We start from the raw sequence: 57,671 nt of genomic DNA on the forward strand, positions 1-57,671 counted from the left end.
ACTGCCTTGGGGGTTCGCCGCCGCGCGCCCCCCCCCCCCCCGCCCCCCGGGCGCCCCCCCCCCCCCCGGCGCCCCGGGGGGGGGGGGGCCCCCCCCCCCCGCCGCCGGTCGTCCGGCTGCCCGCCGATCCCGTGTCCCGCACGCGCCCCCCGATCGACGCGAGGGCTCACCCGCCGCGTCGATCGGACCGCGTCGATCGGACATCGCCGCTGAGGCGCGACGATGTGGCGCGGGTGGGAAACGGGGCTAGTAGGACACCTGGGTCTGCGCGTTCAGCTCCTTGATCCTGACCTTGGAGGCCGGATCGGTGAGGGGGTCGTCGATGCGGAGCACGTCCAGGCCCCTGGTGATGTCACTCGAGTAGATGTGGCCGTTGTAGTAGTACGCCGACCAGGATCCGCCGAGCCCCGGGATCGGGCCCCGCTCGAAGAAGCCGATCTCCCGGGGCTTGTCCGCGTCGGTGAAGTCCCAGACGGACACCCCGCCCTGGTACCACGCCTGGACCATGATGTCCTTGCCCGGAACCGGCAGCAGCGACCCGTTGTGCGCGACGCAGTTCTCGTCGGCGGCCTGCTCCCTCGGGATCTTGAAGTAGCCGCGGAGCGTGAGCCTGCGGTCCTTGCCGAGGTCGTACACCGCGTTGGCGCCCTTGGTCTTCGGAGTGTTGGAGTCACAGGTCGCGCTGACGCCGCCGCCCAGCTCGTCCCCGAAGACGATCTTGGTGGCGTCGTTGTTGAACGTCGCCGAGTGCCAGATGGAGAAGTTCTCCTTGTCGCTCACGCGCTTGAGCACCTTGGGATTGACCCGGTCGGCGATGTCCAGCAGGAACCCGTCACCGAAGCAGGCCGCGGCGGCGAGGTCCTTCTCGGGGTAGGCCGTGAGGTCGTGGCAGCCGCCGATCCCGTCCTCGGGGAGCTGACCGGAGAGCACCGGCTTCGAGACCACCTTGGCGGTCTCCGGAGCCTTGACGGGCACCTCGACCACGGAGAGCTTGTTGTGCGGCGCGGGGCAGGTCGTCGACTCGGGCTCCGGGCCGGGGGAGGAGATGTAGAGGTAGACCTTGTCCGAGCTCTTGCCGGGCACGAGGGTGTGCGTGTGGGAACCGCAGTCGGTACGGACCGCGGAGACGAACCTCGGGTGGCTCTTGTCCGAGATGTCGAAGATCCGGATGCCCTCGAAACCGTCGGACTCCGGCTCTCCGCGCTGGGCGTCGCACTCGGTGCCGGCCCGGACGGAGTCGATCGAGAGGAACAGCAGGTCCCCGCTCACCGAGATGTCGTTCTGCTCACCGGGGCAGAGCACCCGGCTGACCACCGAGGGGCTCGACGGCTCGGAGATGTCGAAGACGGTGAAGCCCTCGAAGTTGCCGACGAACGCGTAGTCCCCCTGGAAGGCCAGGTCGGTCCCCCATGCCTGGGGCCCGTCGAGCGGGGCGCCGGGAGGCACGTTGGCCACATGCGTGATGTTGTCGCTGTGGATGCCGTCACCGGAGACGCCGGGAGCGGAGGTCGTCTGCCCCGTGGAGCTCGGGCTCTCCTCCGGCGTGGCCGGAGGGGCCGAGGTGGCGGCGGACGGCGGCGAGGCCGCGGGAGTCGGGTCCGCCCCGCACCCGGCCACGAGAAGTAACCCGGCCAGGCCGAATGCCACGATCGGTCGCACGGTGCCCCCAATATGTCGGTCCACTTGCCCCATTATTGAAGCTATGCGGAGGATGCGTGTGCCGAGTCAGGTTATCGCCATGATCATGGTGGCATCGGTTCTCGGTGGATGCGCGGAGACCGGATCGGAGCGGCCTGCCCCGCTCGTCGCCGAATCCGGCGCGCCCGTGATCATTCCTGGCGGCCCTGGGGAGAGCGGTCGCACGGCGAGACCGGGCGAGAGGCTGGGAGAATCCGAGGCGCGCGTCACCGCGGCCGACGTGAGGTTCGCCGAGGGCATGATCCCGCACCACCGGCAGGCGCTGGAGATGGCGGAGCTGGTGCCCTCCAGGTCGTCGTCCCCCTCCCTGCGAAGGCTCGCCGAGCGGATCACCGCCGCGCAGCGACCCGAGATCGCGGCCATGACCTCATGGCTGAAGACGGTGGGAAGGACTCCGGGCGAGCACGGCGACCACGACGCGCACACTCTCCCGCTGGAGGAGATGAACCGGCTCAGGGCGGCCAGAGGGCCGGCCTTCGACACGCTCTTCCTCACCCTCATGATCACTCATCACGAGGCGGCGGTCACGATGGCCGGGCTCCAGCTGCGCGAGGGCGCCGACCGGGCCATGCTGGCCACCGCCAAGGACGTCGTGGCGGGTCAGGGCATCGAGATCGCCCGGATGCGGGACCTGCTCAAATCCGGAACCTGATGTGCCCCCGGCCTGGGGGAGGGCGTCGCGGACGATTCCGACAGCCGGGCAGCCCCCCGCGGGGCGCGGGTCAGGAACTCCAGAGCATGTTGCTGAGCTCGGCGTCGAGGTCCATGAAGTCGGTCTCGCGACCGGCGGGGACCAGCTCGTAGGTCCGGTGCAGGAACTCCGTGAGCGGGGCCAGCGGCACCTCGAACAGGGCCTGGCCGAACGGCGAGGTGAGGCTTATGTGCAACGTGCGCTCGCCGTCGGCGCGCGCCGGCCACACCTGGACGTCCCCGTCGCCGACCCGCCGCACGATGCCGACCGTCAGCAGCTCGCGAGCGAAGATCCACTCGACGGGCTCGTCGTTGCCCACGTGGAAGGCCATCCTGATCGCGTACGGATCACCGGCCGTATAGCTGAGTCCGGCGAGCAGGGGGACGGTGGTACGGTCGGGGACCACAAGCCGAAGGCCTAGCTCGGCAGAGACGGTGGAGCTGTTCATCGTCAGCCAAACCTTTTTCGTCGTCGGTCCCCTCTGCGGGGCTTTCACTGCTCTCACTGCTACGAACGGCTTCGTCCCTCGCGAGCTACCACGCGGAACAAAGAAACCTGTAGGAAAGATTCCGCCTCCACGCCCTTCTGTAACACACATCACAGCGCGACATTTGGGCATCTACCTGGCTAAACATCACCAACAGGGCCGTATTTGCAAGGGTTTTGCGTCTCGTTTTGGTCACCGTCGACTCCCCGGCGGGGCGTCTCGGGTGATTCGGGTCGAGCGCGGGTCGTTCGGTGCTTCTACGGATCAGGACGATGCTATGACACCGTAGCCCCCCGCCGGATGCATCCTCAGACCTTTGCCTCCCGACCGTGTCGTCTTTCAAGATCATTCTAGTGGCGAACACCGCTTCGCGAGTGCTCCCGGATTGCTGTATGGTTTTCCACGTCGGCACCGTGAGGGGCCGCACAGGGCGGGCGATTAGCTCAGCGGGAGAGCGCTTCGTTCACACCGAAGAGGTCACTGGTTCGATCCCAGTATCGCCCACACTAGCAAGAAGCAGGTCAGGGCCCCTCGGCTGACACCAGCCGAGGGGCTTTCCTCTGTCCAGGAAGGGCCCGCGCGGCGGGCCGTGATCGAGATGGCCTGGGCGGGGCCTCCGGCCCTCCAGACCCTCATGCGATCAGGTGGGCGCCCCGAGCTCCTCCGTGCGTGCCTCAAGTGGCGGGAACGGCCGAAAGCGGGCGTGCGGGCTTGTTCTCCCCTCCGCTGGATCAAGGCGCGGCAGGGATAACCTGAGGGCCTCGACGACAAGGACGGGCGGATTGGCATACCTGTACGAGACGACACGGGTGGATCACAGCGACCTCGCCGGCGGCTCCGTTCTCCACTCCGCCCCCGGCATGCCCGCCTTCCCGGTACGGCTCGCCGCCGAGATCTTCCAGCGAGCCCTGGCTCTGCGCGGTGGCGCGGATCCGGCCGTGGTGTGGGACCCCTGCTGTGGGAGCGGCTACCTGCTCACCGTGCTGGCCCTCCTCCAGCGCCCGCGCGTCAAGGCGCTGCTCGCCTCCGACCTCTCCGAGGACGCACTCGGTACGGCACGGGCCAACCTGGGCCTGCTGACCGAGACCGGGCTGCGAAGCAGGGCGGCGGAACTGGCGGACCGGGCGGAACGCTTCGGCAAACCCGGCTACGCGCAGGCCGCCGAGGCGGCGGAGCGGCTCGCCCGCCGACTGGCCGCGGGCGGCGGCCCGGTGCCTCACCGGCTCCGGCGGGCCGACGTCTTCGATCCCGCCCAGCTGGCCGCGGCGATCGACGGCCACGAGCCGGACATCGTGATCACCGATCCGCCCTACGACGAGCAGACCAACTGGCAGGGAGGCCATCAGGACAAGAACCTGCCGGCGATGACGGCGACGCTGGGGGAGGTCCTGCCGCCGCACACGGTGGTCGCCGTGGCCGTCCGTGGCCGTCGCGTGCCCGTGGGGGCGGGTGTCCGCCCCCGTCAGCTGATGCGGATCGGTACCAGAGCGGTCGCCTTCTTCGCCGCCGCCGACCTCACCGCCGCCGGCCGGTCCTCGCAGCGGTGATCCGCTGCCGGGACGCCTCGTAGAGGATCGCGGTGGCCGCGTTCGCGGCGTTCAGCGAGCTCGCCGCCCCGGCCATGGGGATGCTCACCATCGTGTCGCACGCCTCGCGCCATGTGCCGCTGAGCCCGCTGGTCTCGTTGCCGACCAGCAGGAGCGTCGGCTGGGTGAAGTCGAAGTCGAAGACGTCGCGGTCGCCGTGCTCGTCGGTGCCCACCACGACGATCGGCTTACCGCGGTCACGCTGCGCGGCCACCCAGCCGAGCACGTCGCTCGGCGCGGGCACCCGGACGGCGGGCAGGGAGAACAACGAGCCCGTGCTCGCCCTGACCGATTTCGGGTCGTACACGTCGGCGGCGTGACCCGCCACGATCAGCCCGTGCGCGCCCAGGGCGTCGGCCGAGCGGATGATGCTGCCGATGTTGCCGGGGCTCGTCGGGCGGTCGAACACGACGCCCAGGAAGTCGTCCCCGACCGCGATGCGGCCGAGGTCGTCGGCGGGCATTCCCACGACGGCGACGGCCTCGGGCGGTGCCTCGTTCTTCTCGCCCAGATCCGCCAGCATCTCGGGATCCATCGCGATCCGCTCGACCCGCACCGTGCGCAGCAGTTCCTCCAGCCACTTCGACGGGTCGCGCTGCCCGTTGTGGATGAGCGCGTGGACGGGCCAGCCGTGTTTCACCGCGAGCGAGATCGGACGGACCCCCTGGACCAGGAATTCGCGGGCCCGGGTCCGCTTGTTGCGGTTGGTGAGCAGGGACTCCCACTGCTGGAACCGAGCATTTCGCGTGGTGATTCGCCGAATCGCCGGCACGTGTGTCCTCATCGGTCGTAGCGGGTCGCCGTAGGCGGACTCGCTGGTCGGCAGCCGTCTGACGGGTGGGCACCTCTGTGGCCTTGGGCCCCGCCGAAAGGCAGTGCTCCGCGACAGGATCAGAGTTTACGGAGTGGCCCGCGAGATCGTACTGCGACAGCTCGCCCACCGGCTCGTCGGCATCCTCCACGGCCGCCTCGAAACCGGCAGGCTCCGCGATGAGGCGACCGCCCGGTCGCCTCATCCTTGAATCGCCACGACTCGGCACGGTTACGACCTGGATGTCTTTCAGCCCGACTGACCACTCCAGTGGGCCACCCTATGCCTTCGCCGCGCTCTCACCGCCCCCAGCGCGGGCGGTCCTCTTCGGCGTCCGGGACAGGTGGCCGGCCGGGCAGCACAGAAGGGTCCGGGGCAAGGTGAACCGGCCTTCTCGACCCGTTGACGCGGCCGTAGCACGTATGTAACCTTTGGCCAGCGCAGTGCAAAAATATTGCAAAGTCCCGTTAAATTCTCTCTATTCTCCGCAACTTGCGGCAGTGATGTGCTGCTTCGGCGCATCTCTCCCACCCCTTCGGAGAGGTCCCAGGTGACGTCGTCCTCGGCATCGCGCGGCCGTTCGCCGCCCTGGCAGCCGGTTGCGACACTCATCGCCCTCGTGCCGACCTGAACGGCCGTCGACGGCCGTCGAAGGCAGTCGAAGGTAGGGCGCCGTGGCCCGCGCCCGGCGGAGCGCCCCGGGCCGCGACCGGTCAGGGCCCGCGATCCCGGACACCCCCCGTCCGGGCCCCATCGAAAGATCCGACGTTCACCGTCGCTCGTCCCGCCGGCCACCTCCGCAGGAAGGACCCCGGCGTAACGGCGACCAGCACCCCCCAGCGACGAACGAGGCACGGCTCACGGCTCGGCCGGCACAGATCATCCGGCCGGCCCGCCGGATTCCGAGGACCCGGAACAAGAGGACCGGGGATCGGCGCCTTGTGGGCGAGGCACCCCCGGGTGCCGAGCGCGTCGCGTGGCGGAGGCCGCGGCCTCCCTCCCGACCCTGTCGTCCCAGACGAGAGATAGAGGAACGCGATGAGAAAGCACTACCTGGCGTTACGGCTGATGGCGGCGACGGCCGCGACCAGCCTGCTCGCTCTGGCCGGGGCGGTCACCGCACCGGCCTCGGCGGCGGCCGGCCCCAACCTGGCGGTGGGGAAGGCGGCCTCCTCCAGCAGTGTCAACGCCCCCTACGGCGCGGGCAACGTCACCGACGGCAACGCCACCACCTACTGGGAGAGCAGCAACAACACCTTCCCGCAGTGGGTTCAGGTGGACCTCGGAGCCGTGACCAGCGTCAACCAGGTCGTCCTGAAGCTGCCGCCCGCGGCGGCCTGGAACACCAGGACGCAGACCCTGTCGGTGCTGGCGGGCACGAGCGCCACGCCCACCACGACCGTCGCCGGTTCCGCCGGCCGCACCTTCGACCCGGCGACCGGCAACACGGTGACGATCGACTTCGCCACGACCAGCGCCCGCTACCTCCGGCTGAACATCACCGCGAACACGGGCTGGCCCGCCGGTCAGCTCTCCGAGTTCGAGGTGTACGGACCCGGCTCCGGCGGTGACACGACACCGCCGAGCACGCCGTCGAACCTGGCCTACACCGAGCCGGGCTCGGGCCAGATCAGGCTGACCTGGAACGCCTCGTCCGACAACGTCGGCGTGACCGGATACGACGTCTACGCCAACAACGCCCTGCGCGCCAGCGTCGCGGGCAACGTGCTGACCTACACCGACACCCAGCCGGCCACCGCGACGGTCTCCTACCACGTCAAGGCCAAGGACGCCGCGGGCAACCAGTCGGGAAACAGCAACACCGTCACCCGTACGGGCAGCACCCCGCCGGGGTCGAACCTTGCCGTCGGCAAGGCGATCACCGCCTCCTCCTCGGTCTTCACCTTCGTGGCCGCCAACGCCAACGACAACGACACGGCGACCTACTGGGAGGGCAACGGCGGCAGCTACCCCAACACGCTGACCGTGAGCCTTGGCGCGAACGCCACCCTCAGCTCGGTCGTGGTGAAGCTGAACCCCGACAGCGTCTGGGCGACGCGCACGCAGAACATCCAGGTTCTCGGGCGAGGACAGGGCTCGACCACCTTCACCACCCTGGCCGCGGCGGCGAACCACACCTTCGACCCCGCCTCGGGCAACACGGTGACGATCCCGGTCAGCGGCGCCTACGCCGACGTCCAGCTCAGGTTCACCTCGAACACCGGCGCCCCCGCCGGGCAGGTCGCCGAGTTCCAGGTCATCGGCACCCCGGCGCCGAACCCGGACCTGACGATCACCGGTGTGACCGCGTCCCCCGCGTCCCCCGTCGAGACCGACTCCGTCACGCTCTCGGCCACGGTGCGCAACGGCGGCTCCGCTGCCTCCGGCGCGACGAACGTCAACTTCTACCTGGGCACCACCAAGGTCGGTACCGCCTCGGTCGCCGGGCTGGCCGCCGGAGCGTCCGTCACGGTGTCGGCCGCCGCCGGTCCCCGCGACGCGGGCAGCTACCCGCTGAGCGCCAAGGTCGACGAGGACGACACCGTCATCGAGCAGAACGAGTCGAACAACACCTTCACGAGCTCCGCCCCGCTCGTGGTCAGGCCGGTCGACACCTCCGACCTGGTCGCCACGACCGGCTGGACCCCCGGCAACCCGGCCGTGGGCAACGTCGTCACCTTCTCCGTGGCGATCAAGAACCAGGGCACACTCGCCTCCGCGAGCGGCGCCCACGGCATCACCCTCACCGTGCTCAACGAGGCGGGCACCGTCGTCCGTACCCTGACCGGCTCCCACAGCGGCGTGATCGCGCCGGGTGCCACCACGAGCCCGGTGAACCTGGGCACCTGGACGGCGGCGAACGGCAAGTACACCGTCAGGACCGTCCTCGCCGACGACGCCAACGAGCTGCCGGTCAAGCGGGCGAACAACACCACCGTCCAGCCGCTCTTCGTCGGTCGTGGCGCCAACATGCCGTACGAGATGTACGAGGCCGAGGACGCCGTCGTCGGCGGCGGGGCGGCGGTGGTCGGCCCCAACCGCACCATCGGCGACGTGGCGGGTGAGGCGTCGGGCCGCAGGGCCGTGACGCTGAACAGCACGGGCAGCTACGTCGAGTTCACCACCAAGGCGAGCACCAACACCCTGGTCACCCGTTTCTCCATCCCCGACGCCCCGGGCGGCGGCGGCATCGACTCGACGCTGAACATCTACGTCAACGGCACCTTCCTCAAGCCGATCAACCTGACGTCCAAGTACGCCTGGCTGTACGGCCCCGAGGCGGGCCCCGGCAACTCGCCAGGCTCCGGCGGGCCGCGGCACATCTACGACGAGGCCAACGTCATGCTGGGGACCACCGTCCCGGCAGGCAGCAAGATCAGGCTGCAGAAGGACCCCGCCAACACCACGACGTACGCGATCGACTTCATCAACACCGAGCAGGTCTCGCCGATCGCGAACCCCGACCCCGCCAGGTACACGACCCCCACCGGCTTCACCCACCAGGACGTGCAGAACGCCCTCGACCGGGTGCGGATGGACACCACCGGCACCCTGGTCGGCGTCTATCTCCCGGCGGGCACCTACCAGACGGCGAGCAAGTTCCAGGTCTACGGCAAGGCCGTCAAGGTCGTCGGCGCCGGTCCCTGGTACACCCAGTTCCGGGCGCCTGGCAACCAGGACAACACCGACATCGGCTTCCGCGCCGAGGCCAGCGCGAACGGCTCGTCCTTCGCGAACTTCGCCTACTTCGGCAACTACACCTCCCGCATCGACGGGCCGGGCAAGGTGTTCGACTTCGCCAACGTCGCCGACGTGGTGATCGACAACATCTGGAACGAGCACATGGTCTGCCTCTACTGGGGCGCCAACACCGACCGGGTGACGATCAAGAACTCCCGCATCCGCAACATGTTCGCCGACGGCATCAACATGACCAACGGCAGCACCGACAACCTCGTCAGCAACAACGAGGCCCGCGCCACCGGAGACGACAGCTTCGCGCTGTTCTCCGCGATCGACGCCGGCGGCGCCGACATGCGCGGCAACGTCTACGAGAACCTGACGTCGATCCTGACCTGGCGGGCCGCGGGCGTCGCGGTCTACGGCGGGTACGACAACGTCTTCAGGAACATCTACATCGCCGACACGCTCGTCTACTCCGGCATCACGATCAGCTCGCTGGACTTCGGCTACCCGATGAACGGCTTCGGCGCCAGCCCGCCCACCAGGTTCGAGAACATCTCGATCGTCCGCGCCGGCGGTCACTTCTGGGGGCAGCAGGTCTTCCCGGCGATCTGGGTCTTCTCCGCCTCCAAGGTCTTCCAGGGCATCCGCGTGAGCAACGTGGACATCGTGGACCCGACCTACGGCGGCATCATGTTCCAGACCAACTACGTCGGCGGCCAGCCGCAGAACCCGGTCACCGACACGATCTTCACGAACATCTCGATCACCGGTGCCAGGAAGAGCGGCGACGCCTTCGACGCCAAGTCCGGCTGGGCCGTCTGGGCGAACGAGATGCCCGAGCCGGGCCAGGGACCGGCGGTCGGCTCGGCCACGTTCAACAACCTCCGGATGAGCGACAACTTCCAGAACATCAAGAACACGACGTCGACCTTCACGATCAACGTCAACCCGTGATCCCGCGGGAGACCCGAAAGAAGGCCGAAACAAAGCAGCCGAAATAAGACAGCAGGGAAGCAAGCCGGTGTCGCCGGGAGGACCGACCCTCCCGGCGGCACCTTCCCCCGCTCCCTATCTCGATCGAAATCTCTATCGAACCGCTCCATCCCCGCTGGATCGCTCCGTCACCGCCGAACCGGCACACGGCCCGCCCCACACCGACGCCCCCGGTCCGTATGGCCCGATATGGCCTGGTGCGGTGCCGGGCGCCTCCCGCGGTTGCGGCCTGTTCGTCGCCGACCGGCGGGAAGATCCTCGTACACTGTCCCGATGGCTTCCCCCGAGAACGGCCCCGAGGCGAGCGACGCGTCGCGGGTCCTGCAGCGCGTCTTCGGCTACGACTCGTTCCGGGAGGGCCAGCAGGAGATCATCGAGCATGTCGTCTCCGGAGGCGACGCCCTCGTGCTCATGCCGACCGGTGGCGGCAAGTCGCTGTGCTACCAGATCCCCGCCCTCGTGCGGAAGGGCACGGGAGTGGTGATCTCACCGCTCATCGCGCTCATGCAGGACCAGGTCGACGCCCTGACCGCCCTCGGCGTACGGGCCGGGTTCCTCAACTCCACCCAGGACTTCGAGGAGCGCCGCGCCGTCGAGTCGGCCTTCCTCTCCGGAGAGCTGGACCTGCTCTACCTGGCGCCGGAGCGCCTGCGGGTCGACGCGACGCTGCGGCTGCTCGACAGCGGAGTGATCTCGCTGTTCGCGATCGACGAGGCCCACTGTGTGGCCCAGTGGGGGCACGACTTCCGGCCCGACTACCTCGCCCTGTCCGCGCTGCACGAGCGCTGGCCCGACGTGCCGCGCATCGCGCTGACCGCGACGGCCACCAAGGCCACCCACGCCGAGATCGCCTCCCGCCTGAACCTGGAAGAGGCCCGCCACTTCGTGGCGAGCTTCGACCGCCCCAACATCCAGTACCGCATCGCCCCCAAGAACGAGCCCAAGCGGCAGCTGCTGGAGCTGTTGCGCACCGAGCACGCGGGCGACGCGGGCATCGTCTACTGCCTGTCGCGCAACTCGGTCGAGAAGATCGCCGAGTTCCTGGTGCAGAACGGCATCGAGGCGCTGCCCTACCACGCGGGGCTCGACGCCCGCGTCCGCGCCGCCAACCAGGCGCGTTTCCTGCGCGAGGACGGCCTCGTCATGGTCGCCACGATCGCGTTCGGCATGGGCATCGACAAGCCCGACGTGCGCTTCGTCGCCCACCTCGACCTGCCCAAGTCCGTCGAGGGCTACTACCAGGAGACCGGCAGGGCCGGGCGCGACGGCCTGCCCTCCACCGCGTGGCTCGCCTACGGCCTCCAGGACGTCGTGCAGCAGCGCAAGATGATCGACACCTCCGAGGGCGACGACGCCCACCGGCGCCGCCTGGCCACCCACCTGGAGGCGATGCTCGCCCTGTGCGAGGCGGTCGAGTGCCGCCGCGTGCGGCTGCTCGCCTACTTCGGCCAGGAGGGCACCGCCTGCGGCAACTGCGACACCTGCCTGTCGCCCCCGGAGTCGTGGGACGGCACGGTCGCCGCGCAGAAGGTCCTGTCGACCGTGTTCCGGCTCATGCGCGAACGCCGCCAGAAGTTCGGCGCCGGTCAGATCATCGACATTCTCCTCGGCAAAAAGACGGCGAAGGTCATCCAGCACGACCACGACGGGCTGACGGTGTTCGGCATCGGCACGGAGCTGAGCGAGGCCGAGTGGCGCGGCGTGGTCCGCCAGCTGCTGGCGCAGGGACTGCTCGCCGTCGAGGGCGACTACGGCACGCTGGTGCTGACCGAGGCGAGCGCGGAGGTCCTGGGCCGCAGACGCCAGGTGCCACTGCGGCGCGAGCCGGAGAGGGCGCCGCGCGCCGCCAAGGCCTCCCGGTCCTCGGCGACCTCCACCTCGCGCCGGGCCGATCCCGTCGAGATGCCGCCGGAGGCGGTCCCGGTGTTCGAGCTGCTCCGCGCCTGGCGCGGAGCCACCGCGAAGGAGCAGGGCGTGCCCGCGTACGTGATCTTCCACGACGCGACCCTGCGCGAGATCGCGACCAGGGCGCCCTCGTCCCTGGCCGAGCTGGGCACGGTGAGCGGGGTCGGGGAGAACAAGCTGGCCAAGTACGGGCAGCAGGTTCTCGACACCCTCGCGGGATCCGTAGGGGAGTCCGAGGGCGGCGAGGAAACCCTTCTGGAGTTCCCCTGAGATAGAATCGGGCGAATTCGGGCCTGATGGCCCGCGCAGTGAGACGCATAGAGGAGCCTGGAGGCTGTCGTCCGCCTCCGGGCTCCTCGCATTGGCGGACCCCCGTGGCCGCGGACTCCCGAAAGAGGACGATCGTTGGCTGACAGAAGGAACGACCCGGTGGTGGTCGTCGGGCTCGGCCGCTTCGGCAGCTCCCTCGCGGTCGAGCTGTTTCGCAGGGGCACCGAGGTGCTGGCGATCGACAACCGCCCCAAGGTGGTGCAGAGCCTGGCGGGAAAGCTCACCCACGTCGTCGTCGCGGACTCCACCGACATCGAGGCGCTGCGGCAGATGGGGGTGCCCGACTTCTACCGGGCCGTGGTCGCGATCGGCACCGACCTGGAGTCCAGCATCCTCACCACGTCCCTGCTCGTCGAGCTGGAGATCGAGGACGTCTGGGCCAAGGCGATCAGCCGCGAGCACGGCCGCATCCTGGAGCGGGTCGGCGCCCATCACGTGATCCTTCCCGAGCACGACATGGGGGAGCGGCTGGCCCACCTGCTCAACGGGCGGATGCTCGACTACATGGAGGTGGACGGCGACTACGCGGTGGTCAAGACCCGTCCGCCCCGCGAGTACGTCGGCGTGCCCCTGGGCGAGTCCAACCTGCGGCGCAAGTACGGCGTGACCGTGGTGTGCGTGAAGGGCCAGTACGACGAGTTCACCTACGCCGACGCGGGGACCGTACTCGGGTACGGGGACGTCATCGTCATCGCGGGCAAGATCGAGCAGGTGGAGCGGTTCACCGAACTCCCGTGAGCCCCCCGGCCTCGCGCCGTGCGCCCCCGACTCGCCGTGCCCGGGTCGCCGTGTGTTCGCCGCGAGCGATCTAGACTGGGCGAAACTTCCTAGAACGGAGTTCGGTAACGATGCGATTCGGACTGTTCCTCAGCGGCTCCCAGAAGCCGGACGCGCTCGGCGACGTACGGGAAAGCATCGCCCGCGGGGCCGACGACGGCTTCTCCTCCGTCTGGATGTCCCAGACGTTCGACCTCGACGCCCTGACGGCGCTCGCCGTGGCCGGAAGCCAGGTGCCGGGGATCGAGCTCGGCACCGCCGTCGTCCCGACCTACCCGCGCCACCCGGCGGTCCTCGCCCAGCAGGCGCTCACCGTCAACGCCGCCCTCGACGGGCGGCTCGCCCTCGGTATCGGTCTCTCGCACCAGATCGTGATCGAGGGCATCTACGGCATGAGCTTCGAGCGGCCCGCCCGCCACATGCGCGAATACCTGTCGATCCTGATGCCGCTCGTGCGCGGGGAGAACGTCTCCTTCGAGGGGGAGACCCTCACGGCACGGCTGGGCCTGAACACGCCGGGGCCGAGGGACATGCCCGTGCTCATCGCCGCCCTGGCCCCGAGGATGCTCAGGCTGGCCGGGGAGGTGGCGGACGGCACCGTGCTGTGGATGACCGGCGCCAAGACGGTGGCCGAGCACGTCGCCCCCGCCGTCACCGAGGCCGCGCGGGCCGCGGGGCGCCCTGAGCCGAGGATCGTGTGCGCGCTGCCCGTCTGTGTCACCGACGACGCCGAGGCGGCGAGGGCACTGGCCGCCGAGCGATTCGAGATCTACGGCCAGCTGCCGTCGTACCGGGCGATGCTCGACAGGGAGGGCGCCGCAGGGCCCGCGGATGTGGCGATCGTCGGAGACGAGGACGAGGTGTCGGCGCGGATCGAGGCGCTCGCCAAGGCCGGGGTCACCGACTTCGTCGCCGCCGAGTACTCCCCGGGCACCCGGACGCGGGAGTTCCTCAAGAGCCTCCTGTGAAGGCTCCTACGCCCCTGCCGCCCGGCGCCCCGCGCGAGCGGCCGTCGGCGACGCCGATCCTCTGAGGGCTCTTTCTCCCCCGCCACCCACGTAGGGGGCGGTCCCGCTCAGACGCCGAAGGCGCTCAGGGCCGCCCACGCCGTCCCCGCCCCGACGGCGGTCCCCGCAGCGACCTGGGCGGGTGTGTGGTGGGTGAGCCTGACGCGCGCCCAGCACACCGTCGCCACGACGAGCGCGCCCGCGACCAGCGTGGGCGCGGCGGGCAGCACATGGGCCAGCACCACCACGGTGCCCGCCGACACGGCCGCGTGGAAGGAGATCTTCCACCGGAAGGTGATCGGGACCGTCACCGCGAGCGCGGCCAGCATCGCGGTCACCGTGGCCACCAGAAGCCGGGGGGCACCCAGCAGGATCAGCAGCGTCAGCGCGACGACCACCGAGGCGACCGCGACCAGCAGCGGAACCGTACGGCTCGACCGGTCGACCAGGTGGTGGGAGTCGAGGCGTCCGGAACGGACCCCGTTCAGGATCACCAGGGCCGGGATCCCGCCGCACAGGGCCGAGGCCACCAGGCCCCAGACCGCACCGGGCCAGCCGTCCGCCATCAGCCCGACGAGCGGAGGCAGCCCGATGACCAGCACCTGCGGCGCGAACAGCCCGGTCACCCACCGGGCCACCGCCCCGGCCGTGTTCTCACCGTTCTCACCGCTGCCACCGCTGCCACCGCTGCCACCGATCTCACCGTCGCCCGCCATCCCCTGACCGGTCATCCGAATCCTTCCAGCGCGGACCGCCCCCGTTCGGGCGTGAGGGTCGTGGCCCCAGTGGCCCCGGCTGCCCCAGTGACTCAAGCGGCCCCAGTGGCTCAAGCGGGCCCCAGCGGACCCGTGGGGCCACTCTGTCAGCTGAGGGGCCCGCGGACGAACATCCGCGAGCCCCGCGCGGGACGAACCGGAGAGGCGTCCCCGCCCCTCGCGAGGACGGCGGGCCGTGCTCCCGGAGCGGCTCCCGGACGAGAGCCGACGATCAGACGGTCAGTCGTTGGCGTGCAGGACGCTGTTGAGCTCCACGCTCGTCCCCGTACGGGGCACGGCCTCGACCGCGCCCGAGGTGGAGTTGCGGCGGAACAGCACACCGGAGGCGCCGGAGAGCTCGGACGCCTTGACCACCCGTCCCTCGGGCCCTTCCGCCGGCAGGACCACCTTGGTCCCGGCGGTGACGTAGAGGCCCGCCTCCACGACGCAGTCGTCGCCCAGGGAGATGCCGACGCCGCTGTTGGCACCCAGCAGGCAGCGCCGCCCGATGGAGATGACCTGCTTGCCGCCGCCGGACAGGGTGCCCATGATCGAGGCACCGCCGCCGACGTCCGACCCGTCGCCCACGACGACACCCGCCGAGATGCGGCCCTCGACCATGGAGGTGCCGAGCGTGCCGGCGTTGAAGTTGACGAAGCCCTCGTGCATCACGGTCGTGCCGCTCGCCAGGTACGCGCCGAGACGGACCCGGTCGGCCTCGGCGATCCGGACGCCGGTGGGCAGCACGTAGTCGACCATCCGGGGAAACTTGTCCACCCCGTAGACGGTCACCTGACCCCGGGCGCGCAGGCGGAGCCGCACCTGCTCGAAGCCCTCGACGGCGCACGGCCCGTGGTTGGTCCACACCACGTTGCTGAGCAGGCCGAACAGCCCGTCCAGGTTCTGGCCGTGCGGCTGGACGAGGCGCGACGACAGCAGGTGCAGGCGCAGGTAGGCGTCGTGGGCGTCGGCGGGGGCCTCCGACAGCTTCGCGATGCCGGTGCGCACCGCGACCACCTCCACGCCGCGGTCCTCGTCGGGGCCGAGGAGCGCGGCGACCTCGGAACCGAGTTCCTCGGCCGCCTCCCGCTCGGTCAGCCGCGTGGTGCCCGGCGAGGGGGGCTCGCCCAGCCGCGGGGACGGGAACCACGTGTCGAGCACGGTTCCGCCGGAGGTGATGGTCGCGATGCCGGCCGCGTAGGCGCCGGAGGTCTGGGCTGCTGCGTTCACGCCGACCAAGCCTAGCCAAAGCAGCCGCAATGGCAGTACGCCGAGGGAGCGTCGGGCGTGTGCCCCGTCCCGTCCGGCGGTTAGCCTGACGGCCATGTTGCAGGGGATCGACGTGTCGAACTGGCAGGGCGCCGTCAACTGGGGCGCGCACGCGAGGGGCGGGGTCTCCTTCGCGTTCGCCAAGGCCAGCGAGGGGAGCACCTTCACCGACAAGTGGTTCGCCACCAACTGGAACGGCATGCGCGAGAGCTGGATCGTCTGCGGCGCCTACCACTTCGCCCGTCCCGCGGGAGACCCGGAGGCGCAGGCGGTGCACTTCCTGCGGATCGTGCGGCGGGCGGGGCTGCGCAGGGGGGACCTGCTCGCCCTCGACCTGGAGACCAACGATCACCTACCGGCGCAGCGGGTGGCGCGGTTCGCCCGCGTCTGGTGCCAGGCGGTCGTCGCGCTCGCCGGGGTCAAGCCGGTGATCTACACGTTCCTGTCGTTCGCGCGGAGCGGCAACTGCGCCGGGCTGGAGCCCTATCCGCTGTGGATCGCCGCGCCCGACCACCCCCGGGGCAGGCCGGAGGTGCCGAGGCCGTGGGACAGGTGGACGATCCACCAGCACTCGAACAGGCCCCTCGACCGCAACGTCTTCCGCGGCACCCGGGCCGAGCTGACCTCCCTGGGCTACCGCCGGAGCCGCGACGCCTGAGAAATCGCGTTGCCGACACCGGTAGCATCGATTCCCAGACCATTCGTCGACCTCTCCCAGGGAGCAACAGTGTCCGCCGTGCCAGAACTTCGTGTCACCATCGCCGGAGCAGCGCGTGTGGTGGCGGGAGGCACGACGTACGGAGAGGCGCTGGAGGCGGACGGCCGCTCGGTGGTCGCCGCCCGCGCCAACGGCGAGCTGAAGGACCTCGCGGCCCCGGTGGCCGAGGGCGACGTGATCGAGCCGGTTCCCGCGGGCAGCCCCGACGGGCGCGCCATCGTCCGCCACTCCACCGCGCACGTCATGGCCCAGGCCGTCCAGGAGATCTTCCCCGAGGCCAGGCTGGGCATCGGCCCGCCGGTCGAGAACGGCTTCTACTACGACTTCGACGTCAAGGACCCGTTCACCCCCGAGGATCTCAAGCGCGTCGAGAAGCGCATGCGCGAGATCGTCAAGCAGGGGCAGCTCTTCTCCCGCAGGCCCGTCTCCGACGAGCAGGCCGCCGAGGAGCTCGCCTCGGAGCCGTACAAGCTGGAGCTGATCGGCCTCAAGGGCGGCGCGGCCGAGGAGGAGAGCGTCGAGGTGGGCGGTGCCGAGCTCACCATCTACGACAACCTCGACGCCAAGACCGGTGAGCTGCGCTGGAAGGACCTGTGCCGCGGCCCCCACGTGCCGACCACCCGGTCCATCCCGGCGTTCAAGCTGATGCGCTCCGGCGGCGCCTACTGGCGGGGCAGCGAGAAGAACCCGCAGCTCCAGCGGATCTACGGCACCGCGTGGGAGTCGCGCGAGAAGCAGGACGAATACCTCCACCTGCTGGAGGAGGCCGAGAAGCGCGACCACCGCAAGCTGGGCGCCGAGCTCGACCTGTTCTCCTTCCCCGACGAGCTGGGCTCGGGCCTGCCGGTCTTCCATCCCAAGGGCGGCGTGATCCGCCGCGTGATGGAGGATTACTCGCGCAGGCGGCACGAGGAGGCGGGATACTCCTTCGTCAACACCCCGCACATCACCAAGGAGAACCTCTACAAGATCTCCGGTCACCTCGACTGGTACGCCGACGGCATGTTCCCCCCCATGGAGCTGGAAGGCGCGAGGTACTACCTCAAGCCGATGAACTGCCCGATGCACAACCTGATCTTCCGGGCGCGCGGACGCTCCTACCGGGAGCTGCCGCTGCGGCTGTTCGAATTCGGGACGGTCTACCGCTACGAGAAGTCCGGCGTGGTGCACGGCCTCACCCGCGTGCGGGGTCTCACCCAGGACGACGCGCACATCTACTGCACCCGCGAGCAGATGCGCGACGAGCTGAAGTCGCTGCTGCGCTTCGTGCTCGACCTGCTGCGCGACTACGGCCTCGACGACTTCTACCTGGAGCTGTCGACCAAGGACCCGGTCAAGTTCGTCGGCAACGACGAGGACTGGGAGGAGGCGACCGAGACCCTGCGCGAGGTCGCCGAGTCCGAGAAGCTGGAGCTGGTGCTCGACCCGGGCGGCGCGGCGTTCTACGGGCCGAAGATCTCCGTGCAGGCCCGTGACGCGATCGGCCGCTCCTGGCAGATGTCGACGATCCAGCTCGACTTCAACCTGCCTCAGCGCTTCGAGCTGGAGTACCAGTCGACCGACGGTTCCCGGCAGCAGCCCGTCATGATCCACCGGGCGCTGTTCGGCTCGATCGAGCGCTTCTTCGGCGTCCTGGTCGAGCACTACGCCGGCGCGTTCCCCCCCTGGCTCGCGCCGGTCCAGGTGGTCGGCATCCCGATCGCCGAGGCCCACGCGCCCTACCTCCAGGACCTGGCCAAGAAGGCCCGCGAGCGGGGCATCAGGATCGAGGTCGACGCCTCCGACGACCGCATGCAGAAGAAGATCCGCAACGCCCAGAAGTCCAAGGTGCCCTTCATGCTCCTGGCGGGCGACGACGACATCGCCAACGGCGCGGTCTCCTTCCGCTTCCGCAACGGCGAGCAGAAGAACGGGGTGCCGGTCGACGAGGCGATCGCCGAGATCGTCGACGCGATCGAGCGCCGCGTCCAGGTCTGAGCACTCTGGGCGGCGGAAGGTCTCCCGTGGAGGGCTCGGAAACCTTTCCACGGGGGGCCTGAGGCGCCCACGGGCCTTTAGCCCCGGCGGGCCTTCTCGGAGGCTCGGGAAGGCCGGGGGGAGGCGCGAGACGACGGTAATCGGCGTGGCAATATGCTGGCGGCCATGAGCAACGAGCCGGAGGCGCAGCACGGAGCGGGGACACCGGACGCGTTCCAGAGACTCTGGACCCCCCACCGGATGGCGTACATCAAGGGGGAGGGTAAACCGGCGGGTTCCGGCCCCGAGGACGGCTGCCCGTTCTGTGAGATCCCCCGTATGAGCGACGAGGACGGTTTGGTCGTCGCGCGGGGAGAGAAGGTCTTCGCACTGCTCAACCTCTACCCCTACAACTCCGGCCACCTGATGGTCTGCCCCTACCGGCACGTGCCCGACTACACCGACCTGGACGAGGCCGAGACCTTCGAACTCGCCGACTTCACCCGGCGGGCGCTGGTGGCCCTGCGCAAGGCGAGCGGCGCGCAGGGCTTCAACGTGGGCATGAACCTGGGAGGCGTGGCGGGCGCCGGGATCGCCGCCCACCTGCACCAGCACGTGGTGCCCCGGTGGGGCGGCGACACCAACTTCATGCCCGTCGTCGGCCAGACCAGGGTGCTTCCTCAGCTGCTGCGCGACACCAGGGAGTTGCTCGCCGGCTGCTGGCCCGGCTCCTCGTAGCGCGGCACGTCCTCGTCCAGCGCCTTGATGCCCGCCGACAGCGTCAGCGGCACGGCGAGCGCCAGCGCCATGGACAGCACCGCGGCCCCCGAGTCGTTGACCAGCATGCCGACCACCCCGCTGACCAGGGTGCCGATCAGCCCTGCCCGCAGCGCGGGGGAGTGCGCGAACGCGGCGGGCAGCACCCCCGCGCTCGCCTGCTCCGGGCGGAGCAGCGCGTAGACGAGGAAGGCCACCGCGGCGATCACGACGGGCATCAGGTTGGGGTTGAGCAGTGTGCCCAGCATCGCGCCGAACTTGCGGCCGATCACCTCCAGGGCCTCCCCGGTGAACACCTGGCCGACGAAACGGCCCAGATGCGTCTGCGAGCCCGCGGGACGCAGATAGTCGAGGTAGGCGATGGACATCACGATGACGCCGCCCGCCACGCAGAACGCGCCCAGCTTGACGATCGAGACCCGCCTGCCCGCGATCAGCAGCGCGGTCACCGCGATGCCCGGCACGAACGCGATCACCCCGCCGAAGTCGCTGCCCACGCCCGGCCAGCCGCCCAGGATCATCGCGAAACCGCCCAGCGCCGCCACGACGGCGGCCGCGACCACGCTCGCGCGGCTCCCGCCCATCGGGTGAGCCGACACGACGGCGACCGTGGCGCCCTCGTGCGCGGGTCGATCCACCACGGGGGCATCGGCGTGATCGCCGAGAGCCGGCCGGTCCACCGGCGCGTCCGCGCGGTCGGCGCGGTCGGCGCGCGTCAGCCGGTGCGCGATCGTGGCGGCGAACAGCAGCACCGAGGTGGCGAAGAGCGCGAACGGGATGTTGCCCAGCCCGTAGTAGCGGGCTCCGACCACGGCGCTGTAGCCCATCACGCTGTTGAGCTGCAGGGTCGTCCCGGTCAGCAGGTCGCCCGCCAGCACCGCCGCGGTCACCCCCGCCACCACCGCCAGCGGCCCGAGCGGCGCCCGGCGCCAGGGCCCCGCCAGCGCGGTCGCGGCCAGCAGCAACGCGCATCCGGCGATTCCGCCGACCAGCGCGAGCACCGGCGAGCCCGCGTGATGCCAGGGGGTGAGGTTCACCAGGTACGTCGACACGGGCACCGAGGCCAGCGCGACCGCGGCGACGCGGATACCGCTCAGCCCTCGCCTGCGGCGCATCAGCAGGAAGGCGACCAGGTAGAACGCGACCTGCAGCACCGCGACGGTGGTGAAGAAGATCCCACCCACGTTCCTGATCGTCTCCCCGGCCACGTCGGCCCGATCCAGCGCGACCCGCGCCGTCTCGGTGCCGCCGGTGCGCCTCTCGGCGGCCTGCCAGGGAACCCCGATCACACCCGGCGGCGCCGCGACGCCTGTCAGGGAGAGCATCGTCGCGGTGATGTCCGGCAGGATCGTGGTGTCGTCGCGGTGCGTGGAGGCCGCGCCCAGGAAACGGCCGGAGACGTCTGCGTCACGCATCATCGCCACCCGCAGGTGCGGGTTGCCGCCGTGGTCGGACAGGCCCGCCAGCAGCACCCGGGTGTCCTCGGGCAGCATGCTCAGCACCGCCCCCGCCTTGGCGTCGGCGAGGCGCAGCGCCGCGGCCCGCTCCCGCGCGGTGAGCCCGTCCTCCTCCCGGGGCAGCCGGTCGCCGGTCAGGTACGGCCTGATGAGGTCGTCGACGTCGACGGCGATCACCCGGCACCCGGTGAGCGCGTCGGCGCGGATCTGGGCGGGGGAGGGGGCGTACACGTCGACCCTGCCCGAGCGGTCGGCGAGCGCGAGCGCGGCCCCGGGGCCGATCGCCAGCGTGCACTCACCGGCGGCGTGAACGGCCTCGCCGAGGGCGCCCGCGTTGCGCTGGCCGGCGACCCGGTGCAGGTACTCGTAGCCGGGGATGACCGCGCCCGCCTCGTCGGGCTCGGGCAGCGGGGGGAGTCCGCAGCCGTAGCCGACCGCGGACCTCACCCCCGCCGACACCGTCAGCCACCCGTCGTAGGGGCAGGTGACCCTGCCGACCGTGCGGACCGAGAGGGAGCCGACCGCGCTCCGCCCGGCGAGCTGCCACAGGTTCGGGGTGCCGGTGGGGCTGAGGTCACTCCACCGCAGGCCGGGAATGCCGATCAGCACCACCCGTCCGTCCACTCGAGTGGCGGACTGCGCGGCCCCCGGCCACAGCAGGCCCAGCACCACCGCGAGCGCGACAAGCGTCCGCTTCACGAACGACCTCCCCTTCAGGCTCCTGCCAGGTGCTGGAACCGTAGGGCAAGATCGTGTCACCGGTCCAGCGTGTCAGGAGACCGGCGGGGATCGGGTTCTCAGGTCCCGTTCTTGGCCGTGGTGGGATCGCTCTCGTTCTGCAGGCGGTCCAGGGCGGTGACCAGGTAGGTGCCGCCACCCGTCGCGGTGAAGGTCTGGCGGTCGCCGGCCGCCGCGGGCACGACCGCGACCAGGTTGCGGGCGTCGGCGATGGCGCAGTCTCCGGGCTTGCCCGAGGCGATCCGGTAGACCGCGTACGAACGGGCGTCAGGAGAGCTCTTCCAGCCGAGGGAGGTGCCCTGGAGCCGCACGTCGGCGGGCTTGGCCGGAGCCTGGCCGCCGCGGTCCTTCATCAGCGGCAGCAGCGCGGGGCGGCTGTAGTGGTCCTTGGCGACGCGGTCGATCGCTCCCAGCGGGTTGGTGGCGAGCTGCTTGGCGCTGAAGTAGACGTCACCGGTGACCTGCTCGTACTTGCGGTTGCGCGTGAGGTGGGAGGACATCTCGCCGGGCTTGGTCCAGGCGGCCGTGTCGGTGGCGCCGACACGGTACAGGCCCTGGCCGATGTAGAGGTGCACGCCGGTGCCCTTGACCTCGTTGGCCCACCACGGCATCAGGACGTCGTAGTCGGCGATCTTGAGCCCGCGTGGCCAGTACAGCTGCGGGATGACGTAGTCGACCGTGCCCTTCTTGATCCAGTGACGGGCGTCGGCGTAGATGGCGTCGTACGCGGACATACCGCCGGTGGCCGAACCGCTGGGGTCTTCGGCCTTGTTGCGCCAGATCCCGAACGGGCTGACACCGAACTTCACGCTGTTCCTGACCTCGTGCACGGTCTTGTCGACCTGCGCGATCAGCTTGTTGACGTTCGCGCGGCGCCAGTCGGCGAGGGTGGCGCCCTTGCCGTACTTGGCGAAGGCGGCGTTGTCGGCGAACTTCGCGCCCGCCACGGGATAGGGGTAGAAGTAGTCGTCGAAGTGGACCCCGTCGACGTCGTAGCGGGTCACCACGTCCTTGACGACCTTGGTGACATAGTCGCGGACCGCGGGCAGGCCGGGGTTGTAGTAGGCCAGACCCCCGTATTTCACGATCCACTCGGGGTGGAGCCGGGCGGGGTGCCTCGCGGGCAGCTTGGACAGGTCGCCGTCGGCGGACGCGCGGTAGGGGTTGAACCACGCGTGGAACTCCAGGCCGCGCCGATGGGCCTCGGCGACGAGGAAGGGCAGCGGGTCCCAGCCGGGGTCCTTGCCCACCGTGCCGGTCAGATACTGCGACCACGGCTCCAGATCCGACTTGTACAGCGCGTCGGAGGCGGGACGGATCTGGACGAACACCGCGTTGAACCGCCGCTTGACCGCGTCGTCGAGGATCTTGACGTACTCGGCCTGCTGGCGGGCCGGGGACAGGCCGGTGCGCGAGGGCCAGTCGATGTTCTTGACCGTGGCGATCCACACTCCGCGCAGCTGCCGCTTGGGATACTTCGCGTCGACGTCGCAGCGCGCCGAGGCGGCGGTCGTCGCGTCGGCCGTCTCGGACGAGGCCGCCGAGCTCTTGTCGCCCTTCGGCCGGGCGGGTGCGGCCTCGGGACCGAAGGTGTAGGCGGCCCCCGTGGTCAGGACGGCGAGGGCGGCAGCGGCCAGAAGAGGGCGTCCGTTTCGCATGGTTCCCCAGTGTGGCACCAGCACCGGTGTGCTCTGACCGGAAAAACGAAATCCTTTCGTGATGACTCCGTTACATGAGCGTATGTTGTGACGGGCGTGCCGGACGGTGCGCCCTTCCTGTGAGGTGGGGCACCGTCCGGCACACCCGTCACCGCTCTGTCAGCCGGTGATTTTGTCCATCAGATGTGGGGGAAGCGGCTCGTAACGCAGGAAGACCCGCTGGAACGTCCCCGTCCCGTGCGAGATGGATCTCAGATCGATCGAGTATCGCGTGATCTCCAGCTCGGGCACCTCGGCCCTGACCAGGGTGCGCCCGACGCCCACCGGCTCCGTGCCGAGCACGCGGCCCCTGCGCGAGGACAGGTCGGACATCACCGCGCCGACGTGGTCGTCGGCGATCAGGATGGACACCTCGTCCACCGGTTCGAGCAGCAGCATGGGCACCTTGGCCGCGGCCTCCTTCAGCGCGAGCGCCCCGGCGATCTGGAACGCCATGTCGGAGGAGTCGACCGAGTGGGCCTTGCCGTCGTACAACGTGACCCGCACGTCCACCATGGGATAGCCGGCGAGCACGCCGCGCTGCATCTGGGTGCGGACCCCCTTCTCCACCGAGGGGATGAACTGGCGCGGCACCACACCGCCGACGACCTTGTCCACGAACTCGAAGCCGCCGCCGGACGGCAGGGGCTCGACCTCCAGGTGGCAGACGGCGAACTGGCCGTGGCCGCCGGTCTGCTTGACGTTGCGGCCCAGGGCCTGGCAGCTGCCGCCGAAGGTCTCCCTGAGCGGCACCCGCAGTTCGGTCTTCTCCACCTCCACGCCGTGCCGCCGGCTCAGCCGGTCGAGGAGCACGTCGGTGTGGGCCTCGCCCATGCACCACAGCACGAGCTGGCGGGTCTCGGGGTTGTTCTCCAGCCTGAGGGTGGGGTCCTCGGCGACCAGCCGCTGCAGGGCCTGGCTCAGCTTGTCGTCGTCGGCCTTGGACCTGGGCTGGATCGCCACCGGCAGCAGTGGCTCCGGCATGGACCAGGCCGTCATCAGCAGCGGGTTGTCCCGGTCGGACAGGGTGTCGCCGGTCTCGGCGCGCGACAGCTTGGCCACCGCCGCGATGTCCCCGGCCACGCACTTGGGGACCGTCCGCTGGTGCTTGCCCAGCGGCGAGGAGAGCGTGCCGATGCGCTCGTCCACGTCGTGGTCCTCGTGTCCGCGGTCGGACAGGCCGTGCCCCGAGACGTGCACCGTCATGTCCGGGCGCAGCGTGCCGGAGAAGACCCGCACCAGGCTGATCCTGCCCACGTACGGGTCGCTGGTGGTCTTGACGATCTCGGCGACGAGGGGGCCTTCGGGGTCGCAGGTGATGCCGGAGACGGGCTCGCCGCCGATCGACATGATCTCGGGCATGGGGTGCTCGGGCGGCGAGGGGAACCCCTGGGTGACGAGCTCCAGGATCTCCAGGGCGCCCACGCCCGCCCCCGCGGCCAGCACGGGGTAGAAGCCGCCGCGCGCGACGGCCTTCTCCAGGTCCTCGATGAGGGCCTTGGTGTCGATCTCCTCGCCGGAGAGGTAGCGGTCCATCAGGGACTCGTCCTCGCTCTCCTGGATGACGCCCTCGATCAGGGCGCCCCGGTAGAGCTCGATCTGGTCGGCGTAGGCGGGGCCGGGGGAGTTCTCCGTCCGGGTGCCGGTCGCGTAGTTGTAGAACCGCTGGCTCAGCAGGCCGATCAGGCCGTTCACCCTGCCGTTGGTCACCACCGGCAGGTAGAGCGGCGAGACACCCTCGCCGAAGGCCTCCTGGCAGGCGCCGAGGGTGTCCTCGAAGTTCGCCCGCTGGTGGTCGATCTTGGTGATCACGACCGCGCGGGGCATCCCGACCGCCGCGCATTCGTCCCAGATCATCCTGGTCAGGCCGTCCACGCCGTCGACGGCCGAGACGACGAACAGCGCCGCGTCGGCCGCGCGCAGTCCGGCGCGCAGGTCGCCGACGAAGTCGGCGTAGCCGGGCGTGTCCAACAGGTTGATCTTGATGTCGTTGTGGACCACGGGGGCCACGGTCAGGTTCACCGAGCGTTGCTGGCGCACCTCGACCTCGTCGAAGTCGCTCACGGTCGTGCCGTCCTCGACCCTGCCGGGCCGCTGGACGGTCCGGGTCGCGGCCAGCAGCGCCTCCACGAGCGTTGTCTTCCCGGAGCCGGAATGGCCGACCAGCACGACGTTTCGTATCATGTCCGGCCGGTCGGCCGTGGGTGCTCTCCCCGCGGCTCCCGCTGTTCCGCCGGTCGCTCTTTCCGCCACATCGCCTCCCGCGTCGTTGCCGAAGGGGCCGCGGCCTGGTGGGGCCACACCCCCGGGGTCCGCTACCGAGTGCTCACGGTTCTCGCGTCGGGTAAATCGCGTGGACTCGGTCTGTTCACCAAATACCCATGTGGCGAATATCACAAGAGGGGTGAGGGGATCCTCTTGCCAGAGTGAGACCGGATCGCTAAGTGTCGGGGTCGTCCCGGCCGCCCCCGTGAACGCCGTTTCTCCGGAACGCGCCGCCCCCACCGCCGCCGCACGCGCGGGGGCCGGGTGGCCTACGATCGGAGCGCGATGTTGAAACTTCTGCGCCCCGCCGTCACCAGGCTCTTGACCCCGCTGGGCAGGGCACTCACCCGCCACGGGATCAGCCCCAACGCCGTCACCGCCGTCGGCACGCTCGGCACCGTCGCCGCGGCCCTGTTCTTCTACCCGAGGGGCGAGCTGTTCGCCGGTACGATGGTGATCACCTTTTTCGTGCTGGCCGACCTCCTCGACGGGGTGATGGCCAGGATGACGGGCTCAGGAAGCACCTGGGGCGCCTTCCTCGACTCCACCCTGGACCGGGTCGGCGACGCCGGCATCTTCTCCGGGCTGGTGTTCTGGTTCGTCGTGAGCGAGCAGCGGGTGCTGGCGGGGGTCGCGCTCTTCTGCCTCGTCGCGGGGGCGGTGGTCTCGTACGTCAAGGCCAGGGCCGAGGCGTTGGGCATGACGTGTGACGTCGGCCTCGCCGAGCGGCCCGAGCGCCTGGTCGTGGGCCTGGTCTCCGCCGGTCTGGGGGGTCTGGGCGTGCCCTACATCCTCGCCGCGGGGCTCTGGCTGCTCGCCGTCGCCAGCGCGGTGACGGTCGGCCAGCGCCTGCTGCACGTGCGCCGGCAGGCCGTCTCCACCCCGCCGCGGACCCTCCGCTGACCCTCCGCCGATCGGAAAGAGCGATGACCGACAAGCCCTCCCCCCAGGATCGTCTCGTCGCGGCGGCGTTCGGCGCCGGCTGGACGATCGTGCCCCGCCTGCCGGAGAGGCTCACCGCCTGGGCCTTCCGCGTCGCCGCCGACCGGCTGTGGAAGCGTCGCGGCAAGTCGGTGCTCAGACTTGAGGCCAACCTCGCCAGGGTCAAGGGCACCTCGCCGGGTGACCCGGCGATCCGGGCACTCAGCCGTGACGGCATGCGCTCCTACTTCCGCTACTTCCACGAGGTGTTCCGGCTGCCCTCGATCCCCGTCGACGAGCTCGTCTCCCGCATGCGGGTGGCCGGGGCCGAGCCCGTCTACGACAACCTCGCCAGGGGGCGTGGCGTGGTCCTGGCTCTGCCGCACATGGGCAACTGGGACCAGGCGGGCGCCTGGTTCGCCGGTACGGGCCACCCGTTCACCACGGTCGCCGAGCGGCTCAAGCCCGAGTCGCTGTTCCACCGGTACACGGCCTTCCGCGAAGGGCTCGGCATGGAGGTGCTGCCGCTCACCGGCGGTGACGGCCACACCTTCGGCACCCTGGCGCAGCGCCTGCGCGCCGGCCTGCCGGTCGCCCTTCCCGCCGAGCGCGACCTGACCGCGAAGGGGGTCGAGGTGCAGTTCTTCGGCGCGGCCACGCGGATGCCCGCCGGTCCCGCCCTGCTGGCCGTGCACACCGGGGCCGCCCTCATCCCGGCGATTCCCTACTTCGAGGAGAACGGCTGGGGGCTGCAGTTCCACGAGGAGATCGCGATCCCGGCCGAGGGCAGCAGGCAGGAGAAGGTGGCCGTCGTGGCGCAGAGCCTCGCCACCGTCTTCGAGAAGGGCATCGCCGAGCACCCCGAGGACTGGCACATGCTCCAGCGCCTCTGGCTCGAGGACCTGGAGCCCAGGAAGGCCCAGGCATGAGGATCGGCATCGTCTGTCCCTACACGTGGGACGTGCCGGGCGGCGTCCAGGTGCACATCCGCGACCTGGCGGAGGCGCTCATGGCCGACGGCCACCACGTCTCGGTGATCTCCCCGGCCGCGGAGAACGCGGAGTTGCCCCCGTACGTGATCTCGGCGGGCCGCGCCGTCCCGGTGCCCTTCAACGGGTCGGTGGCCAGGATGTCGTTCGGATTCCTGTCGGCGAACCGGGTGCGCCGCTGGGTGCGCGAGGGCCGCTTCGACGTGCTGCACGTGCACGAACCGGCGATCCCCTCGCTGGGCCTGCTCGCCTGCTGGGTGGCGAGGGGGCCGATCGTGGCCACCTTCCACGCCTCGTACGGCAACTCCCGCTCCTTCTCGGTGGGGGTGCCGGTCATCATGAGCGCGCTGGAGAAGATCGGCGGCAGGATCGCCGTCTCCGACGCCGCGAGGAAGACCCTGGTCGAGTTCATGGGCGGCGACGCCGTGCTCATCCCCAACGGGGTGACGGTGAGCCGCTACACCGAGGGTGAGCGGCTCCCCGGCTGGGACGAGGGCGAGGTGATCGGCTTCCTGGGCCGGATGGACGAGCCGCGCAAGGGCCTGCCGGTGCTGCTGGAGGCGTTCGCCCTGCTCGCCGCCGAGCGGCCGTCGCTGCGCCTGCTGCTGGCGGGGCCCGGTGACGCCGACGAGGTGCTGGAGCGGGTTCCGGCCGCCTTCCACGACCGGATCGGCCTGCTCGGCATGGTGAGCGAGGAGGACAAGGTGCGCGCCTACCACACCGTCGACGTCTTCTGCGCGCCCAACCTGGGCGGTGAGAGCTTCGGCATCGTGCTGACCGAGGCGATGTCGGCGGGCGCGGCGATCCTGGCGAGTGACATCCCCGCCTTCCGAAAGGTGCTCGACGACGGCGGGGCGGGAGCGTTGTTCGAGACGGGCGACGCCGCGTCGCTCGCCCGCGAGGCCGCCGCGCTGCTCGACGATCCCGAACGCCGGGCCAGGCTGTCGCAGGCCGCCCGGCAGGCCGTGCGCAAGTACGACTGGTCGACGGTCGCCCGCGACGTCCTGCGGGTCTACGAGACCGTGGCGAGCACGGCCGGGGTCGAGGAGGACGCGGTGGCAGGCCCGGTGGAAGACGCTGCGGAGGGCCCCGTGACAGGCACTGTGACAGGACCTGCGGAAGGCGCGGTGGAAGGCCCGGTGGCGGGCGCCGGGCCGACCGGGGTCGGAGCCGGGGGAGAGCCGGCGGGTACGCCGGCCGAGAGGAATGACGCGCTGTGACGACGACCACGCTGGTCCTGGTGGCGGGCGCGATCGTGGTGCTTCTCGCCGTCTACGTCTCCTGGCGGGCGGGGCGGCTCGACCGGTTGCACATCCGGCTGGAGCTGGCCCGCGAGTCCCTGGACGCCGCCCTGGTGCGGCGGACCGCCGTCAGCCTGGAGCTGGCGGCCTCCCGGCTGCTGGACCCGGCGACGAGCCTGGTGCTGGCCGCGGCCGCCCACGAGGCCCGTACGGCGGGTCCCGAGGAGCGCGAGCACGCCGAGAGCGACCTGTCGCGCGCGCTGCGCGCCGTCGTCGACCAGGAGCGCTTCCGTGACCGGCTGGCCGACACCCCGGCCGGATCGGAGCTGATCGAGGAGCTGGACGCCGCGGTGGCGAAGGTCCTGTACTCCCGCCGGTTCTACAACAACGCGGTGGGCGTCACCCGGACGGCGCAGCGCCGCTGGCTGGCCCGCACGCTGCGGCTGGCGGGGCACACCGAGTATCCGGCCTTCTTCGAGATCGACGACGTGCCCCCGAAGGCCCTGGCCGCTGAATAGGGATAAATAAGGCGCACATAAACTGGAGTATCTGACAAGTCGGACACCGGTAAGCTCTTGGCGATTCTTGACTGAGTGATCGAGTGGCCGACTTGAGGAGATGAGCCGTGCGGGTGTCCCGGATGATCGCCGTCACGCTGGCGGGAGTCGCGGTCCTTGCACCGGTCGCGGCCTGTTCCTCCGACGGGCCGGCCTCGCCGGGGAGCCCGGCGGGCGCGGCGGGCGAGCCGAGCGCGGACCCGACCCCCACGCCCGAGCCGACACACCCCTTCACCGGCCTGCCCGGCGCGGCGCGCCGGGCGGTGCTCGCGGTGAAGATCGAGAACACCTCGGCGGGCAAGCCGCAGCTCGGCCTGAAAAGCGCCGACATCGTCTACGTCGAGCAGGTCGAGGCGGGCCTCACCCGCCTGATGGCGATCTTCTCCTCGAAGATCCCGGCCAAGGTCGGTCCGGTCCGCAGCGCCCGCATCTCCGACCTGCACATCGTCCCGCAGTTCGGCAGACCGGCCTTCGCCTACTCGGGCGCGCAGACCAAGATGCTCCCCTTCATCGCCGAGGCCCCGCTCTTCGACGTCTCCGACAGCAGGGAGCCGGGCGCGTACTTCCGCCAGCCGGGACGCTACGCCCCCTACAACCTGTTCGCCAACACCAAGGACCTGCTGGCCGGGGCGCCCAAGGCGAGCAAGGCCAAGGACATCGGGTTCACCTTCGGCGAGGCCCCCGAGGGCGGCGTGTCGCGCAAGATGTACAGCGTGAAGTACCCGGCGGCGCGCTTCACCTTCGGCTGGTCGGAGACGGCGGGCAAGTGGCTGGTCTGGCAGGACGGCAAGAAGGACATGGCGGCCGAGGGCGGCCAGCTCGGCGCGCCCACGATCGTCGTGCAGTACACCAAGACGGAGCGTTCGCAGTTCCACGACAAGAACCAGAGCTACACCCCGCTGGTGCACAGCACGGGCAAGGGCAGGGCGATCGTGCTCCGTGACGGGCAGGCGTTCAAGGCCCGCTGGTCGCGGCCGGACGAGAAGGACGGCACCGTCTTCACCACCGAGACGGGCGAGCCGATGAACTTCGCCCCGGGGCAGGTCTGGGTCGTGCTCGCCTCCGCCAAACCCGTCATCCCCTGACACGCACGTCCTGTACATACTGTCCAAGAAGATCATCCAAGGACGACAAGGCGTCGGGTAAGGGGGCAGTCCGCCAGCGCCTACGATGGAAGGCGTACTGGCCGTCCTCGGACGGCCCGTGTCCGCAGCCAGCCGTCGTGAGGTAGAAGACCGTGTCCAGCAGCACGCCCGAAGTCAGCGAGACGACCGTCACCGGAACCGCCCGGGTCAAGCGCGGCATGGCAGAGATGCTCAAGGGTGGCGTCATCATGGACGTCGTCAACGCCGAGCAGGCCAAGATCGCCGAAGACGCCGGTGCCGTCGCCGTCATGGCCCTTGAGCGGGTGCCCGCCGACATCCGCGCCCAGGGCGGCGTCTCCCGGATGAGCGACCCCGACATGATCGACGGCATCATCTCCGCCGTCTCGATCCCGGTCATGGCCAAGGCCCGCATCGGCCACTTCGTCGAGGCGCAGGTGCTCCAGTCCCTCGGCGTCGACTACATCGACGAGTCCGAGGTGCTCACCCCCGCCGACTACACCAACCACATCGACAAGTGGCAGTTCACCGTGCCCTTCGTCTGCGGCGCGACCAACCTGGGTGAGGCGCTGCGCCGCCTCACCGAGGGCGCGGCGATGATCCGCTCCAAGGGAGAGGCCGGCACCGGCGACGTCTCCAACGCCACCACCCACATGCGCAAGATCAGGGGTGAGATCAAGCGTCTGGGCTCGCTGCCCGAGGACGAGCTCTATGTCGCGGCCAAGGAGCTCCAGGCGCCGTACGAGCTGGTCGCCGAGGTCGCCAGGACCGGCAAGCTGCCGGTCGTGCTGTTCACCGCCGGCGGCATCGCCACCCCGGCCGACGCGGCGATGATGATGCAGCTCGGCGCTGAGGGCGTGTTCGTCGGCTCGGGCATCTTCAAGTCCGGCAATCCCGCCGAGCGTGCCTCCGCGATCGTCAAGGCCACCACCTTCCACGACGATCCCGACGTCATCGCGAAGGTCTCCCGGGGGCTGGGAGAGGCGATGGTCGGCATCAACGTCGACGACATCCCTGCCCCGCACCGGCTGGCCGAGCGCGGCTGGTAGGGCGGGCGAGGGCTTTCAGGGCTTTCTTCAGGGGGCGGGGAGCCTCCGGGAAGCCCGGTGAGACTCCGGGAAAAGGGCGATCTCCGTCACGGGGGTCGCCCTTCCTCCGCAGGGGGTCGATCTCGTGGTCACGTGCCCCGCGATCCCGCCCCGAGGAGCACGGCGCCGCCACCGGGGAACGGGGCCGGGCCGTCACGGTCCGGATCTCCGAGCCGTGTCGGAGCGTGAACCGGTTTGGGGCCGTCCAAGGGGTGGCCATACGCTGAAGGGGCACTCCACCCGTACGGGAAGGACCATCGGTGACCATCGTCCCCACGATCGGCGTGTTCGCGCTGCAAGGAGACGTGCGCGAGCACACTCGCTCCCTGGAGGCGGTGGGCGCGAGAGCGGTCGCCGTACGGCGCCCCCGCGAGCTGGAGGCGGTCGACGGCCTCGTCATCCCCGGTGGCGAGTCCACCACGATGTGGAAACTCGCCGAGACCTTCGAGCTGCTCGAACCACTCCGGATGCGGATCAAGGCGGGAATGCCCGCCTACGGCTCCTGCGCCGGGATGATCATGCTGGCCGACCGGATCGAGGGCGGGATCGAAGGCCAGCAGACGATCGGAGGCATCGACATGGTCGTCCGCCGCAACGCCTTCGGACGCCAGGTCGACTCCTTCGAGGCCGACATCGACTTCGCCGGTCGCGGCAGCACGCGGGCCGTCTTCATCCGCGCACCCTGGGTGGAATCGGTGGGTTCGGAGGTCGAAGTGCTGGCACTGGCCGAACCTGGGGATAGGATCGTCGCGGTCCGTCAAGGACCGTTGCTCGCCACGTCCTTCCACCCGGAACTTACCGGGGATGTCGGTGTGCATTCATATTTCGCTGAGATGGTGAGGGAGCTCTAGGCGATGTCCGGCCACTCCAAATGGGCGACGACGAAGCACAAGAAGGCCGCGCTCGATTCCAAGCGCGGCAAGCTGTTCGCCAAGCTCATCAAGAACATCGAGGTCGCGGCTCGGACGGGCGGACCCGATCCGGACGGCAACCCGACGCTGTACGACGCCATCACCAAGGCGCGCAAGAGTTCGGTCCCGATCGACAACATCGAGCGTGCCCGTAAGCGCGGCGGTGGTCTCGAGGCCGGCGGCGCCGACTGGCAGACCATTATGTACGAGGGTTACGCCCCCGGCGGCGTCGCGGTGCTGATCGAGTGCCTCACCGACAACCGCAACCGCGCGGCCTCCGAGGTCCGCGTCGCGCTGACCCGCAACGGCGGCTCGCTGGCCGACCCGGGTTCGGTGTCCTACATGTTCAACCGCAAGGGTGTCGTGCTCGTCCCCAAGGGCGAGCTGGGTGAGGACGACGTGCTGGTCGCGGTCCTCGACGCGGGTGCCGAGGAGGTCAACGACCTGGGCGACCAGTTCGAGGTCGTCTCGGAGGCCACCGACCTCGTCCCGGTCCGCAAGGCCCTGCAGGAGGCCGGGATCGACTACGACTCGGCCGAGTCCAGCTTCATGCCGACGCTGAACGTCCCGCTGGACGAGGAGGGCGCCCGCAAGGTCTTCAGGCTGATCGACGCCCTTGAGGACAGCGACGACGTGCAGAACGTCTGGGCCAACTTCGACGTCTCCGACGAGGTCATGGAGAAGCTCGACGCGTAGTCCGATTTTTCGGACCTCGCGCTGCTCGTGAGGTTTGTCCGCGTGGTCCAGGGCAGATCACGCGGACAATGGGCAATCCTGACCTCATCTTCGCCGTGGCGGGCGTTGCCGCGCTGCTCGCGGCCACACTGCCGCGACTTCTCAACCGCCGCCCCTTCTCGCTGCCCCTCGCCTGCCTGCTGGTCGGTCTGGTCCTCTACGCCCTGCCCCTGGAGCTGCCCGATCCCGATCCGGTGGCCCACCGGACACTGGTCGAGCACGTCACCGAGATCTGCGTGCTGGTCTCGCTCATGGGCGCGGGGCTGGCCATCAACCGGCCCTTCGGGCGGCGCGGCTGGTCCTCGACCTGGCGCCTGCTCGGGTGGACACTCCCGCTCACCGTCCTCGCCGTGGCCGCCGCCGCGTACGGCCTGCTCGGCTGGCCCCTCGCGGCGGCGTTGCTGCTGGGCGCGGTCCTCGCGCCGACCGACCCGGTGCTCGCCTCCGACGTTCAGGTCGGCGAGCCCGTCGACTCGGAGAAGGCCGACGACGAGGTCCGCTTCGCCCTCACCTCCGAGGCGGGCCTCAACGACGGCCTGGCCTTCCCCCTGGTGTACGCCGCCATCACGCTGGCCGTCAGCGGGGGGACCGGCTGGATCGGCGAGTGGGCGCTGGTGGACCTGCTCTACCGGTGCGTCGCGGGCGTGGTGTGCGGCCTGCTGATCGGCAAAGGGCTGGGGCGGCTGTTCTTCCGTGCCGAGAAGCCCGACCTGCGGCTGGCCGAGCACCGCGACGGCTTCGTGGCGCTGGCCGCGACGTTCCTGGCCTACGGCCTCACCGAGCTGGTGCACGGGTACGGCTTCATCGCGGTGTTCGTGACCGCCTGCACCATCAGGGCGGCCGAGCGCAGCCACGGCTACAACGGGGTGCTGCACGGCTTCATAGAGCAGATCGAGCGGCTGTTCACCGCCTGGCTGCTCCTGCTGCTCGGAGGCTTCGTCGCGGTGGGGGGACTGTCCGCGCTCACCTGGCGGGGCGCCGCGGTCGGCCTGTCGCTGCTGCTCGTCATCCGGCCGCTGGTCGGGTGGCTCTCCCTGCTGAGAGGCAGGGCGGGGCCGCGCGAGCGCGTCGTGGCGGCGTTCTTCGGCGTCCGCGGCATCGGCTCGTTGTTCTACCTCGCCTACGCCCTCGGCCAGGCCGACTTCGGCGTACCCGCCGAGGAGATCTGGGCCGTGGTCGCCTTCACCGCGATGGCCTCCCTGGTGATCCACGGAATCTCGGCCTCGCCGGCGATGAACCGCCTGGACCTGCTGCGCGACCGGGCAGGGAACGACCGTGACGCGGAACCCGCCACCCAGCACCCGTGAGACGGATCCCCTGGAGGCGGTGAGCCGGCGCCTGCCGCTCCGCCTCTCGACGGACCGGGGGAGAGCCGTGCGCGGGATGCTCTCACGCGGTAGAGTCTGCCACCGAACAGATGTTCGGCGAGCGGAGGCGTGTCGGTGCGATTGCCCGAGTTGCGGGTGATGGGGGTTGATCCGGGGCTCACCCGATGCGGGCTCGGCGCCGTCGAGGGGCGGCCCGGCGCACCGCTGAGCCTGATCAAAGTGGGGGTCGTCCGCACCCCCGCCGACGACGAGATCGGCGCCCGGCTGGTGGCGATCGAGGCGGGCATCGAGCAGTGGCTCGACGAGGTCCGGCCCGACGCGGTGGCCGTGGAGCGGGTCTTCGCCCAGCACAACCTCAGGACCGTGATGGGCACCGCCCAGGCCTCCGCCGTGGCGATCCTGTGCGCCTCCCGCAGGGGCCTGCCGGTCGCGCTGCACACGCCTTCCGAGGTCAAGGCCGCGATCACCGGCAGCGGCACGGCGGACAAGCAGCAGGTCGGCACGATGGTGACCCGCCTGCTGAGGCTGGACGCGATGCCCAAGCCCGCCGACGCCGCCGACGCGCTCGCCCTCGCGATCTGCCACGTGTGGCGGGGCGGGGCACAGAGCAGGCTGGCCGAGGCCGCCGCGAAGGCCGCGAGCGCCTCCGGCACGACCCCCGCCGCCTACTTCCGGAGTCGTGGCAGGGCCGGACACCCGAGAGGAACCGCGAAGTGATCGCCTCGGTGCGAGGACAGGTGACCGCGATCGCGCCCGACGGTGCGGTCGTCGAGGTCGGCGGGGTGGGAGTCCTCGTGCACTGCACGCCGGGCACCCTGGCGACGCTCAGGACGGGGGAGGAGGCCAGGCTGGCCACCTCGCTGGTGGTCCGCGAGGAGTCGCTCACGCTGTTCGGCTTCGCCACCGAGGACGAGCGCGGCACCTTCGAGATGCTGCAGACGGCGAGCGGGGTCGGCCCCAAGGTCGCCCTCGCGATGCTGGCCGTGCACACTCCCAACGCGCTCCGGGTGGCCGTGGCCTCCGCCGACGTCAAGGCGCTGACCAGGGTCCCCGGGGTGGGGCCGAAGGGTGCCCAGCGGATCATCGTCGACCTCAAGAACAAGCTCGGCACTCCCGAGGAGGCCGTCAGCGCCGCGCTCGACGGCAGAGCCGTCGCGCCCGCCTGGCGGGGTCAGGTCCACTCGGGGCTGGTCGGTCTTGGCTACTCGGCGCGGGACGCCGACGAGGCGGTCGCCGCCGTCGAGTCCCAGGCCGACGCCGAGATGGCCGAGGGCCGCACCCCCCAGGTGGCGCCCCTGCTCAAGGCGGCCCTCCGCGCGCTGAGCGTGCGATGAGGGGCGCGGGTGAGTCCGCCGTACGGCGGGACGAGGGAGGGGCGGCGTGAGTTCCGACCGTGATCTGGTGTCGCCGGACGCCGAGGGCGACGAGAGATATATCGAGGCGGCGCTGCGGCCCAAGCGGCTGGAGGAGTTCATCGGCCAGGCGCGGGTGCGCGAGCAGCTGTCACTGGTGTTGCAGAGCGCGCTGCGACGCAACAGGCCGCCGGATCACGTGCTGATGAGCGGCGGTCCCGGACTGGGCAAGACGACCCTCTCCATGATCATCGCGACCGAGCTCTCCGTGCCCATCCGGATCACCTCCGGGCCCGCGCTGGAGCGGGCCGGTGACCTCGCGGCGATCCTGTCGACGCTCTCGGAGGGCGAGGTCCTGTTCATCGACGAGATCCATCGCATGGCGAGGCCCGCCGAGGAGATGCTCTACCTCGCGATGGAGGACTTCCGCGTCGACATCGTGGTGGGCAAGGGGCCGGGGGCGACCGCGATCCCACTGGAGATCGCTCCGTTCACCCTGGTCGGGGCCACCACACGGGCCGGGATGCTCCCCGCGCCGCTGCGCGATCGCTTCGGTTTCGTCGCACACATGGACTTCTACGGGGTCGCCGAGCTGGAGGAGGTGCTGCACCGCTCCTCGCGTCTGCTGGGCGTCGCGCTCCCCGGCGACGCCGCCCGCGAGATCGCCGGCCGTTCCCGGGGCACCCCCCGCATCGCCAACCGGCTGCTGCGCCGGGTCCGCGACTTCGCCGAGGTGCGCGCCGAGGGGGTGGTCACCCGGGACGTCGCCTCCGCCGCGCTCAACCTCTACGAGGTCGACGCCGAAGGGCTCGACCGGCTCGACCGGGCGGTGCTCGGAGCGCTGCTGCGCAAGTTCGGCGGCGGGCCGGTGGGGCTGTCGACGCTGGCGGTGGCCGTGGGGGAGGAACCGGAGACGGTCGAGGTGGTCGCCGAGCCGTTCCTGGTGCGGCAGGGACTCCTCGCCCGGACCCCCCGTGGCCGGGTCGCGACCGCCGCGGCCTGGACCCACCTGGGTCTGGTCCCCCCGCCCGACGCCTTCGGTGCCTCGTTTCTCATCGATCTTGAGGATGATGCCGGGCAAATCTAGCGTTGGGAGTCGGTAGGGAAGTCGTACGGGATTGATCACAGAACGATGACAACTGTATCGAAATGGGAACTTCCCTGCGAGCCGAATCGTGACTTCGTTGCCCCGCTCTTAACAGCTCGCCTAAACTCCGAGCCTTGGCTGGCTGTGTAGGCTGACGTGCTGAGCGGCGTGGTCGTATGTGGCGTCCGGTTTTCGCCGGTCAATCTTCAAGAAAAGGAGCGGCCCTGTGGGCGGCAACTATTCGAGCCTGATCATGATCGCTCTCATGGTCGTGGTGTTCTACTTCCTGCTTATCCGGCCGCAGCGCAAGCGGCAGCAGGAGCAGCTCAAGATGCAGAACAGTCTCACGCCGGGCACCGGTGTCATGACCACGACGGGCCTCTTCGGGACCGTGGTGGCCATCGACAACGAGGACGTGATCCTGGAGATCGCCCCCGGTGTGGAGACCCGCTGGGTCAAGGCGGCGATCGGCCGTGTCCTGGTTCCCGTCGACGACGCGGAGGAGGAGAATGTCAAGGCTGTCGACCGCGATTTCGCGGAGACGGCGGAACAGCAGGGTGTAGACCACGACACGACGAGCAAGAAGCCGTGAGTAGCCTCACCTCCAACCCCCTATAACCGAAAGAACTGACGACCAGTGGCCCGACCGACCAGCGGCCAGAGCAGACCGGGGCGCATGCTCCTGGTGCTTCTGGCGATCATTCTCGCCATGGGCGGGGCGATGCTCCTCAACAAGGCGTACACGCCGGAGTATGGCCTCGACCTCGCCGGCGGCACGACCGTGACGCTCCAGCCCATCACGCCGAACGGGGGCGCTCCCTCGCAGGAGAGCCTCGACCTCGCCGTGAACATCATCCGTGAGCGGGTGAACGGCAGCGGCATCTCCGACGCCGAGGTCGCCAAATCCGGTGACAACATCGTCATCTCCGTTCCCGGAGCAGGCCAGGAGGAAGTCGTCAAGCTGGTCGGCACCACCGCGGAGCTGAGGTTCCGCCAAGTGCTGGCGATCGGGGCCGGGTCACCTCCGCCCCCGGGGCAGCTCTCCACCGAGGCGCCGACGCCGACACCGTCCCCTGCGAGCACCGAATCCGGGCGCAAGGGGTCCAAGGAGCCCAAGCCCGCCGAGTCGGTGACTCCGAAGCCCGACGCGACCGCCGCGCCCGACACGGACGCCTCTCCGGCCGGTCGTGCCCTGTCGTCGGCACTCACCAACCCGAGCCCCGGCGCCACCGCCGCGCCCTCCGCCGAGCCGAGCGGTGACAAGCCCGCCAAGCCGGACGCGAGTGCCGCGCCCGAGACCAGCGCCGTGCCGACGACCCCGCCGACGGCGGCCGACGACCCGATGGCGGGCGTCGACCCCACCGGGATCGACCCGGAGGCGCTCAAGCAGTTCCAGGCGCTCGACTGCGCCAAGGACGCGGGCCGCGGGGCACAGGACGCGCCGGACAAGCAGTACGTGGGCTGCAGCCAGGACGGCGGCACCAAGTTCGTGCTGGAGAAGGCGGCCGTCACCGGCACCTCGATCGACACCGCGTCCTCCGGCGTCGACCAGACCACCGGTGAGTGGCTCGTCCAGCTCTCCTTCAAGGGCCAGGGCCCCGACCAGTGGTCGAAGGTCACCACCACCGCCTTCAACTCGCAGGCCCCCCGCAACCAGGTCGCCATGGTCCTCGACGGTGTGATCATCTCCGCGCCCGTCATCCAGGAGCCCATCACCGGCGGCCGGGCGCAGATCTCCGGCAGCTTCAACCAGGTGACGGCCGACGAGCTGGCCAACCAGCTCAAGTACGGCGCGCTGCCGCTGAAGTTCGAGAAGAGCTCCATCGAGGAGGTCTCCTCCACGCTGGGCGCCGACCAGCTGCGCGGCGGCCTCATCGCGGGCGCGATCGGCCTTCTGCTGGTCGTGATCTACTCGATGCTCTACTACCGGGGTCTGGGCGTCGTGTCGGTGCTGAGCCTCCTGGTCGCCACGATCCTGACCTACCAGTCCGTCGTGCTGCTCGGCGCGTTCGCGGGCTTCCGCCTCTCGCTGCCGCACGTCATCGGACTGATCGTCTCGATCGGTATCACCGCGGACTCGTTCATCGTCTACTTCGAACGCATCCGCGACGAGATGAAGGAGGGCCGGCGCTCGCTGCGCACGGCCATCGAGGTCGCCTGGGTCCGCGCCCGGCGGACGATCCTCATCGCCGACGCCGTCATGTTCATCGCCGCCGTGGTGCTCTACTTCCTGGCGGTCGGAGGTGTGGCCGGCTTCGCCTTCGCCATGGGCCTGACCACGCTCATCGACATCGCGGTGGTGTTCATGTTCACCAAGCCGTTCGTCGCGATGCTGGCCAAGCTGAAGTTCTTCGCCAAGGGGCACAGGCTCTCCGGGCTCGACGCCGAGCGTATGAGCGAGACCACCGTCGCACCCAAGACCGTTCCGCAGGAGGCCTGATGTCCGGCATCGCGCGCCGGCTGTACCGGGGCGAAATCGACGTCGACTTCGTCGGCCGTCAGAAGCTCTGGTACGCCCTTTCCGCAATCCTGCTGGTGGTCTCCATCGCCGGTCTGATCGTCAACGGCCTCAACCTGGGCGTGGAGTTCAAGGGCGGGTCCGTCTTCTCCTTCAAGGCCCCGACCGCCAACATCGAGCAGGTGCGCGCCACGTTCACCGAGGCCGGTGCGCACCAGATCATCGCGCAGACGACCCAGAACGGCTGGCGGGTCACCACCGAGAGCCTTCCGGCCGACCAGGTCACCGCGGTGCAGAAGGCGGTGGCCACCGAGTTCAAGATGCCGGCGGACCAGGTCAACCTGCAGGTCATCGGCGCCTCGTGGGGCGGTCAGGTGGCCAACAAGGCCATCATCGGACTGATCGTCTTCATGTTGGCGATCATCCTGTACCTGACGATGGCCTTCGAGTGGAAGATGGCGCTGGCCGCCGTCGTGGCGCTGCTGCACGACCTGGTGATCACCGCTGGTGTCTACGCCTGGTCCAACTTCGAGGTCACCCCGGCGACCCTGCTGGGCTTCCTCACGATCCTCGGATACTCGCTGTACGACGCCGTCGTCGTCTTCGACATGATCAAGGAGGTCACCGCCAAGCTCGGCACGACCTCCAAGCTGACCTACACCGAGGCCGCAAACAACGCGCTGAACCACACGCTGATCAGGTCGCTGAACACCACCTTGGTGGCGATCCTGCCGGTCGCGGCGATCCTCTTCATCGGCACCACGCTGTTCGGTGCCGGAACGTTGAAGGACCTGTCGCTGGCCCTGTTCGTCGGCATGCTCGTCGGCACCTACTCCTCGCTGTGCGTCGCGACACCGCTGCTGGTCACGCTCAAGGAGCGCGAGCCGCGCTACCAGGCGATCGCCCGCAGGATCGCCTCCCACGGGGGGAGTTCCGGGATCAAGACGGTGCGTCAGCCGGTCGCCGCCGGGGCCTCCAACGGCGCCGCCACGGTCGCCGGCGGAGCCGACTCCGCCGCCGGCAAGCGGAAGAAGAAGTAAGTACGGGCACGTCCGCGCCTCCGCTCCCCTCGCAGGGAGCGGAGGCGTTTTCCTTACCCTCCAGCCCTTTCCAGCCCCTTCCAGCCCCCCGGCTCTTCCCTGACCTTGCGACACCCGCCCGCAGAGTCCTTCCGATGCGACACCCTCCGGACACCGCCGGGCCGTCCCGGTGTCCTCCGCCCCGACACCTCCACAGGAGCGCCGCCCATGACCGAACTGAGCAGCCTGATCCTCGACCGCATCCGCGACGTGCCCGACTACCCGCAGCCCGGGGTGCTGTTCAAGGACATCACCCCCCTGCTCGGCGACCCGGTGGCGTTCACCGCGGTGATCGAGGAACTGGCCGGGCTGTACGAGGTGGACAAGATCGTCGGTATCGAGGCGCGGGGGTTCATCCTGGCGGCCCCGGTCGCCGTCCGGGCGGGCGCGGGCTTCGTCCCGGTACGGAAGAAAGGCAAACTGCCCTCCGAGACGCTTGAGGCGTCCTACGATCTGGAGTACGGCTCCGCCGTCATCGAGGTCCACCGGGACGCCTTCGCCCCCCAGGAGCGCGTTCTCATCGTCGACGACGTGCTCGCCACGGGAGGTACGGCGTGCGCGACGGTGGAGCTGGTCCGCAGGGCGGGCGCCGACGTCGTCGCCATCGCCGTGCTCATGGAGCTGGCCTTCCTCAAGGGCCGCGAGCGTCTGACCGACGTGGAGCTGCACTCCCTCGTCGTCGTCTGATCGCCCCCGCGGACGAAAGCACACAACCCGGTCTGGATACACTGTAGGGATCTGGACTCGAACGTAAGGAGTCTGAGTGCCCCGCGATGTGGTCGTCCCCGATGTGACCGCCGACGGTGGCGGTCCCGAGACGGCCGTCCCAGTAGGCGATGCCGGTTCCGCCGTGTCCGGAGCCGCTGAGGAGAAGCCGGCGGTAAGGCGAAGGCTCGCACGTCTTGGGGGGCAATGGGGTGGCGGTATGAATCCGGTTCTGGAGCCGCTGTTCCGTACGGTCCGCGCGACCCACCCGAAGGCGGACCTGCGGCTCATCGAGCGCTCCTACGACGTGGCGGCCTACCACCACCGCGACCAGAAGCGTAAGAGCGGTGATCCGTACATCACCCACCCGCTGGCGGTGGCCACGATCCTGGCCGAGCTCGGCACCGACGACGAGACGCTGTGCGCGGCGCTGCTGCACGACACCGTCGAGGACACCGCCTACAGCCTGGACGAGCTGCGTTCGGACTTCGGCGACAACATCGCGCTGCTGGTCGACGGCGTCACCAAGCTCGACAAGGTCAAGTTCGGCGCCGCGGCCGAGGCCGAGACCGTGCGCAAGATGGTCGTGGCGATGTCGCGCGACATCCGGGTGCTGGTGATCAAGCTCGCCGACCGGCTGCACAACATGCGCACCATGCGTTACCTGCCCGAGCACAAGCGGCACCAGAAGTCGCGGGAGACTCTGGAGATCTTCGCGCCGCTCGCCCACCGGCTGGGCATGAACACCATCAAGTGGGAGCTGGAGGACCTCGCGTTCGCCATGCTCTACCCCAAGCGGTACGACGAGATCGCCCGGATGGTGTCGGAGCGGGCCCCGCGCAGGGACCTGTTCCTGCAGGAGGTCATCGAGAAGGTCTCCGGTGACCTGCGGGACGCCAAGATCCGCGCGGCCGTCAAGGGACGTCCCAAGCACTACTACTCCGTCTACCAGAAGATGATCGCCAGGGACGTCGCCTTCGACGACATCTACGACCTGGTGGGCATCCGGGTGCTGGTCGACTCGGTCCGCGACTGCTACGCGGCGCTCGGCACGATCCACGCGCGATGGAACCCGGTCCCCGGCCGGTTCAAGGACTACATCGCGATGCCCAAGTTCAACATGTACCAGTCGTTGCACACCACGGTCATCGGCCCCGAGGGCAAGCCGGTGGAGTTGCAGATCCGTACCCACGGTATGCACCACAGGGCCGAGTACGGCGTGGCGGCGCACTGGAAGTACAAGGAGGACATGACCATCTCGGGGCCTCCCGGGACGAAGCTGAAGCCCGCCAGCGACATGGCATGGCTGCGCCAGCTTCTCGACTGGCAGAAGGAGACCGCCGACCCGGGGGAGTTCCTGGAGTCGCTCAGGTTCGACCTGTCGGTCTCGGAGGTCTACGTCTTCACCCCCAGGGGCCAGGTCATCGCCCTGCCGGAGAACGCGACGCCCGTCGACTTCGCCTACGCCGTGCACACCGAGGTCGGCCACCGCTGCATCGGGGCGAGGGTCAACGGGCGCCTGGTGCCCCTGGAGTCACGCCTGGGCAACGGCGACACCGTGGAGATCTTCACCTCCAAGTCGCCGGACGCGGGTCCTTCGCGCGACTGGCTGAAGTTCGTCAAGTCCGGCCGGGCCCGCAACAAGATCCGGCAGTGGTTCTCCAAGGAACGCCGCGAGACCGCGATCGAGGCGGGCAAGGAGGCGATCGGCCGCGCGATGCGCAAGCAGGGCCTGCCGTTGCAGCGCCTGATGTCCGGAGAGTCCCTCCTGGCCCTCGCCAGGGACCTGCGCTACCCGGACGTCTCCGCGCTCTACGCGGCCGTCGGTGAGGGCCACGTGGCCGCGCAGACGGTCGTGCAGAAGCTCGTGACGTCCGTCGGGGGCGTGGAGGGCGCCGAGGACGACATCGCCGAGACCTCCGTACCGACCAAGCTGCGCGGGCGCCCCCGCGGCAGCGGCGGCGCGGGCGTGGTCGTCGCGGGCGACTCCGACGTCTGGGTGCGCCTCTCACGATGTTGCACGCCCGTACCCGGTGACGAGATCGTTGGCTTCGTCACCCGCGGGCACGGCGTGTCGGTGCACCGCACCAACTGCCCCAACATGGACCAGCTGCAGTCCGAGCCCGACCGCCTGGTCGAGGTCGCCTGGTCCGCCGCCGACGACTCGGTGTTCCTGGTCGCGCTGCAGGTCGAGGCGCTCGACCGGCCCCGCCTGCTCTCCGACGTGACCCGCACCCTCTCCGACCAGCACGTCAACATCCTGTCGGCGTCGGTGACGACCTCCAGGGACAGGGTGGCGATCAGCAAGTTCACCTTCGAGATGGGCGACCCCAAGCACCTGGGCCACGTCCTGAAGGCCGTCCGCAACATCCAGGGCGTCTACGACGTCTACCGGGTCAGCGGCGCGAGTTCCTGAGGTTCTCCCGCTCCGTTCCCTGTCTCCTCCCGGATCGCCCCATGAGGTGTGGCGGCGTCTCCTCCCGCCACGCCGCCTCATGGGAGGCGACCTGAACCGGCCGCCTGCGGCGCCCCAGGAGGCCTCACGGGGCACGGAATCCGAGAACCGGGCACAAGTTCCACCTTGTCCCTTGCGGCCCTCTCGGGCCGCCTCGTGGAGTGTGGCCGCGGACTCGACGCCTCCGTTCCCTCGAAACCGTCTCGCCCGCCCTGCGGCCGACCCGGCGTGCCCCCGCCCACCACAGGCGACGGGGCCGCGAGGAGCCTCCCCGGTGGGAGGCTCCTCGCGGCCCCGTGGGACGCGTCAGCCGGTGAGGGCGCCGGGCGTCAGGAGAACTCGGCGAGCGTGCGCTCCGCCTCCGTCAGCCAGGAACGGCGGGCGGTCAGGGCCTCCTCGGCGTCCTTGACGTCCTTGTCCTTACCCGCGTCCCTCGCCTTGACCAGACGGCTCTCCAGCTGCGCGATCGACTTGCGCAGCTGGTCGACCGTGTTCTGGGCACGAGCCCTGGCCTCGGGGTTGGAGCGCTTCCACTCCGTCTCCTCGGCCTTGCGGACCGCCTCGTCGATCTTGCGCAGGCCACCCTCCAGGCGGTCACGCTGCTCGCGCGGAACCGGGCCCGCGGCCTCCCAGCGCTCCAGGAGGTTGCGCAGGGCGCCCCGGGCGGCGCGGGCGTCGGTGACCGGAAGGATCTTCTCCGCCTCGACCAGGAGCTGCTCCTTGATCTCGGCGTTGGCCGCCAGCGAGGCGTCGCGCTCGGCGAAGACGGCCGAACGCGCCTGGAAGAACTGGTCCTGGGCACCCTTGAAGCGGCCCCAGAGCTCGTCCTCGACCTCGCGGGAGGCCCTGCCCGCGCTCTTCCACTCCTGCATCAGCTCCCGGTAGGCCGACGCGGTGGCGCCCCAGTCGGTGGACGAGGCCAGTGTCTCGGCCTCGGCCACGATGCGCTCCTTGGTGGAACGCACGCCCTCGCGCTGCTCGTCCAGCCCCGCGAAGTAGGCCTTGCGCCGCTTGGCGAAGGCCGTACGGGCCGCCGACAGGCGCTTCCACAACGCCGCCTCGGTCACCCGGTCGATGCGTTCGGCGGCCTTCCACTCCTCGATCAGCTGGCGCAGCCGCTCACCACCGGTCTTCCAGTGGGTCGTGTCCTCGGCGATGCGCTCGGCCTCGGCGACGATCCGTTCCTTGACGCCCTTGGCCTCGGCCCTGGCCACGTCGCGAGCCGCCTTCACCTCCTCACGGCGCTGGGCGACCAGCTCCGTGAGGACGCCGAGGCGGTTCAGCAGCGCGTCGAGGTCGCCGACCGCGTGCGCGTCGGTGATCGCCTCTCGGAGCTTGACGATCGTCGCCTCGGCCTGGGCGGGTGGCAGGTCGGTGCCACGAACCCGCTGTTCCAGCAGGGCGACCTGCCCGGCCAGCTCGTCGAACTTGCGATGGAAGTAGGCAAGCGCCTCTTCCGGTTCGCCGGCCTTCCAGGACCCGACGGCCCGCTCTCCCTCAGCCGTACGTACGTAGACGGTGCCGTCGTCGTCTACCCGGCCCCACGGGTCGGTGCTCACCGTGTCCTCCCGCACTTTCATCAGCCTTTCGGGACTTACCGCCCCTTGTATGTATTACGTCAGCTCTAGCTGGACATTGTCACGTCTTTGATTTCCACGGTTTCCTTCGGCGCCCCCGTACCGTCGGGGCCCGGGGTGATGACACCCGCCTTGTTCACCTTGTCCAGAATCTCCAGACCCTTGGTGACCGTACCGAACGGTGTGTAGTCCGGGCTCAGCGGGGCGTCACCGAACACGATGAAGAACTGGCTGCCGTTGGTGTCGGGACCGCTGTTGGCCATGGCCACGACGCCGCGCGTGTACTTCGCGCCCTCCAGGTTCTCGTTCACGAAACGGTAACCGGGACCACCCTGGCCGTCGGTCTGGCTCTTGCCGTCGGCCTTGGCCAGCGGGTCGCCGCACTGCAGCATCGGGAACTGGTCGGAACCCAGCCGGTGGCACTTGGAACCTTCGAAATACTTCTTCTTCGCGAGGAAGGCGAAGGAGTTGACCGTGCACGGCGTCTTTTCCGCCGACACCTCGATGACGATGTCGCCCTGGCTGGTCTTGAGGGTCATCGTCTTGGGCGTCAGGTCGACCTTCTCCGGGGGCAGGCCCACGTCCTTGGCCGGACCGCCGCCGGCGTCCGCGACGTAGCCGCAGGTGCCGCTGGCCGGGTCGAAGGCCTTCGGCTGCGCTCCCGCGGCCTCCGACGCGGCCGGCGAGGCGTTGTCCGACGGGGCCGGGTCGGTGGTCGCGGCCGTCGTGTCGGAGCCCCCGAACAGGGTCGTCGCGGCGATCACGCCCGCCACTACGACCACACCGGCCACGGTGCTGCCGATGATCGCGTTGCGCTTGGCTCTGGCCTCGCGTTCGACGCGTCGCTGCGTCTGCCGCTCGTAGTGCTCGCGCGCCAACTGCTTCTGGCGCTCCTTGCCGCTCACCGCTTCGCCCTCCCGAGTGCCGAGTAGTACTTAATGAGGTGGGCGAATCGTATCGGCCAATGGGTAATGGTTCGCAGCCCGCCGACCCGCACCGGTACCCTTCGGTTACATTCCCATCCGCATTCTTGACGAGATCAGCTGAGGCAGATGCTCATCGCCGGCTTTCCCGCAGGGTCCTTCCAGACCAACTGTTACGTCGTCGCTCCCGCCGCGGGCGAGGAGTGCGTGGTCGTCGATCCCGGTCAGAACGCCGTCGGCGCCCTCGACGACCTGCTGCGCGAGCACAGGCTCAAGCCGGTCGCGGTGCTGGTCACCCACGGTCACATCGACCACATGTGGTCGGTCGCCCCGGTCTGCGGCGCGCGTGACGTTCCCGCGTGGATCCACCCGGAGGACCGCGAGCTGCTCTCCGACCCCGGCAAGGGGTTGTCGCTCTCGACGAAGCAGCAGCTGTTCGGGGGGCTCACCTTCACCGAGCCCGACGACGTGCGCGAGCTCGCCGACGGCGAGGTGCTGCGGCTCGCCGGCCTGGAGCTCACCGTCGACCACACTCCCGGCCATACCAGGGGGTCGGTGACGTTCAGGCTGCCCAGCACCGAGGAGATCCCGGACGTGCTGTTCTCGGGCGACCTGCTGTTCGCCGGCTCCATCGGCCGCACAGATCTCCCGGGCGGCGACTACCCCACCATCCTGCGCAGCCTGGCGACCAAGTGCCTGCCGCTGCCGGAGGACACGGTGGTCCTGCCCGGCCACGGACCACAGACCACGATCGGTCACGAGCGTGCCACCAACCCGTATCTCGCGGAGGCGAGGGCGGCCGCGGGCGCGGACTCCGCGTCCTCCGGGCACGACCGCGGCCCCGGCAGGGGACTTTAGACAATGACTTTGCAGGCGCCCAAGGGCACCTTCGACTGGCTTCCGCCGCGCTCCGAGCGGGCGCTCGCCGTGCGCGAGGCGCTCACCGAGCCCGCCCGCCGGGCGGGTTACGGCTACATCGAGACCCCGGTCTTCGAGGACACCGCGCTGTTCGTCCGCGGTGTCGGCGAGTCGACCGACATCGTCTCCAAGGAGATGTACACCTTCGAGGACAAGGGCGGGCGCTCCATCACGCTGCGCCCCGAGGGCACCGCGTCGGTGGTGCGGGCGGTCCTCCAGCACGGCCTGCACAACGGGCAGCTTCCGGTGAAGCTCTGGTACTCGGGCAGCCAGTTCCGCTACGAGCGGGCGCAGAAGGGCCGCTACCGCCACTTCTGGCAGGTCGGCGCCGAGGCGCTGGGCTCGGAGGATCCGGCGCTCGACGCCGAGCTGATCCTGCTGGCCGTCGACGGCTACGCCGCCCTGGGACTCACCGGGGTCCGGCTGCTGATCAACACGCTGGGCGACAAGGAGTGCCGTCCCGTGTACCGGGCCGCGCTCCAGGACTTCCTGCGTGGCCTCGACCTCGACGAGCCCACCCGGCAGCGGATCGAGATCAATCCGTTGCGCGTGCTCGACGACAAGCGCCCCGAGGTGCAGGCCCGGCTGGCCGGGGCGCCGCTGGTCGTCGACCACCTGTGCGAGGCGTGCAAGGCGTACCACGAGGAGGTCCGCTCGCTGCTGACCGCCTCGGGCGTTGCCTACACCGACGACCCCCGGCTGGTCCGCGGCCTCGACTACTACACGCGCACCACGTTCGAGTTCGTCCACGACGGGCTCGGCTCGCAGTCCGCGGTCGGGGGCGGGGGCCGCTACGACGGGCTGAGCGAGATGCTCGGCGGACCCGCGCTGCCCAGCGTCGGCTGGGCGCTGGGCGTCGACCGCACGGTGATGGCGATGGAGGCCGAGGGCCTGTTCGGGGACGAGAGCGCCGAGGCACGCGTGCGGGTGTACGGTGTGCCGCTGGGCACCGAGGCGCGCCGCCGGATGTTCCTGCTCGTCACCGAGCTGCGCCGGGCGGGCCTGGCCGCCGACATGTCGTTCGGCGGCAAGGGCGTCAAGGGCGCGATGAAGGGCGCCGACCGCTCGGGGGCCGGCTACGCGGTGATCCTCGGCGATCGGGACATCGCCGAGGGGACCGCGCAGGTCAAGGACCTGGCCAGCGGAGACCAGACCGCCGTACCGCTCGCTGAGATCGTCACGATGTTGAAGGAGAGACTGGACAAATGATCCGCACGCACGAAGCGGGGTCACTGCGCGAGGAGCACGCCGGGCAGCGGGTGACGCTCGCCGGGTGGGTGGCGCGACGCCGCGACCACGGCGGCGTGGTCTTCATCGACCTGCGTGACGCCTCGGGTTCGGCCCAGGTGGTCTTCCGCGAGGAGGACGACGCCCACGGGCTGCGCGCCGAATACTGCGTCAAGGTCGTCGGAGAGGTGCGGGTCCGCCCCGAGGGCAACGAGAACCCCGAGCTGCCGACCGGCGCGATCGAGGTCGTCGCCTCCGAGGTCGAGGTGCTCAGTGAGTCCGCGCCGCTGCCGTTCCCCATCGAGGGCACCACGGGCATCTCGGAGGAGGCGCGGCTGAAGTACCGCTACCTCGACATCCGCCGCCAGCAGGTCGCGCACGCCATGCGCGTCCGCTCCCGGGCCACCTACCTGGCCCACGAGGTGATGAACGAGCAGGGGTTCACCTACGTCGAGACCCCGACGCTGACCCGCTCGACCCCGGAGGGCGCCCGCGACTTCCTGGTCCCGGTCCGGCTCCAGCCGGGCAGCTGGTACGCCCTGCCCCAGTCGCCCCAGCTGTTCAAGCAGCTTCTGCAGGTCGCCGGGCTCGAGCGCTACTACCAGCTCGCCAAGTGCTACCGCGACGAGGACCTGCGCGCCGACCGGCAGCCGGAGTTCACCCAGATCGACGTCGAGATGTCCTTCGTGGACCAGGACGACGTGATCGCCCTGGGCGAGCGGCTCATCGGCCGCATCTGGAAGGAGACGGTCGGCTACGACCTGCCGACCCCCCTGCCCCGGATGACCTACCGGGAGGCGATGGCGCGCTACGGCTCCGACAAGCCGGACCTGCGCTTCGGCCAGGAGCTCGTCGAGATGACGGACTTCTTCGCGGACACCACCTTTCGCGTGTTCCAGGCGCCGTACGTGGGCGCCGTGGTCATGCCCGGCGGTGCCTCGCAGACCCGCAAGGAGCTGGACGCCTGGCAGGAGTGGGCCAAGTCACGCGGAGCCAGGGGCCTGGCCTACGTGCTGGTGGGCGAGGACGGCGCGCTCGGCGGGCCGGTCGCCAAGAACCTGTCGGAGACCGAGGCGTCCGGCCTGGCCGCGAAGGTCGGCGCGAAGCACGGTGACGCGATCTTCTTCGCGGCCGGCGCGGCCTCCGCCTCCCGCGACCTGCTCGGCGCGGCCCGCCTGGAGATCGGCCGTCGCTGCGGCCTGATCGACGAGTCGGCCTGGAACTTCCTGTGGATCGTCGACGCCCCCATGTTCGAGGAGGACGGCGAGGGCGGCTGGACCGCGGTCCACCACCCCTTCACCGGTCCCAAGCCCGAGTGGGCCGACACCTTCCAGGACCACCCCGGCGAGGCCCTGGCCTACGCCTACGACATGGTCTGCAACGGGATGGAGATCGGCGGCGGCTCGATCCGTATCCACCGGGCCGAGATGCAGCAGCGCGTCTTCGACGTGCTGGGCATCTCCAAGGAGGACGCGGAGAGCAAGTTCGGCTTCCTGCTGGAGGCGTTCAAGTACGGCCCGCCGCCGCACGGCGGCATCGCCTACGGCTGGGACCGGATCTGCATGCTTCTGGCGGGCACCGACTCCATCCGCGACGTCATCGCCTTCCCGAAGACGGCCTCCGGGTTCGACCCGCTGACCGGCGCGCCCACCCCGATCACGGTGGAGCAGCGCAAGGAGGCGGGTGTCGACGGCAGGCCCAAGACCGGCGCCTGATCCGGATGTGACGAGGCCCCCGGACGGTGTTCCGGGGGCCTTTGTCATGGCGCTGTCATGGCGCTGCCGGCTGTCGTGCGCTGTCGTGGCGCGCACAGCTGGGCAGGGCCGGGGTGTCGGTACCCGGCGAAAGCGGTGATGTGAGAGGGGATCTCCTCTCCTCGATTCCCGGACCGGCGATCGTCGAGGAGACCGCCCTGTGCGTCCCTCACAGGCACCCTGGGCGGCCGATGGCGTTTAGGGGTGGGGGAGGAGGCGCGGTCCGCGTGCGGTCGCGCTGAGGCCTGTGTGGGCCGCGTGCCGCCCGTGCTCGCGAGCGGAGACGACGGGGCCGGGGCTACGACCGCCGGGACGCGAGGACGCCCCGGCGGTCGTCCGACCGCCGGGGCGTCCTGTGGCGGCGAGGCGCCACGAGTCCGGTCAGGAGAGCCGTACGCTCTTGATGATCACCGGGATCTTGGGGGCGTTGGAACCGCCGTCACCGGTGATGTCGTCGGGGTTGGTGATCCACCCGCCCTTGGCGATCTCGTCGAGGATCTCCATGCCCTGGGAGACCACGCCGAAGGGCGTGTAGGCCTTCTCCACCTGCTCGGTGTCGTCCCCCAGCGAGATCCAGAACTGGCTGCCGTTCTCGTTGATCGCGTCCATCGCCTGGGCCACCGCGACCGTGCCCCTGGCGTAGGAGACCTCGCCGTCGAGGTTCTCGCTGTCGTAGACGTATCCCGAGCTGCCCTGGCCGTCGGTGGGGTTCTTCCCGTCGGCCTTGGCCTGCGGGTCGCCGCACTGCAGCAGGCTCACGCCGGAGTTCTCCGGGGTGGCCAGACGGTGGCACTTGGTGTTGTTGAAGAAGCGCTTCTTGGCCAGGAAGGCGAAGGAGTTGACCGTGCAGGGGGCCTGCTGGGTCGCCAGGTCGATCACGACATTGCCGTGGTTGGTGGCGATCGTCATGGTCTTCAGCTTCAGGTTCGGCCTGGCCGGTGGCATACCCACGTTCTTCACCGGGCTGCCGCTGGTGTCCTTGCGGTAGGTACACCTCGTGTTGGCCGGAGCGGCCGTGGGGGTCGGCTCGGGCGTCGCGGTGGGTGTCTCCGAAGGAGACGGCGAACCGGTGGCGGCGGCGTTGTTGACCTTCGGGTCGTCACCGTCGCCCCCCAGAAGGGTCACCCCGGCGAACAATCCCCCCGCGACGACGACCACCGCGGCGACCGCTCCGATGACGGCGTTGCGCTTCGACGACGTGGTCGCCTGCGCAGCACGCTTCGCCTGCCGCTCTTTGTGTTCCCGAGCCAGCCGGCTCTGGCGGTCCTCGGCGCTCACCGCTATGTCCTCCAAGATTGCTGATCCATGGTTATGGGCTGGCGAAAAGAGTACCGGCCCCAAGATGTGCTGGACGTAAGTGGCGGAATTCATCAGAGGGGGACGGAGAGAAAGGGGAGACCTCTTCACGCTCTCCATAACCCGCTCATGGTGGGATCCGTACTTGCAGATGATGAACCACGCACCACCGGAGCGCCCCCATGTTCGACGAGATCCTCGGCCTGCCTCTTCACCCCCTGGTCGTTCACGCGGCAGTGGTCTTGACACCGCTCCTCGCGGTGCTCGCCACCGTGTACGCCCTGGCGCCCCGCACGCGACCCGTGCTCACCTGGGCGGTGGTCGGACTCGCCCCGGTCGTGCCGGTGAGCGTCTTCGTGGCGCGGGAGAGCGGGGAGGCGCTGGAGGAGGGCCGCTTCGCCTCCGCGGGGGGACGGCTCGCCGAGCTCATCACCGAACACGCGAACCTCAGCGTCCCGCTGCTGCTCGTCTCCCTCGCCCTCGGGGTGGCCTCGGCCGCTCTCGTCCACGTCACGCGCCGTGACAGGTTCGGACGCACGGCCGAATTGGCGCTCTCGGCGCTCACCGTTGTCCTGGCCGTCGTGACGATCTACTACGTGGTACGGAGCGGGCACAGCGGGGCCGTCGCGGTCTGGAGCTGAGCCGGCCGGGGCCGTGATGTCGCATGACGCCGGGGAGTCCGGCGCACCACCGTCCGCGCGGGCTGAGGCCCCGCCGGGCGGCGGTACTGTCTCAGACGTGGACAGCCTGTTCGACTCGGCGGCGGAGGAGGCCCATCGCGGCCAGGAGCCCCTGGCGGTGCGAATGCGCCCCCGGAGCCTGGACGAGGTGATCGGCCAGCGGCACCTGCTGGGTCCCGGCACGCCGCTGCGCCGCCTCGTCGAGGCCGAGGCGCCCATGTCGCTGTTCCTCTGGGGCCCCCCGGGGACCGGCAAGACCACCCTCGCCTACGTGGTGGCGGGTGTCACCAAGCGCCGCTTCGTGGAGGTCTCCGCGGTCTCGGCCGGTGTCAAGGAGGTCCGCGCGGCCATCGAGCAGGCCCGGCGCGAGCTGGGCATGTCCGGCCGCCAGACCGTCCTGTTCGTCGACGAGGTGCACCGCTTCAACAAGGCGCAGCAGGACGCCCTGCTGCCAGCCGTGGAGAACCGCTGGGTCACCTTCATCGGCGCCACCACTGAGAACCCCTTCTTCTCCGTCATCTCGCCCCTGCTGTCGCGCTCGCTGCTGCTCACCCTGGAGTCACTGTCGGAGGACGACATCCGGGTGGTGCTGGAGCGCGCGGTCACCGACCCGCGCGGCCTGGACGCGAGGGCGAGCCTCGCACCCGAGGCCGCCGAGCACCTGGTGCGGCTCGCCGGCGGCGACGCCCGCAGGTCGCTCACCTACCTGGAGGCCGCCGCGCTGATCGCCGACGGCGAGATCACCGTCGAGGTGGTGGAGCGGGCGGTGGACAAGGCCGCCGTGCGCTACGACCGGCAGGGCGACCAGCACTACGACGTGATCAGCGGTTTCATCAAGAGCATGCGGGGCTCCGACGCCGACGCCGCGCTGCACTACCTCGCCCGGATGATCGAGGCGGGGGAGGACCCCCGGTTCATCGCCCGCAGGATCGTCGTCTTCGCCTCGGAGGACGTCGGCATGGCCGACCCCACCTGCCTGCAGATCGCGGTGGCCGCCGCTCAGGCGGTGGAGTTCGTCGGCCTGCCCGAGGGACGCCTCAACCTGGCCCAGGCCGTCATCCACTGCGCGCTGGCCCCCAAGTCCAACGCGGTGATCAACGCCATCGGCGCGGCCTCCGAGGACGTACGGCGCGGCGACATCGGCCACGTACCCAACCATCTGCGCGACTCCCACTACGCGGGGGCCAAGCAGCTCGGCCACGGCAGGGGCTACAGATACCCCCACGAGTTCGAGCACGGACTGGTACGCCAGGAGTACGCCCCCGAGGAGCTCAGGGACCGGCGCTACTACCAGCCCACCCGTCACGGTGCCGAGGCGGGCCTCGCCGACCGCTGGGCCAGGATTCGCGCCTTCCTTCGTGGGGAGTAGCCTCCCGCGAGGGTCACCTCCGGAGCGCGCGGTGAGCGGGGATGAGCGATGTCGGGCACGATAGGGTTTCGCCAATCCGCCCGACCATGGCCGGGGTCACCTATGAACCAGTGAGGGGAGCGGGTCCGCACATGCTTACCGCAGGAGAGGTCGCGGGGCTGATCGCCGCGATGGCCTGGGCGATCCTGGTGTCCTTCATGGCCGTCGTCATGGTCAGGCTGGCCCGGCTGCTCACCGAGACCACCAAGATGGTCTCCCAGCTGGGCGACCGCGTCGTGCCGCTGCTGGAGGACGTCTCGGCCGCGGTCGGCGAGACCAACCGGCAGCTGGTCGCGATCGAGGCCATCACCAAGGACGTCAAGCAGGTCAGCGGGCACGTGGCCAAGGTCAGCGACGTCACCCAGAACCTGGTCACCGGGCCGATGATCAAGGTCGCGGCCCTCACCCACGGTGTCCGCAGGGCAGTGGGCGCCCGCAGACGCGCCAGGCTCGCCGCGCCGGCGCTGGAGAGGCGCCCGCGATGATCCGCAGGTTGTTCTACATGGGGCTGGGCGCGTTCGGCGCGGTGTGGGCCATGCGTAAGCTTCAGGCACTGCACCCGAACCACCTGGCCCGGCGGGCCGTGCACAACGCCACCGGCGCCCTGGGGCAGGCACGTGACCTCGCGGGGGAGGCCCTGCGAGGCGCGGCCGAGCGGGAAATCGAGTTGCGTTCCCGGTTCGGGCTCGACAGCGTGGAAAACTCCTATCACTCCAACGTAAAGGATGGCCGCTGACATGGAGTCGGCAGAGATCGCCCGCCGCTTCCTGCGCTTCTTCGAGGAGCGTGGGCACACCGTCGTGCCCTCGGCCAGCCTCATCGCCGAGGACCCGACACTGCTTCTGGTCAACGCGGGCATGGTGCCCTTCAAGCCCTACTTCCTGGGCCAGCAGAAGCCGCCCTACAAGCGGGCCGCCAGCGCGCAGAAGGTCGTGCGGACCCTCGACATCGACGAGGTCGGCAAGACGACCAGGCACGCCAGTTTCTTCCAGATGCTCGGCAACTTCTCCTTCGGCGACTACTTCAAGGAGCAGGCGATCCCGTTCGCCTGGGAGTTGCTGACCAGGCCCGAGTCCGAGGGCGGGTTCGGCTTCCCCGAGGACCGCCTCTGGGCCACCGTCTACCTCGACGACGACGAGGCCGCCGAGATCTGGCGCAAGGTGGGGGTGCCGCAGGAGCGCATCCAGCGCCGCGACCTCGCCGACAACTACTGGCACATGGGCGTGCCAGGACCCGGCGGCCCGTGCAGCGAGATCTACTACGACCGCGGTCCCGAGTACGGGCGCGAGGGCGGTCCGGTCGCCGACGAGAACCGCTATCTGGAGGTGTGGAACAACGTCTTCATGCAGTACCAGCTCAGCGCGGTCCGAAGCAAGATCGACTTCGACATCGCCGGTGAGCTGCCCGCCAAGAGCGTCGACACGGGCATGGGCCTGGAGCGCATGGCGGCGATCCTGCAGGGCGTCGACAACATCTACGAGATCGACACCACGTACAAGATCCTCGACAGGGCCGCCGACCTCACCAAGACGCGCTACGGCCGCGACGAGCGTGCCGACGTGTCGCTGCGAGTGGTCGCCGACCACGTCAGGACCGGCGTGATGCTCGTCGCCGACGGGGTGCTGCCCTCCAACGAGGGCAGGGGCTACGTGCTGCGCCGCATCCTGCGCCGCGCCATCCGCAACCTGCGCCTGCTCGGCGCGGGCGAGGAGCGTTACATGCACGAGCTCACCGCGGTGACCGTCGACGTGATGGGCGAGCAGTACGCCGAGCTCAGGGCCGACGCCCCGCAGATCCACGGCGTCATCGACGCCGAGGAGGCGTCCTTCCTGGGCACGCTCCGCACCGGCACCGCGATCTTCGACGTGGCGGCCGAGGAGACCAAGCGCAAGGGGAAGGCCACGCTCGCGGCCGACCAGGCCTTCCAGCTCCACGACACCTACGGCTTCCCGATCGACCTCACCCTGGAGATGGCCTCCGAGCAGGGGCTGCAGGTCGACGAGGAGGGCTTCCGCCGCCTGATGAAGGAGCAGCGCGACCGCGCCAAGGCCGACGCCGCCTCCAAGAAGACCGGCAACGCCGACATCTCGATCTTCGGCACGCTCCTGGAGAAGACCGGCAAGGTCGAGTTCCTGGGCTACGACCACGTGACGGCCGAGGCCGAGGTCGTCGGCCTCCTCGTCGACGGCGTCTCCGTGCCCGCGGCGGGCACGGGCACGGCGGTCGAGGTCGTGCTGAACCGCACCCCCTTCTACGCCGAGGGCGGCGGCCAGCTGTCCGACCAGGGCGTCATCCGCACCGGTGGGGCCGAGGTGGAGATCGTGGACGTGCAGTCCCCGGTCTCCGGCGTCGTCGTGCACCGTGGCAAGGTTCGCTCCGGAGAGGTCCGGGTGGGAGACCAGGCCCAGGCGGAGATCGACGTCGAGCGGCGCCGGGCGATCTCCCGCAGTCACACCGCCACCCACCTGGTGCACCGTGGCTTCCGCAACGCGCTGGGCGAGACCGCGGCGCAGGCCGGCTCGGAGAACTCCCCCGGCCGCTTCCGCTTCGACTTCACCGCCGCGGGCGCGGTGCCGCCCAGCGTGCTGCGCGATGTCGAGGACGAGGTCAACGCCGTTCTCATCAACGACCTGCGGGTCAACGCCTTCCACACCTCCCAGGCGGAGGCCCGCGCGATGGGCGCCCTCGCCCTGTTCGGAGAGAAGTACGGCGACACCGTCCGCATCGTCGAGGTCGGCGAATACTCACGCGAGCTCTGCGGCGGCACCCACGTCGCCAGCTCCGGGCAGCTGGGCCTGGTCAAGGTGCTGGGCGAGGCCTCGATCGGCGCGGGCGTGCGCCGGGTGGAGGCCCTGGTCGGTCTCGACGCCTTCCGCTTCCTGGCCAGGGAGAGCGTGCTCGTCGCCCAGCTGTCGGAGCAGCTCAAGGCCCGCAGGGAGGAGCTGCCCGAGCGCATCGAGGGCATCGTCACCCGGTTGCGTTCCGCGGAGAAGGAACTGGGCGCGCTGCGCTCGGCCCAGGTGCTCGCCGGTGCGGGGGAGATGGCGGAAAACGCCCACGATCTGCACGGAGTGTCCGTCGTGACACACCGCGCGCCCGATGGCACCTCCCCCGACGATCTGCGTAAGCTCGCGCTTGACGTGCGCGGCCGGTTCCCCGGCGATCGCGCCGCGGTGGTCGTGGTGGCCGGTGTCCCCGGTGACCGGCCGGTCGTGGTGGCCGCGGTGAACGAGGGGGGACGCGGTCGCGGCCTGAAGGCGGGCCGTCTGGTCGGCGTCGCCGCGAAGGCACTGGGAGGTGGCGGTGGCGGCAAGGACGACGTCGCGCAGGGAGGCGGTGTGCGCCCCGAGGCGATCGGCGAGGCGCTCGCCGCCGTCGAGCAGGCGATCGCGCAGACGCTCACCTGACGGCGAACGACGCCCTCGCGCCGTGTCCGGCACCGGGGTGGGGACGGAAACGATGAGAAACGGCATTCGGCTGGGCGTCGACGTCGGCTCGGTCCGCATCGGTGTGGCACGCAGCGACCCCTCGGGGTTGCTGGCCACGCCGGTGGAGACCGTCCGGCGCGGTAAGGGCGACCTCGACCGGCTCGCGGAGATCGCGGCCGAGTACGAGGTCGTCGAGGTGGTGGTCGGCCTGCCGACGTCGCTCTCCGGGCGCGAGGGGCAGGCGGCGGAGGCCGCCCGCGACTTCGCGAACCGGATCTCGCTGCGGCTGGCGCCGATACCGGTACGGCTGTTCGACGAGCGGCTGACCACCGTCACCGCCCAGCAGGGGCTGCGGGCCAGCGGTGTGAAGGCGAAGAACCAGCGTGGCGTGGTGGACCAGGCGGCCGCCATCGTGCTGCTCCAGGCCGCCTTGGACGCCGAGCGCGCCACCGGCAGGCCCCCGGGTGTTCCCGCCGGATCCACCCCGGGCGGAGGGGACGTCGAAAGGCCGGGCGGCGGGTCCGGTCGGTGAACCGCCTGCGGCCGATGTGGTTGCTGGTGGCCGGGACGTCCGCGCTCGCCGTCGCCACGGGGACGGCCGGCTTCGTCGTGATCCGCTCCTATCTCGTGCCCGCCGACTTCGAGGGTCCCGGCTCGGGGGCGGTCGTCGTCGAGATCCCCCGGGGGGCGAGCGCCGCCCAGATCGGGCTGGTGCTCGCCGACGCCGGGGTGGTGGCGAGTGCCAGGGGGTTCGTCGCGGTGGCGAAGGAGCAGGGCAGGACGGCCGGCCTGCCCCCGGGGCGCTTCAGGCTCCGCAGGGGCATGGACGCGCTGTCGGCGCTCGGCA

The 57,671-nt window shown here is 70.2% G+C and carries 47 protein-coding genes and 1 tRNA gene (1 of these 48 running past the window's edge); 37 read left to right on the top strand and 11 right to left on the bottom strand.

Features of this window, described 5'->3' with window-relative positions; all coding sequences use genetic code 11:
- Positions 1–246 precede the first annotated feature (246 nt).
- The gene (locus ACFY3V_RS36795; protein WP_389779889.1) at positions 247–1,659 is read right to left on the bottom strand and encodes an LVIVD repeat-containing protein; all 1,413 of its coding nucleotides are present in this window, start codon (positions 1,657–1,659) and stop codon (positions 247–249) included.
- Between the two features lie 85 nt (positions 1,660–1,744).
- Here ACFY3V_RS36795 and ACFY3V_RS36800 point away from each other — a divergent pair, with 85 nt between their 5' ends.
- Positions 1,745–2,350 (top strand): DUF305 domain-containing protein, encoded by a 606-nt coding sequence (locus tag ACFY3V_RS36800; protein ID WP_389779892.1) that lies wholly within the window; start codon positions 1,745–1,747, stop codon positions 2,348–2,350.
- Positions 2,351–2,420: 70 nt separating this feature from the next.
- Here the strand turns inward: ACFY3V_RS36800 and ACFY3V_RS36805 are convergent, their stop codons facing one another.
- Complete coding sequence (locus ACFY3V_RS36805; RefSeq protein WP_350949129.1) at positions 2,421–2,837, bottom strand: SsgA family sporulation/cell division regulator; 417 nt, start codon at positions 2,835–2,837, stop codon at positions 2,421–2,423.
- A 471-nt stretch (positions 2,838–3,308) separates the two neighbouring features.
- Here ACFY3V_RS36805 and ACFY3V_RS36810 point away from each other — a divergent pair.
- Together ACFY3V_RS36810 and ACFY3V_RS36815 are read left to right on the top strand one after the other, a co-directional pair.
- Positions 3,309–3,380: transfer RNA gene (locus ACFY3V_RS36810), tRNA-Val, on the top strand.
- Positions 3,381–3,658: 278 nt separating this feature from the next.
- Positions 3,659–4,423, top strand: a complete 765-nt coding sequence (locus ACFY3V_RS36815; protein WP_389779895.1) for an rRNA methyltransferase — start codon at positions 3,659–3,661, stop codon at positions 4,421–4,423.
- Here the strand turns inward: ACFY3V_RS36815 and ACFY3V_RS36820 are convergent.
- The gene (locus ACFY3V_RS36820; protein WP_389779897.1) at positions 4,392–5,234 is read right to left on the bottom strand and encodes a TrmH family RNA methyltransferase; all 843 of its coding nucleotides are present in this window, start codon (positions 5,232–5,234) and stop codon (positions 4,392–4,394) included. The genes ACFY3V_RS36815 and ACFY3V_RS36820 overlap by 32 nt on opposite strands.
- Positions 5,235–6,311: 1,077 nt before the next feature.
- On the opposite strand from ACFY3V_RS36820, the gene ACFY3V_RS36825 reads away from it, so the two are divergent.
- The 4 genes from ACFY3V_RS36825 (at position 6,312) to ACFY3V_RS36840 (ending at position 13,933) form a co-directional block, all read left to right on the top strand.
- Positions 6,312–9,914 carry a discoidin domain-containing protein gene (locus ACFY3V_RS36825; RefSeq protein WP_362905691.1) on the top strand — a complete coding sequence of 1,201 codons (3,603 nt, stop codon included), beginning with the start codon at positions 6,312–6,314 and terminating at the stop codon, positions 9,912–9,914.
- Positions 9,915–10,226: 312 nt separating this feature from the next.
- Positions 10,227–12,128 carry a DNA helicase RecQ gene (gene recQ / locus ACFY3V_RS36830; RefSeq protein ID WP_389779899.1) on the top strand — a complete coding sequence of 634 codons (1,902 nt, stop codon included), beginning with the start codon at positions 10,227–10,229 and terminating at the stop codon, positions 12,126–12,128.
- Between the two features lie 135 nt (positions 12,129–12,263).
- The gene (locus tag ACFY3V_RS36835; RefSeq protein ID WP_350949134.1) at positions 12,264–12,926 is read left to right on the top strand and encodes a TrkA family potassium uptake protein; all 663 of its coding nucleotides are present in this window, start codon (positions 12,264–12,266) and stop codon (positions 12,924–12,926) included.
- 110 nt (positions 12,927–13,036) lie between these two features.
- Positions 13,037–13,933 carry an LLM class F420-dependent oxidoreductase gene (locus ACFY3V_RS36840; RefSeq protein WP_389779901.1) on the top strand — a complete coding sequence of 299 codons (897 nt, stop codon included), beginning with the start codon at positions 13,037–13,039 and terminating at the stop codon, positions 13,931–13,933.
- Positions 13,934–14,040: 107 nt separating this feature from the next.
- On the opposite strand, the gene ACFY3V_RS36845 is transcribed toward ACFY3V_RS36840, so the two are convergent.
- Together ACFY3V_RS36845 and dapD are read right to left on the bottom strand one after the other, a co-directional pair.
- A complete protein-coding gene (locus tag ACFY3V_RS36845; protein WP_389779903.1) occupies positions 14,041–14,703 on the bottom strand; it encodes a hypothetical protein in 663 nt (220 codons plus the stop codon).
- Between the two features lie 264 nt (positions 14,704–14,967).
- Positions 14,968–15,957 carry a 2,3,4,5-tetrahydropyridine-2,6-dicarboxylate N-succinyltransferase gene (dapD, locus tag ACFY3V_RS36850; RefSeq protein ID WP_362905683.1) on the bottom strand — a complete coding sequence of 330 codons (990 nt, stop codon included), beginning with the start codon at positions 15,955–15,957 and terminating at the stop codon, positions 14,968–14,970.
- A 94-nt stretch (positions 15,958–16,051) separates the two neighbouring features.
- Here dapD and ACFY3V_RS36855 point away from each other — a divergent pair, with 94 nt between their 5' ends.
- The 3 genes from ACFY3V_RS36855 (at position 16,052) to ACFY3V_RS36865 (ending at position 19,408) form a co-directional block, all read left to right on the top strand.
- On the top strand, positions 16,052–16,654 hold the full coding sequence (locus ACFY3V_RS36855) for a glycoside hydrolase family 25 protein (RefSeq protein WP_362905681.1): 603 nt from the start codon (positions 16,052–16,054) through the stop codon (positions 16,652–16,654).
- Positions 16,655–16,723: 69 nt separating this feature from the next.
- Positions 16,724–18,691: a threonine--tRNA ligase gene (gene thrS, locus ACFY3V_RS36860; RefSeq protein WP_350949139.1), complete on the top strand. Its 1,968-nt coding sequence runs from the start codon at positions 16,724–16,726 to the stop codon at positions 18,689–18,691.
- 165 nt (positions 18,692–18,856) lie between these two features.
- Complete coding sequence (locus ACFY3V_RS36865) at positions 18,857–19,408, top strand: HIT domain-containing protein (RefSeq protein WP_350949140.1); 552 nt, start codon at positions 18,857–18,859, stop codon at positions 19,406–19,408.
- Here the strand turns inward: ACFY3V_RS36865 and ACFY3V_RS36870 are convergent.
- The 3 genes from ACFY3V_RS36870 to ACFY3V_RS36880 all read right to left on the bottom strand — a co-directional run bounded on the left by ACFY3V_RS36870 (position 19,351) and on the right by ACFY3V_RS36880 (position 25,592).
- Positions 19,351–21,603 (bottom strand): hypothetical protein, encoded by a 2,253-nt coding sequence (locus ACFY3V_RS36870; RefSeq protein WP_389779907.1) that lies wholly within the window; start codon positions 21,601–21,603, stop codon positions 19,351–19,353. The two genes, ACFY3V_RS36865 and ACFY3V_RS36870, sit on opposite strands and share 58 nt — an antisense overlap.
- Before the next feature lie 98 nt (positions 21,604–21,701).
- The gene (locus ACFY3V_RS36875) at positions 21,702–23,300 is read right to left on the bottom strand and encodes a glycoside hydrolase family 10 protein (protein WP_389779909.1); all 1,599 of its coding nucleotides are present in this window, start codon (positions 23,298–23,300) and stop codon (positions 21,702–21,704) included.
- 159 nt (positions 23,301–23,459) lie between these two features.
- A complete protein-coding gene (locus tag ACFY3V_RS36880) occupies positions 23,460–25,592 on the bottom strand; it encodes an elongation factor G-like protein EF-G2 (RefSeq protein WP_389779911.1) in 2,133 nt (710 codons plus the stop codon).
- Positions 25,593–25,889: 297 nt separating this feature from the next.
- On the opposite strand from ACFY3V_RS36880, the gene pgsA reads away from it, so the two are divergent.
- The 17 genes from pgsA to ACFY3V_RS36965 all read left to right on the top strand — a co-directional run bounded on the left by pgsA (position 25,890) and on the right by ACFY3V_RS36965 (position 43,574).
- On the top strand, positions 25,890–26,507 hold the full coding sequence (gene pgsA / locus ACFY3V_RS36885) for a phosphatidylinositol phosphate synthase (protein WP_350949144.1): 618 nt from the start codon (positions 25,890–25,892) through the stop codon (positions 26,505–26,507).
- Positions 26,508–26,530: 23 nt separating this feature from the next.
- Positions 26,531–27,454, top strand: a complete 924-nt coding sequence (locus ACFY3V_RS36890; protein WP_362905670.1) for a phosphatidylinositol mannoside acyltransferase — start codon at positions 26,531–26,533, stop codon at positions 27,452–27,454.
- Positions 27,451–28,734 (top strand): glycosyltransferase family 4 protein, encoded by a 1,284-nt coding sequence (locus tag ACFY3V_RS36895; protein ID WP_389779914.1) that lies wholly within the window; start codon positions 27,451–27,453, stop codon positions 28,732–28,734. The genes ACFY3V_RS36890 and ACFY3V_RS36895 overlap by 4 nt, the downstream gene beginning before the upstream one ends.
- Positions 28,731–29,273, top strand: coding sequence for a hypothetical protein (locus ACFY3V_RS36900; protein WP_362905666.1), 543 nt, complete (start codon positions 28,731–28,733; stop codon positions 29,271–29,273). The genes ACFY3V_RS36895 and ACFY3V_RS36900 overlap by 4 nt, the downstream gene beginning before the upstream one ends.
- 107 nt (positions 29,274–29,380) lie before the next feature.
- Positions 29,381–30,397: a DUF3048 domain-containing protein gene (locus tag ACFY3V_RS36905; protein ID WP_362905664.1), complete on the top strand. Its 1,017-nt coding sequence runs from the start codon at positions 29,381–29,383 to the stop codon at positions 30,395–30,397.
- Between the two features lie 152 nt (positions 30,398–30,549).
- On the top strand, positions 30,550–31,464 hold the full coding sequence (pdxS, locus tag ACFY3V_RS36910; RefSeq protein WP_350949149.1) for a pyridoxal 5'-phosphate synthase lyase subunit PdxS: 915 nt from the start codon (positions 30,550–30,552) through the stop codon (positions 31,462–31,464).
- Positions 31,465–31,763: 299 nt separating this feature from the next.
- On the top strand, positions 31,764–32,354 hold the full coding sequence (gene pdxT / locus ACFY3V_RS36915) for a pyridoxal 5'-phosphate synthase glutaminase subunit PdxT (protein WP_362905661.1): 591 nt from the start codon (positions 31,764–31,766) through the stop codon (positions 32,352–32,354).
- 3 nt (positions 32,355–32,357) lie between these two features.
- Positions 32,358–33,110 carry a YebC/PmpR family DNA-binding transcriptional regulator gene (locus ACFY3V_RS36920; protein WP_350949151.1) on the top strand — a complete coding sequence of 251 codons (753 nt, stop codon included), beginning with the start codon at positions 32,358–32,360 and terminating at the stop codon, positions 33,108–33,110.
- A gap of 68 nt (positions 33,111–33,178) precedes the next feature.
- Complete coding sequence (locus tag ACFY3V_RS36925; RefSeq protein ID WP_362905659.1) at positions 33,179–34,456, top strand: cation:proton antiporter; 1,278 nt, start codon at positions 33,179–33,181, stop codon at positions 34,454–34,456.
- A gap of 150 nt (positions 34,457–34,606) precedes the next feature.
- Positions 34,607–35,194, top strand: coding sequence for a crossover junction endodeoxyribonuclease RuvC (ruvC, locus tag ACFY3V_RS36930; protein ID WP_362905710.1), 588 nt, complete (start codon positions 34,607–34,609; stop codon positions 35,192–35,194).
- Positions 35,191–35,811: a Holliday junction branch migration protein RuvA gene (ruvA, locus tag ACFY3V_RS36935; protein WP_362905657.1), complete on the top strand. Its 621-nt coding sequence runs from the start codon at positions 35,191–35,193 to the stop codon at positions 35,809–35,811. The genes ruvC and ruvA overlap by 4 nt, the downstream gene beginning before the upstream one ends.
- A gap of 46 nt (positions 35,812–35,857) precedes the next feature.
- Positions 35,858–36,916 carry a Holliday junction branch migration DNA helicase RuvB gene (gene ruvB, locus ACFY3V_RS36940; protein WP_350949154.1) on the top strand — a complete coding sequence of 353 codons (1,059 nt, stop codon included), beginning with the start codon at positions 35,858–35,860 and terminating at the stop codon, positions 36,914–36,916.
- Positions 36,917–37,142: 226 nt separating this feature from the next.
- Positions 37,143–37,508: a preprotein translocase subunit YajC gene (gene yajC, locus ACFY3V_RS36945; protein ID WP_362905653.1), complete on the top strand. Its 366-nt coding sequence runs from the start codon at positions 37,143–37,145 to the stop codon at positions 37,506–37,508.
- 84 nt (positions 37,509–37,592) lie between these two features.
- Positions 37,593–39,356: a protein translocase subunit SecD gene (gene secD / locus ACFY3V_RS36950; RefSeq protein WP_350949156.1), complete on the top strand. Its 1,764-nt coding sequence runs from the start codon at positions 37,593–37,595 to the stop codon at positions 39,354–39,356.
- Entirely contained in the window at positions 39,356–40,414 is a 1,059-nt protein-coding gene (gene secF / locus ACFY3V_RS36955) for a protein translocase subunit SecF (protein WP_350949157.1), read from the top strand. The genes secD and secF overlap by 1 nt, the downstream gene beginning before the upstream one ends.
- 207 nt (positions 40,415–40,621) lie before the next feature.
- Positions 40,622–41,140 carry an adenine phosphoribosyltransferase gene (locus ACFY3V_RS36960; protein ID WP_350949158.1) on the top strand — a complete coding sequence of 173 codons (519 nt, stop codon included), beginning with the start codon at positions 40,622–40,624 and terminating at the stop codon, positions 41,138–41,140.
- 238 nt (positions 41,141–41,378) lie between these two features.
- A complete protein-coding gene (locus ACFY3V_RS36965) occupies positions 41,379–43,574 on the top strand; it encodes a bifunctional (p)ppGpp synthetase/guanosine-3',5'-bis(diphosphate) 3'-pyrophosphohydrolase (protein ID WP_350949159.1) in 2,196 nt (731 codons plus the stop codon).
- Between the two features lie 368 nt (positions 43,575–43,942).
- Here the strand turns inward: ACFY3V_RS36965 and ACFY3V_RS36970 are convergent, their stop codons facing one another.
- Together ACFY3V_RS36970 and ACFY3V_RS36975 are read right to left on the bottom strand one after the other, a co-directional pair.
- Positions 43,943–45,172: a DUF349 domain-containing protein gene (locus tag ACFY3V_RS36970; RefSeq protein WP_362905648.1), complete on the bottom strand. Its 1,230-nt coding sequence runs from the start codon at positions 45,170–45,172 to the stop codon at positions 43,943–43,945.
- Positions 45,173–45,237: 65 nt separating this feature from the next.
- Positions 45,238–46,095 (bottom strand): peptidylprolyl isomerase, encoded by an 858-nt coding sequence (locus ACFY3V_RS36975; RefSeq protein ID WP_362905646.1) that lies wholly within the window; start codon positions 46,093–46,095, stop codon positions 45,238–45,240.
- Between the two features lie 147 nt (positions 46,096–46,242).
- On the opposite strand from ACFY3V_RS36975, the gene ACFY3V_RS36980 reads away from it, so the two are divergent.
- Genes ACFY3V_RS36980 through aspS form a run of 3 tightly spaced genes read left to right on the top strand, consistent with a single transcriptional unit; the run spans position 46,243 to position 49,973 of the window.
- Positions 46,243–46,971, top strand: coding sequence for an MBL fold metallo-hydrolase (locus ACFY3V_RS36980; RefSeq protein ID WP_362905644.1), 729 nt, complete (start codon positions 46,243–46,245; stop codon positions 46,969–46,971).
- A gap of 3 nt (positions 46,972–46,974) precedes the next feature.
- On the top strand, positions 46,975–48,240 hold the full coding sequence (gene hisS / locus ACFY3V_RS36985; RefSeq protein WP_362905642.1) for a histidine--tRNA ligase: 1,266 nt from the start codon (positions 46,975–46,977) through the stop codon (positions 48,238–48,240).
- A complete protein-coding gene (gene aspS / locus ACFY3V_RS36990; protein ID WP_362905640.1) occupies positions 48,237–49,973 on the top strand; it encodes an aspartate--tRNA ligase in 1,737 nt (578 codons plus the stop codon). The genes hisS and aspS overlap by 4 nt, the downstream gene beginning before the upstream one ends.
- 420 nt (positions 49,974–50,393) lie before the next feature.
- On the opposite strand, the gene ACFY3V_RS36995 is transcribed toward aspS, so the two are convergent.
- Positions 50,394–51,290, bottom strand: a complete 897-nt coding sequence (locus tag ACFY3V_RS36995; protein WP_389779923.1) for a peptidylprolyl isomerase — start codon at positions 51,288–51,290, stop codon at positions 50,394–50,396.
- A gap of 200 nt (positions 51,291–51,490) precedes the next feature.
- On the opposite strand from ACFY3V_RS36995, the gene ACFY3V_RS37000 reads away from it, so the two are divergent.
- The 7 genes from ACFY3V_RS37000 to mltG all read left to right on the top strand — a co-directional run.
- Positions 51,491–51,949: a DUF2231 domain-containing protein gene (locus ACFY3V_RS37000; RefSeq protein WP_350949167.1), complete on the top strand. Its 459-nt coding sequence runs from the start codon at positions 51,491–51,493 to the stop codon at positions 51,947–51,949.
- Positions 51,950–52,046: 97 nt separating this feature from the next.
- Positions 52,047–53,357 (top strand): replication-associated recombination protein A, encoded by a 1,311-nt coding sequence (locus ACFY3V_RS37005; RefSeq protein ID WP_362905635.1) that lies wholly within the window; start codon positions 52,047–52,049, stop codon positions 53,355–53,357.
- 131 nt (positions 53,358–53,488) lie between these two features.
- Positions 53,489–53,881, top strand: coding sequence for a DUF948 domain-containing protein (locus tag ACFY3V_RS37010; RefSeq protein WP_362905633.1), 393 nt, complete (start codon positions 53,489–53,491; stop codon positions 53,879–53,881).
- Positions 53,878–54,132 (top strand): hypothetical protein, encoded by a 255-nt coding sequence (locus ACFY3V_RS37015; protein ID WP_350949170.1) that lies wholly within the window; start codon positions 53,878–53,880, stop codon positions 54,130–54,132. The genes ACFY3V_RS37010 and ACFY3V_RS37015 overlap by 4 nt, the downstream gene beginning before the upstream one ends.
- 1 nt (position 54,133) lies before the next feature.
- Entirely contained in the window at positions 54,134–56,803 is a 2,670-nt protein-coding gene (gene alaS, locus ACFY3V_RS37020; RefSeq protein ID WP_389779926.1) for an alanine--tRNA ligase, read from the top strand.
- Positions 56,804–56,855: 52 nt separating this feature from the next.
- Entirely contained in the window at positions 56,856–57,356 is a 501-nt protein-coding gene (ruvX, locus tag ACFY3V_RS37025; RefSeq protein ID WP_362905628.1) for a Holliday junction resolvase RuvX, read from the top strand.
- Positions 57,353–57,671 carry the beginning of an endolytic transglycosylase MltG gene (gene mltG, locus ACFY3V_RS37030; RefSeq protein WP_362905626.1) on the top strand. Its footprint extends 719 nt past the window's final position, so 319 of the gene's 1,038 nt are visible here — the first part of the coding sequence; its start codon is at positions 57,353–57,355; its stop codon lies off the right edge, out of view. Before ruvX ends, mltG begins: the two co-directional genes overlap by 4 nt.

The organism is Streptosporangium sp. NPDC000095, assembly GCF_042899335.1.
In the GTDB taxonomy this organism is placed as follows: Bacteria; Actinomycetota; Actinomycetes; order Streptosporangiales; family Streptosporangiaceae; genus Streptosporangium.

Excerpts from the sequence above, each read along its gene's own strand:
- secD (WP_350949156.1), top strand. The coding sequence starts at position 37,593 with ATGCTCCTGGTGCTTCTGGCGATCATTCTCGCCATGGGCGGGGCGATG.
- ACFY3V_RS36840 (WP_389779901.1), top strand. The coding sequence starts at position 13,037 with ATGCGATTCGGACTGTTCCTCAGCGGCTCCCAGAAGCCGGACGCGCTC.
- ACFY3V_RS36980 (WP_362905644.1), top strand. The coding sequence starts at position 46,243 with ATGCTCATCGCCGGCTTTCCCGCAGGGTCCTTCCAGACCAACTGTTAC.
- ruvX (WP_362905628.1), top strand. The coding sequence starts at position 56,856 with ATGAGAAACGGCATTCGGCTGGGCGTCGACGTCGGCTCGGTCCGCATC.
- ACFY3V_RS36960 (WP_350949158.1), top strand. The coding sequence starts at position 40,622 with ATGACCGAACTGAGCAGCCTGATCCTCGACCGCATCCGCGACGTGCCC.
- ACFY3V_RS36895 (WP_389779914.1), top strand. The coding sequence starts at position 27,451 with ATGAGGATCGGCATCGTCTGTCCCTACACGTGGGACGTGCCGGGCGGC.
- pgsA (WP_350949144.1), top strand. The coding sequence starts at position 25,890 with ATGTTGAAACTTCTGCGCCCCGCCGTCACCAGGCTCTTGACCCCGCTG.
- ACFY3V_RS36865 (WP_350949140.1), top strand. The coding sequence starts at position 18,857 with ATGAGCAACGAGCCGGAGGCGCAGCACGGAGCGGGGACACCGGACGCG.
- ACFY3V_RS37010 (WP_362905633.1), top strand. The coding sequence starts at position 53,489 with ATGCTTACCGCAGGAGAGGTCGCGGGGCTGATCGCCGCGATGGCCTGG.
- recQ (WP_389779899.1), top strand. The coding sequence starts at position 10,227 with ATGGCTTCCCCCGAGAACGGCCCCGAGGCGAGCGACGCGTCGCGGGTC.
- ACFY3V_RS37015 (WP_350949170.1), top strand. The coding sequence starts at position 53,878 with ATGATCCGCAGGTTGTTCTACATGGGGCTGGGCGCGTTCGGCGCGGTG.
- secF (WP_350949157.1), top strand. The coding sequence starts at position 39,356 with ATGTCCGGCATCGCGCGCCGGCTGTACCGGGGCGAAATCGACGTCGAC.
- ACFY3V_RS37000 (WP_350949167.1), top strand. The coding sequence starts at position 51,491 with ATGTTCGACGAGATCCTCGGCCTGCCTCTTCACCCCCTGGTCGTTCAC.
- hisS (WP_362905642.1), top strand. The coding sequence starts at position 46,975 with ATGACTTTGCAGGCGCCCAAGGGCACCTTCGACTGGCTTCCGCCGCGC.
- ACFY3V_RS36825 (WP_362905691.1), top strand. The coding sequence starts at position 6,312 with ATGAGAAAGCACTACCTGGCGTTACGGCTGATGGCGGCGACGGCCGCG.
- ACFY3V_RS36800 (WP_389779892.1), top strand. The coding sequence starts at position 1,745 with ATGGTGGCATCGGTTCTCGGTGGATGCGCGGAGACCGGATCGGAGCGG.
- ACFY3V_RS36855 (WP_362905681.1), top strand. The coding sequence starts at position 16,052 with ATGTTGCAGGGGATCGACGTGTCGAACTGGCAGGGCGCCGTCAACTGG.
- ACFY3V_RS36875 (WP_389779909.1), bottom strand. The coding sequence starts at position 23,300 with ATGCGAAACGGACGCCCTCTTCTGGCCGCTGCCGCCCTCGCCGTCCTG.
- ACFY3V_RS36965 (WP_350949159.1), top strand. The coding sequence starts at position 41,379 with ATGAATCCGGTTCTGGAGCCGCTGTTCCGTACGGTCCGCGCGACCCAC.
- ACFY3V_RS36925 (WP_362905659.1), top strand. The coding sequence starts at position 33,179 with ATGGGCAATCCTGACCTCATCTTCGCCGTGGCGGGCGTTGCCGCGCTG.
- alaS (WP_389779926.1), top strand. The coding sequence starts at position 54,134 with ATGGAGTCGGCAGAGATCGCCCGCCGCTTCCTGCGCTTCTTCGAGGAG.
- ACFY3V_RS36920 (WP_350949151.1), top strand. The coding sequence starts at position 32,358 with ATGTCCGGCCACTCCAAATGGGCGACGACGAAGCACAAGAAGGCCGCG.
- aspS (WP_362905640.1), top strand. The coding sequence starts at position 48,237 with ATGATCCGCACGCACGAAGCGGGGTCACTGCGCGAGGAGCACGCCGGG.
- ACFY3V_RS36845 (WP_389779903.1), bottom strand. The coding sequence starts at position 14,703 with ATGACCGGTCAGGGGATGGCGGGCGACGGTGAGATCGGTGGCAGCGGT.
- ACFY3V_RS36890 (WP_362905670.1), top strand. The coding sequence starts at position 26,531 with ATGACCGACAAGCCCTCCCCCCAGGATCGTCTCGTCGCGGCGGCGTTC.
- ACFY3V_RS36805 (WP_350949129.1), bottom strand. The coding sequence starts at position 2,837 with ATGAACAGCTCCACCGTCTCTGCCGAGCTAGGCCTTCGGCTTGTGGTC.